The following is a 57,671-nucleotide window of genomic DNA, read 5'->3' on the forward strand; positions in this document are numbered from 1 at the left end:
TTTAAACCATGAAATGGAAGCATGCATTGAAAGATTACACCACCTATTTAAAGCTTGAACGTGGATTATCAAAAAACTCTATTCAGAGCTACACCTTGGATATTGAAAAATTGATGTCATTTCTGGAAACCCATGATATAAATACGACCCCAATTCTTATTGACAAAAACACTGTTCAACAGTTTATTTATGAAATTGCCAAAGTGGTCAACCCTAGGTCTCAAGCACGAATAATATCTGGACTCAAAAGTTTTTTTAATTATCTGATTTTTGAAGATTACCGCAAAGACAATCCCTTAGACTTAATTGAACCTCCTAAAATTGGACGCAAATTACCTGATACACTTTCTGAAAATGAAATAGATAAATTGATAAGTGCCATAGATTTAAGTTCTGCTGAAGGGGAACGTAACAGGGCAATGCTAGAAACATTATACGGTTGCGGACTACGAGTTTCTGAACTTATTGGATTAAAGATTTCTGATCTGTTTTTTGAGGAAGATTTTATTATAGTCACCGGCAAAGGAGACAAACAACGCTTTGTACCCATAAGCTCGGTGAACAAAAAATACATTGATATCTATAGAAATGAAATTAGAGTTCATTTAAATATTCAGGAAGGCCATCAAGACATCCTTTTTCTAAACCGACGCGGCAAACAACTTACCCGGGCCATGATATTCACTATCGTCAAGAATTTAGCCGTAACCATTGGCCTACAAAAGAGCATAAGTCCGCACACGTTTAGACATTCTTTTGCTACCCACTTACTTGAAAATGGTGCCGATTTACGATCTATTCAACAAATGCTAGGTCATGAAAGCATTACTACCACAGAAATTTATATGCATGTAGACCGTTCTCATTTAGCCGAAGTCATGAATACGTATCACCCTAGAAAAAGTCATTAAATTTTTCACCTGCCACCAATGGCATATACTGAAGGTTTTACTCCCTGTGTTTCGGCAAAAAAACCAATAGACCATTTATTCAGTTATATATTATTCTACAGCCCTATCATAAACTTTCACTTATTTCAAAACTAGCACCTACTACCAAACAAATACGATTAGGTGATTCCTAAATGTCAGCGTTTTCAGTGGCTAAATCTGAATTTTTTACTTAAAATAAACAGGTTTTAAAAACCTAGAAATTTCAATGGAAGCGTTTGTAAAAATAAACCTTGACGAAATAACCAACAAAACACTAACTAACTGTCAGTTACACCTTTAAAGTGCAAATATTTTATTTGATTAGTTTCCTAATCTTTGAATTGACTGTAATCTCTTTTATAAGGGCGAATAATTAAACGTGCTTCGCGATCAAATCTAATGTAGTTGTATACCCAATTGATGAATACCACCATTCTGTTTCTAAATCCGATCAAGAAAAACAAATGAACGAACATCCATACAAACCAAGCGAAAACTCCTTGAAACCTGAATTTCTTAATATCGCAGACCGCTTTGTTACGACCAATAGTTGCCATACTACCTTTATCGTTGTAGACAAATGGTCTCATGGGTTTATTTTCGAATAATCTAGTTAGGTTTTCACCTAATAATTTTCCTTGCTGTATTGCAGGTTGTGCTACCATGGGGTGACCGCGCGGGTTATCTTCTGTTGCCATGCACGCAATATCACCTATGGCAAATATCTCTGGATGACCTATTACCTGATTGAATTCGTTAACGTTAATTCTATTACCACTAGCTATTACATCTTCTGCATCTAAACCTTTTATACCGGCACCTTTAACTCCCGCCGCCCAAACTACCGTAGCAGCATCAAATTTCAACGTTGTCATTGTAGTAACCGTTTTACCATTGTAACCGGTAACACGAACACTTTTCCAAACTTGTACTCCTAATTTTTCTAAGAAATCTTCTGCTTTTTTTGATGCTTGCGTACTAAACCCCGGCAATAGGCAATCACCACCTTGCACAATATTGATCTGTGCCCTTCTGGTATCTAGATCAGGATAATCTTTTGGCAAAATACCTTTCTTAATTTCTGCCAAAGCACCAGCAAGCTCAACACCTGTGGGCCCACCACCTACAATAACAAAATTCATCAACGCATCTCTTTCATGATAGTCATCTGTAAGTAGCGCCTGTTCAAAATTCTCTAATATTAGACTACGAAGATTTAATGATTGCGGTATAGACTTCATGGACATCGTATTCTTCTCTATCTCCTTATTGCCAAAGAAATTCGTTTCAGAACCTGTTGCTACTACCAAATAGTCAAAACTTACATCACCAATATTTGTATTTACTTTTTTTGAAGCGGTGTCTATATGTTTTACTTCAGCAAGACGAAAATAAAAATTATCGTACCCTATTAAAACCTTTCGTAGTGGATAAGCAATAGAATCTGGTTCAAGACCGCCTGTAGATACTTGATATAATAAGGGTTGAAACGTATGATAATTGTTCCTATCAATAAGAACGACCTGTACCTCTTGCTTACTTAATTTTTTAGCTAGGGAAACTCCGCCAAAACCACCACCTATTATTACAATTCTAGGATAGCTTGAAAGTGGTATGTTCATAGTATGAATACTTAAATGCGAAATTAAACAAATGGACCTCTACTTTAAAATAATAATGTGTTTTTAGTATCTTTAAGTTCTAACCTAAACAAACATTAAAATGCGTAAAACCCTTATTTTATTGGCAGTACTCGGTACTTCCTTTTATTCGATGAATGCTCAAAAGAGCGAAAAAGACATTATTAAAAAATTAGAGCAAAAAAGTGACGCATACGGAATTATAGCTCAAAATATTTGGGAGTTCGCAGAAATGGGGTACCAAGAAAAGCAAAGCTCTGGTCTTCTACAGCAGACCTTACAGGATGCCGGTTTTACTATAAAAAAAGGAGTTGCAGACATCCCAACAGCCTTTATAGCTGAATATGGCAGCGGAAGTCCCGTAATTGCTATTATGGGCGAATTCGATGCCTTACCTGGTCTTTCTCAAAAAGCGCTCTCTGAAAAAGAATCTGCAGGTGCGGCAGCAGGTCACGCATGTGGACACCATTTATTCGGTACCGCTTCTACAGCTGCCGCTATCTCAACTAAAGAATGGCTAGAAGCGAACAAATCTAAAGGTACCATACGTTTTTACGGCACACCTGCAGAAGAAGGTGGATCGGGTAAAGTATATATGGTTCGCGAAGGACTTTTTAACGATGTGGATATTGCCTTACATTGGCACCCAGGGTCACAGAATGCCGCCAGTGCCGGGGCAGCATTAGCAAATAAGTCGGCTAAATTTAGATTTCACGGTATTTCCGCACATGCCGCGGCATCACCAGACAAAGGTCGTTCTGCATTAGATGGCGTTGAAGCTATGGATATGATGATAAATATGATGCGCGAGCACATACCCCAAGAAGCTAGAATTCATTATGTAATTACAGATGGCGGAAAAGCACCTAATGTTATTCCTGATTTTGCTGAAGTATATTACTATGCTCGCCATAATAGACGTGATGTTGTAATTGAAATTTTTGATCGTATGGTAAAGGCCGCAGAGGGTGCTGCCCTAGGCACAGGTACGACTATGGATTATGAGATGATCGGTGGCACTCATGAACTTTTACCAAATTTAACGTTACAAAAAGTGATGCATGAAAACTTATCTGAAGTTGGAGGAATGGAATATACAGCCAAAGAAAAGGCATTTGCGGATAAAATTGCAAAAACTTTGGGTCAGGAAAAGGCTGATTTAGCTACCGCAAAAAATGTACAACCCTACAAGACCGAAGCTAAGGCATTTGGATCAACAGATGTTGGCGATGTTAGTTTTACTGTACCAACAGTCGGTTTTAGTACGGCTACTTGGGTGCCTGGCACACCTGCACATAGCTGGCAAGCTGTTGCCGCTGGCGGAACTTCAATTGGAAACAAAGGTATGATGATAGCTGCAAAAACACTAACGATGACCGCAATTGATTTATTTAAGGATAAAAAATTAGTAGCATCTGCCAAAGCTGAATTCTTAGAAAAAAGAGGTGCAGATTTTAAGTATATCCCGCTTTTAGGGGATAGAGCTCCTGCACTAAATTATAGATACTAATTATCTGATTAAATACTATTAAAAGTACTAAAGTCAACTTTGGTACTTTTTTTATTTTATTATAGTTTTCTTGTAACAAATGAAACCTTTGCTAGACTAACATGATAAGAACAACCAACCAACAGTGAATAAAGAACTTGAACACAAATTTGTGACCGAGCTACAGGACAATCAAAATATTGTCCATAAAGTCTGTACCCTGTATACAAATGACCGTGACTCTCACAATGACCTGTTTCAAGAAATCACTATTCAACTATGGAAAGCTTACCCCAAATTTAGGGGTGATGCAAAGTTTAGTACTTGGATGTATCGTGTGGCATTGAATACCGCCATCACCTTATACCGAAAAAATAAAAGAAGAATTGATACCTCTGATTATGAGTCTATAATTTTTAAGATCAAGGCAGATGAGTATGATGAAACCGAAGAATTGCAATTGAAGCTGATGTACAAAGCTGTAAAGCAATTGAACGATGTGGACAAAGCATTGGTTTTTTTATATCTAGAGGATAAAAATTATACTGAAATCTCAGAAACTTTGGGTATTACCGAAGTAAATGCACGAGTGAAGATGAACCGTATCAAGACAAAATTAAGAACCATTTTGAATCCATAGGCATATGACGGATGAACTGGAATTATTAAAGAAAGACTGGCAGAAAAAGGAATTTAACGTTCCTAAATTAAGCTATGAGGAAATACATAAAATGATATGGAAAAAATCTTCTTCAATAGTTAGATGGATACTCATTATAAGTATTTTAGAATTTACCGTTCCGCAACTTCTGTATCTTTTACCTTCTATGCAAGAAGGTATGGAAATTTATGAAAATATTGGTGTAGCCAAATACTTACGAATATTTTCTATTTTCACCTACATTGTAGCTTTCTATTTTATATTCCAATTCTATAAAAGGTTTAAGGAAATCTCTGTTTTAGATAATTCTAAAAACTTGATGAAGAAAATAATAAAGACCAGAAAAACCGTTAAACACTACGTCATATTTTCTTTATCCATGATTATGGTCACTATAATTATAATGATCATAGGGGTATATTTAAATGACAATATCATTTCAGCGTTCCCAGAGTTAAAAGATAGTCTAGAAAATATATCAGCAGAGAAACTAAAGATAACCGTTATGCTTTCTATAGGTGTTTTTGGTATCATCTTAACTTTAGCAATGGGCGGTATTTACTTTCTACTCTATGGTCTTCTACTTAGAAAATTAAAGAATAACTATAGTGAATTGAAACATTTGGCGGTTTAAGATTGCTTCCACTCCCGCTGTTTGTTTTCTTCTTCAAATGCCAATAGATCTTTTTTAGAAATCACCTTTAAAAATGATGGGTGTTGCTCTATGGCGTATTCCAATTTTTCAATTATAGATTCGGAAGTTTCATTTTCATAATCTATCTGTAATGGTTCTTTAATAACCATAGATTGAAGAATACCTTTTTTCTTTACGCGTAGCCCCTTTTTATCAAAAGAACGTCTAAAACCGTCAATTACAACCGGTACCACTACTGGCTTATACTTTTTAATAATATGGGCGGTTCCTTTTCTTAAAGGTTTCCAAGGTGTAGTAGTCCCTTGAGGAAATGTAATGACCCAACCATCATTTAAAGCTTTACCAATACTAGAGATATCGCTCATTTTAACTTGTCTTTTTACATCCTGTCCTTCTGATCTCCATGTTCTTTCAACACTAACAGAACCCGCATAAGCCATAATTTTGGTCAGTAGACTTTTTCTCATAGTCTCGGCAGCCGCAACATAATACATGTTCAATTTAGGTTGCCAAATGTAACCTAAGTTTTTAATAGAATCTTCACGACCGCTTAAACTAGCATTGAACACATGAAACATTGCTACTACATCGGCAAAATAAGTTTGATGATTACTTACAAACAGAACATTTTTATCCGGTAAGCTTCTTATAATATCAGAACCTTCAATTTCTAACGTATTAAATCGCTTATAACGCTGATGTGAAAGAACGGCCAAAATACGAATTAGCCATTTTTTAATGAATAAGTTATGCCCAAAAGGGTTTTTGTCAAATAATCCCATAGAATGCTAAAATAAATAAATATGCCTTACAACACCTGCTTTAATAACTCTTTAATCTCATTCAACATCATTGCCGTAGCCCCCCAAACAATATAACCGTTTAATTTAAAGGCAGGTACTTCTGTAGCTACGGCATATGATGTGGTCATTTTTTTAGAAACAATTTTAGATTCATCCAAAAAATCTAGTAATGGTACTTCTAAAATCAATTCTACCTCTGACTCTTGTTTAATGAAAGGTTTAGGATTTTTATACAACCCAATATAAGGCTGAACGATAAAATTACTGGGAGGAATAAAAATTTCTGAAATTTCTTTTACCAAGGTAACATCTTTGGGTTGCACCCCAACTTCTTCATACGTTTCACGTAATGCAGTGGTCAACAAGCCATCATCTGATTTTTCTGCTTTACCTCCCGGAAATCCTACTTGGTTAGAATGTACTCCTTTATACGTTTTTCTTAAAATTAGTAGAAGATTGGTATTTTGACTTGCCGTTGGATAAAACAATGCCATAACTGCCGCCTTTCTAGCATTTTTCTTCGATAGGTTAATTCGCTTTAAATCCTCTATACGATTTTCTGGAGCCATTTTATATTGTGAAGCCTCTCCCGGTAGCGGCAAATCCTTTATTTTTGATATTTGTTGTTCAAAAAAATTGAAATCCATGCGTTCACTTATATTCTATATATTTCTTTTTATCACTATTATAACCTTTGCTAGCTGCAAAGATACCGCTAAGAAAGTTGACGGTACAACTTCTAAACAACGGACAATAACAGACACTATTAAAAATACAGAAAAAGAAGTTCTAAAAGACGAACAAGAAAAAGCTTTTGAACTGACCGAAGACAATGCTATCGATTTCTTTTTCAACTATGAAAAAACCCTAAAATCTAACAAAGTAAAAATTACGACCAACCTTGGTAGTTTTACCATAGAGTTGTTTGATAATGTACCTTACCACAGAGCTAACTTTATCTACCTGACTGAAAAAGGGTATTTTAATTACACCCAATTTCATAGAGTAGTCAAAAATTTCATTATTCAAGGTGGAAATTCTGATGACGCAAAAACAGGTAAAAAAAGAACTGATATTGGCAGGTACTTATTACCGCCAGATACCCGAAAAGGCCACAAACACCATAGGGGAACAGTTTCTATGCCCAGTAGCGAATTGGACAACCCCCATATGCTAGCCAGTCCTTTTGAATTCTTCATTGTGGTAACCGATCCAGGCTCTTATCATTTAGATGACGAATACACTCCTTTTGGTAGAGTTATTGAAGGTATGAATGTGGTCGATAAAATTAACAACGTACCCGTTGAAAAAGGAGATTGGCCATTACAGAACATCTATATTGAAAAAGCAGAAGTTTTAGAGTAGCTGTTGATTTCTGAAATACACCGGTTCAGCTTCGATAAATACCAATGATAAGCTTCATATTTCTTTACGATAGATATTTGGCAGCGAAATTTTAAACCTAACCGCCAAAACCCTCATGATTATAATTGTAACGATCGCCATGGAATAGGCTATGGTATTTTGAATTGGAAATTGAATTAAAAGAAAATACACCAAGCCACCTAAAATACAGACGGTTGCATAAATTTCCTTTCTAAATATAACAGGTATTTCATTGCATAAAATATCTCTGAGTACACCGCCAAAGCAAGCTGTTATAGTACCTAAGGCAATACACATCACAGGCGGTAAATCTGCCGCTAATCCTTTTTCTATGCCCACCATAGTGTATAGCCCTATACCGATAGAATCAAAAAGAAAGAGTGATCTCCTAACATATTTTAACTGCTTTACAAAAATGATAGTCAGCAAAACGGTTATTACGATTATTAACAAATGTAATGGCGCATTCAACCATCCTACTGGTCCAATACCAATTAACAGATCGCGCAAAGTACCGCCACCCACCGCAGTTACAAAAGCAATGATAAATACGCCAAAGGCATCTAGTTTTTTATCCATCGCAACCAAAACTCCTGAAATAGCAAATGCAATGGTTCCTAAAATATCAATGAAGAAATAAAACATTAGTTATAGCTTTTGAGTAAAATAATTATAATCTTTTAAAATAGTATCTAAATACTGCTTATCATATAAATCTGAATTGGTCTGCAATATACTATCAACTTTATCTTTAAGAGCTTTCATCGTTTTAAAATCGTTACTTTTTTGAGCTATTTCAAAAGTTTCTTTGATCAATCTTACATCTTTATCCGTCAATAGGGTAACATTGGTAAATTTAGGTACATAATTATCCGTTACTTCTTCTAAAATGGTATGTGAAACCTTGGCATGTGTTTTAGTACTAATTACTACGGTGCCCGCCGCGGCATCTCCTAATCGTTGACTCTTTTCAGAAAACAAAATAGTTAAAATACCTATTGACCCCATAAAAAGCAAAATATCTACCAAACGTAGCATCCAACGAATTAAATAATTGCTCCATCTCACCGGTGAACCATCAACCGATACGACTCTCATCTTCATCATCATTTTACCCACAGTTCTACCATTAAAAATAATGTGCATCAACAAACTGTAAAACATTGCCGGTAAAGCAATTAAACCAACAATACCTCGCTGCGTCCATCCATCATCATAAATATAACCTATGGCAGTACCAATTAAATCTACTAGAAAATAGTAGAGGTATAATATAAGTGCATCAATAAAAAATGCCACTATTCGTTCACCAATACCAACAATAGCATAATTAAGGTTCACATTTTGCGTTGTATTGATTTGGAGGTTATTCATTAAGTCTTAATTTTAACATGGTAAAAATAAATTATGCGCGAAGCTGCTTTTGTAAAGCAAAATAAGGAAAAATGGATAGCATTTGAAAAAGCTATCAACCTAGATGCTACTTTAAACCCAGATGAACTTGCCAATGGCTACATTCAACTGACTAATGATTTAGCCTACGCGCAAACGTATTACGCAGAAAGCAAGACTTTATTGTATTTAAATGGATTGGCTTCTCAGGCACACCAAAAAATCTACAAGAACAAAAAAGAAGATAAAAATAGAATTAAGCGCTTTTGGCTTACTGAATTCCCTCTTTTTTTTAAACAATATCACAGTACATTAGGTATCGCCTTTTTTATATTTATCATAGCTTCTGCCATTGGATCTCTATCCGCATTGAACGACGCAAGTTTTGTTAGGTTAATATTAGGCGATGCTTATGTGAATGAAACACTGAATAATATTGCCAACGGTGACCCTGCTGCTATCTATAAAGGGGGAAGTGAAATAGGTTCATTTTTAGGCATTACCATTAATAATATACGAGTTGCATTTTTAGCATTTGCTTTTGGAGTAATTACCAGTATAGGTACCGGTTATATTCTTTTTAGTAACGGGGTAATGCTGGGTGCATTCATCACATTCTTTTATACCAAGGGTGTTTTCTTTGAGGCGAACAAGCAAATTTGGCTGCATGGTACCATTGAAATTTCAGTCATTATAATTGCCGGGTGTGCCGGTTTAATAATGGGGAATAGTATTCTTTTTCCTAAAACATACTCTAGGCGCGTGTCTTTTATGAAAGGGGCTAAAGACGGATTAAAAGTTGTGGTAAGCACCATTCCGTTTTTTATCATTGCCGGTTTTATTGAAGGTTTTATTACCCGATATACAGGAATGCCAAATTGGTTGGCATTTCTAATTATTGGCGCCTCTCTATTCTTGATTATATTTTATTACATAGCATACCCCATTATACTTAATAACCAACATGAAAGACAATTACATACCGTTACAGGCAAACCGTGATTTTGGCGGAATCATAACCGTTTATTTCGATTTTTTTAAACAGAATATTAAGAACTTCACCAACGTATTTATAAGTTATAATGGTGTTTTTTTAATAGGCCTTTTAATTACCAGCTATTTATTAGTATCTGGATTTTTAGGTTTCATTGCTCAAGAATTTAATAATGATTCTTTTGTTGACGGTAATGAATTTGAGCTAGACCACTACCTTTATTTAGGTATAGGCGGTTTTTTGTTCGTCATCATTTTAATTGGTGTAGCTTTCTTGAACTATTCTTTATCTACGAGCTACATGATCAAATATGTGGAAACCAGAGATGAAAACGTAGATAAAAAAGAGGTTTGGGAACTGGCTAAAAGTCAATTTGGAAATATCTTCTTATTCGTTTTACTATTGATTCCTATTTACTTTGTGTTTGTTATTGCAGCGGTGATATTAGCTTTCATTCCTTTATTAGGCTTTATTGGTCAGTATATAGTTCAATTCTTTTTAACTGCTTGGGTGGGCGTTTCATTTTTTGAAATGATACAAAAGAAAAAAGGTGTTACAGAGGCTTTAGGCGAGGGTTGGAAATTGGTGACTACTAATTTTTGGAAATCTGTAGGTGTCAACTTTATATTAGGTCTCTTACTAGGCATTTTAATGATGATCGCATTATTTGTTCCCGGTATTATTATAGGGATATATACCTTTCATGTAGTTGAAAATAATGTGGACTACTCCCAATCTATCGTTTCTACCATAGTTTATACTTTAGGTACTTGCATTGTTTTAATTATTGCGGTGTATGGCCAATGCCTATCGCAGTTTGTAAACGGTATTCTATATTACGCCTTACATGAGAAAGCCTACAATGAAAATACTAGAGCAACCATTGAGCAAATAGGTCAAAACGATTAAGTTGAAGTATATTATTCTCATCATATCCTTTCTGCTAACTACCTTAGTGACTTTTGCACAGGGTACAAATGATAGTATCGTAAAAATAGATTCTTCATCTGTATTGACGGTACGTAATAATCATGAAGATCTCTCTAAAAAATACACCGGAGATGAGTTTAATTACACTTTTAAAACGGGGGAGTCTCAAAATCTATTAGCTCGTTTTATAAATTGGTCAGGACAAGGATTGAACAGTATTTTTGGCATTACTATTTCGCCACAACTACTAGAGCTTATTGAATACTTTATCTATTTTTTACTGATTATTTTGGTTATCTACCTTGTGGTAAAATTACTGATCAATGAAAACTTTAATTCCCTTTTTCAGAAAAAAGCCAGTATCATCAACGATATCAATTTAACCGAAGAGCATATTGAAGGCATCGACATCAATAATCTTCTCAGCACTGCTATAGAACAAAAAGACTATCGTCTTGCCATACGCTATCAGTTTCTGCTTACGCTACAAAAATTATCTAAAGGTGATATCATTGAATGGCATTTTGATAAAACAAACTCTGACTATTTTACTGAAATTGAGCAACCGGAAATAAAAAAAGGTTTTAAAAAAATAGCTTATCTGTATGATTATATATGGTACGGTGAGCAAACTATAGATGATACTAAATACACGAAATCGGTTTTAGATTTTGAATCGATCAACAAACAAATTTAACCATAATTTGGGTAAACGTTCTAAAATAATACTTGGGCTTTTCATTGCGGTGCTAATTGGTATCATTGTAACAGAAATTGTGCGTCCTAGACCCATAAACTGGAAACCTTCATACACCTCTGTATCTAAAATTCCGTTTGGCTGTTTTGTGCTTTTCAACGAACTACCCAATATTTTTTCCAATAGTGAAATTGAATCTGTAGAAAGTAGTATTTACGATGCGCTACTACAAAGAGACAGTACTATACCTTCTAATTATGTAATTATCAACGATTATATCTATTTAGATGAACAAGAAACCAATCAGGTTTTAAAATATGTAGCAGGTGGCAACCAAGTGTTTATTGCAACCAGTAATCTTACTGGACAACTGGCCGATACTTTAAATATAGAAATCACACAACAGTACGATATTCTAGAAGATTCGGTCAAGGCTTCTTTTACCAATAAAAACTTTAAACAAAATAATTTTTACTTTTCAAGAGGTGCCCACCCAAGTTATTTTGTAAGTGTTGATACTGTTAATACACAAATATTAGGACACCTACAGTTTACATCTTCCTCGTTTTTAGAGAATAACAAAGAAGAAATTAAGGTGCGCCCCAACTTTATTAAAACTTCTTTTGGAAAGGGAAATTTCATCATCAATACCTTACCGGTTGCCTATACCAATTTTTATATGTTAAGCGATAATACTGACTATAGTACGCAAAGTTTTTCTTATTTAAGCGACCAACTCTTGTTTTGGGACGATTACAAGAAAACTGGAAGAAAGGTGATTACCTCACCTATGCGTTTTGTATTAAATCAGCCCGCATTAAAATGGAGCTATTACCTACTAGTAATTGGCTTACTACTTTTTGTCATCTTCAAAGCAAAACGACAACAACGAATTATACCTGTTATAAAACCTTTAGAAAACTCATCTGTAGCTTTTGCCAAAACCGTGGGATCATTATATTACCAACACAGAGATTATACCAATTTAAACGATAAAAAAATGACCTACTTTTTAACCTACGTTAGAAATAGGTATTATATGAACACTACAGTTTTAGATGAAAATTTTATCACACAATTAAGCGCTAAAGCCGGTAAATCTAGAGAAGAGACAAAAGCACTAGTTGAACTCTTACTTCGTCTTAAAAATAAACCTGTACATACTGAACAAGATGCTTTAGTTCTAGTTCAGAAAATAAATTCATTTAAACAATCCTATGGAAGATAATACTCAAGATGAAAACAACGTAGAATTTAATTCTCGTATTGATCTCACCAAACTTCAAGAATCTGTTGTTAAGATCAAATCAGAACTTGGAAAAGTTATTATAGGTCAACAAGAAATGATCGAGTTATTGATAGTTTCTATTTTGGCGAACGGGCATTCACTTATTGAAGGTGTACCGGGTGTAGCCAAAACCGTAACGGCAAAACTTTTGGCAAAGACCATGAACGTAGATTTTAGTAGAATTCAATTTACGCCAGATTTAATGCCTAGTGATATTTTAGGTACTTCTATATTTAATGTAAAGACCTCTGAATTCGAATTTAAAAAAGGACCTATTTTCTCAAATATAATACTGATTGATGAGATAAACCGTGCCCCTGCCAAAACCCAAGCCGCCCTTTTTGAAGCCATGGCAGAAAGGCAGATCACCATTGATGGAAATGAATTTGAAATGCAACCTCCTTTTTTGGTTTTTGCCACTCAAAATCCTGTTGAACAAGAAGGTACATATAGATTGCCTGAAGCTCAATTAGACCGTTTTCTGTTTAAAATAAATGTACATTACCCTACTTTAGAGGAAGAAATACAGATTTTAGAAAACAAGCATCAACAAAAAAACACCAATGTAGAAGCATTAATTAATTCCGTTCTTTCTGCAGATCAAATTGCCGCTTATCAACTGGTGATAAAGGATATCATTGTAGAAGATAACTTATTGAAATATATAGCCGCTATCGTTAACAATACTAGAACTAATGCTAATTTATATTTAGGTGCATCGCCAAGGGCTTCTATTGCCATTTTAGACGCTTCTAAAGCAGTTGCTGCTATTAACGGAAGGGATTTTATTACGCCCGATGACATTAAGAAAGTAGTTGGTCCTATATTGGGACATAGAATCATATTAACTCCTGAAAGGGAAATGGAAGGCTACACTTCAGAAAAAATGATAAACGACCTTATTCAGACCATCGAAATTCCTAGATAAATCATCGTGAAAAACATATTCAAAAATATATTTCTTCAAAAGAGGTTTTTCTTAGTTTTAACAGGAATCATCCTTTGCTTTTTGGTGTCCTATATTTTTGAGAACCTTTTATTTGTTGCCAAGCTAATTTTCTATTTATTCTCAGCGCTGATCATTGTAGATATTATCCTTCTCTTTTTATCAAAAGGAAAAATTGTGTCAGACAGAATTGTTCCTGATAAACTTTCTAACGGTGATGAAAACAACATCAAAATCAAGGTTACCAATCAATACTTATTTTCTAGCCGGGTCAACATTATAGACGAGCTTCCTTTTCAATTTCAAAAAAGGGACTTTAATTTTCAAATTGTACTAAAATCCGGAGAGCAAAAATTTTACACTTATGCTGTTAGACCTGTTGAACGGGGCGTTTATAGCTTTGGTAATTTGAATGTATTTGCTAGCTCGCCTATTGGCTTTCTAGCTAAAAAATACACGTTTGATCATAATAAGGAGGTACCTGTTTACCCCTCATTTTTACAACTTCGCAAATATGATCTTTTGACCTTTAGCAATCGCTTGCTTGAATTTGGTATTAAAAAAATTAGACGTATTGGCCATACAATGGAGTTTGAACAAATTAAAGACTACATACAGGGCGATGATATTAGAAACATAAACTGGAAGGCGACTGCCAAAAGAGGTCAGCTAATGGTCAACCAATTTCAAGATGAAAAATCGCAACCCATCTATTCTATTATAGATAAAGGTAGGGTAATGAAAATGCCTTTTAACTCTCTTAGTTTATTGGACTATGCTATAAACGCTACTCTGGTTATCAGCAATATAGCACTAAAAAAGAATGACAAGGCAGGTATGTTTTCTTTTAGCAATAAAATAGAGTATAGGGTTATTGCCGAACGTAAAAGCTCTCAAATGAACCTTATTCTTGAAACGCTATATAACTTAAGAACTAACTTTGTGGAAAGTGATTTTAGTAGATTATATATTGATGTAAAAAGACATTTACCTCAACGAAGCCTTTTGCTTTTATATACCAATTTTGAAACTTTAGACGCTTTACACCGTCAATTGCCCTATTTACAAGCAATTGCAAAACAACATTTATTAGTGGTTATTTTCTTTGAAAACACAGAGCTTTTCTCTTACGCACAAAAAAAGCCAAACAATACCTTAGAAATGTATGAGCAGGCTATTTCAGAGAAATTTTTATACGAGAAACAATTGGTAGTGAACGAGCTTAAAAAGTATGGTATACAGACCATTTTAACCAAACCAGAAAACCTGACTATCAACACCATAAATAAATATTTAGAAATTAAAGCGAAGGGACTGTTATAAACTACCGAAGCAGATAAGCCGCCTGTAATTCTGAGGTTATATCGCCAGTTCCATTTTCTACGAATTTGGGTAATTGTATTTCATTTGTATGTTCTATTTGTGCAACCAGACAACCACAATTTTTACCGCCACCATTTCTCCTTCTAGTATTGTCGGTTAAAATATGTATTGCCATACCAGCTAAAACACCTCCTAAAGTAGTGTACAAAACATCTTTAGTTTCCCATTCGTACCCTTTAGACTGATCATAAATACCCTCTTTCGCAAGACCTACCGCTAAACTACTACCTACTGCTCCAGCCCATTTCCAGCCTTTTTGACCATTAGATATTTTATGAGCAGCATACCCTCCGGCAATACCAACTACGACCCCTGCTCCTATATGCTTTGCTGCATCACCAGGGTCTTGGGCATGTAAATGAACACTTATGATAAAAGCAAAAAATAGAACTATAAATTTCATATTGTCAACTAGTGATTTTTGTTTTTATAACGAGCGTTGGCAAATAAAATTATCCTAATATTTTATAGAGTAAAAAATGCAAATCAATAAAGTTAAAACTTAACTTTAAGCGTTTATTACTTGTCATTTACAAATGATCTCAAAGTAAAGTTCGACTCCAAATTCCGACTAACATTTTATCTTATAAAGAATACTTTAAATGAAAACAATTTTACATAAATCTGACACAAGAGGTCATGTTGACCATGGCTGGTTAAATTCTTACCACAGTTTTAGCTTTGGTAATTATCATAATAATGAACGAATGAATTTTGGAGTTTTACGTGTACTAAACGATGATACCGTAGCTGCAGGTCGCGGATTTGGAACACACCCCCATAGAAATATGGAAATCATATCGATCCCGTTAGAAGGTGACCTTCAACATATGGATGATATGGGTAATTCTACCCTAATAAAAGCTGGAGACGTACAGGTAATGAGTGCAGGCACAGGAGTTATGCATAGCGAGTATAACAAGAATAAAAATAAAGAAGTGAAGTTCTTACAAATTTGGGTCATACCAAACAAAGAAGGCGTTCCTCCTCGGTATGATCAAATCTCTGTTGAGGATATTGCTACAAAAAACAGTTTGTATCAAATACTTTCCCCAAGTCCTGATGATAGTGGTGTTTGGATTCACCAGAACGCATGGTTTCATCTTGGAAATTATGATACTGGGGCAATAGATTCATATGTCCTAAAACAGAAGGGAAACGGAATATACATCTTTGTTTTAGACGGTGAAATTGAAATTGCAGATCAGATATTAAACAAACGTGACGGATTTGGAATTTGGGAAACCGATACTTTTAAATTTAAAATCAATAGTACTTCTAATATCCTAGTGATGGAAGTTCCTATGAACTAAAAATAGCGTATCTAGATACTTTATTTTTTAATAATTTTTTTAGCAAAAACTAAAAAATAGGTTTGTCCATTGATATAGGTACTACTACCACCTTACTAATAAGCACAATATGACCCCGATACTCTATTTCCTAATTATTTGTAATTAATATTTAGATTTAACTAAAAATATAGAATAATTATATACCGGCTGAGTTCTATATACTAATTATCTCTATTTTTTTTAGGATTGAACAACAAAAGCATTATTATTTTAAATTCAATAGCTTGCCTACACTTAATTCGACTTCTAAATATCCCAGCACTAAAAGTAGAAACTTTATAGATGAATTTGGGCTCATAACAGTAGTGTCTACCATTTTTACTACTGCTGTATTTATGTATACCCTACTATTTCATTCTTATATAGAACAACTTTTAGCAGGTATTGTTGCAGGTGGTTTCGGGATCGGATTTTTATTAAATCGTTTAAAATATAGCCAAGCTACTAGAATTTACATGACCTTATTTCCTCCGGTTATGTTTATGACCTTAATTTTTTTGATAGGGGGATTTTTTGGCCAAGCAGTAGCATTTGCTACCATGGGTTTTCTAGCTTTTATTGGTTACAGAAATAACCCTCGGGTTAGAAATTTAGTTATAACTTTTGATATTTTAGCCTTTATAATACCCACAGTTTATATTTCTAAATACGGACCCATCTTAGGTACAATAGATGTGCCTTTTGATGAAATTTTCGCTTTCTTAGCCTGTTTAGGCTGGCTATCGCTAACCTTTAGGGTTTATGACCAAAAGATGACCAGAACATATACCAAAGATTTAGAAAATCATATTGAAGCGCTAAAAGAAAGTGAATTAAATTTGAAAGAAGCTCAAGATGATTTAAGGAATCAGAACAATGAATTAGCCGTATTAAATAATGAGCTTAAATTAAAAAACACTCATATTGAAGAATTTATATTCATAGTTACACATGATCTTAGAGGCCCCTTAAATAATATCAATGTCATTGCAGAAGAATTAGAAAAACAGCATTTGGCATTTGAATATGACAGCTTCGGTAGCTATTTAAAACATTTACAAATAAGTTCTAACAGGCTTACAAATTTGGTAGAAAGCTTATTAAAATATGCTGAAATTGGTAACTCTAGTGGAATGGAAAATGTTGATACACATGAAATATTACAACTAGTTCTGAATGATTTTTCCGAAAAAATCAAAGAAACAAAAACTACCATTCATATTGGTCATTTACCTACAATTACAGCAAGACCCAATGATATTAGAATGCTTTTTCAAAACTTAATACATAATGCATTAAAATTTAAAAGTAACACCAAAGATCCTGTGATTACCATAATGTCAGAAAAAAAAGAAAACGAATATCTTTTTAGCATTACAGACAACGGCATTGGCATACCAAAAGAGCAACAAAAGAATATTTTCAATGCATTCCACAAACTACACAACCAATCTAAATTTGAAGGTTCCGGCATAGGTCTTTACGGAAGTAAAAAAATAATAGATCATCACTTAGGTAAAATTTGGGTTGAGTCAGAAGAGCATGAAGGTAGCACCTTTTATTTTACAATAAATACCAATTCATTAGATTTGAACGAAATACAAAACCATTCAATCAGCCTTAATTAAAACAATTTTCAATGAAGAAGGCAATTATATTACTATCACTTCTCTTAACAAATTTTGTTTACACCCAAGACCCTACTCTTAAATTAGGCGTAGCAGGCCTCACCCATGGGCATGTAGGATGGATATTAGGTAGAGAAACAAAGTCTGATATTAATATGGTGGGAATAGTTGAAACAAACCAAGACCTAGCTAAAAAACTTTCAAAAGAATTTGGGTTTTCCATGGATATCGTTTTTAGTTCTATGGATGACATGATCAAAGCTGTAAACCCAGATGCAGTTGCTGCATTTGGGAACATTAAGGATCACTTAAACATTGTAAAAGCCTGTGCTCCAAAAGGAATTCATGTCATGGTAGAGAAACCCTTAGCAACAACTTATAATGATGCTATAGAAATACAACAACTATCTAAAAAATATAATATTCATGTTTTAACTAACTATGAAACTTCTTGGTACCAAACCAATATAAAAGCACATGCTTTATTAAAACAGGGTGAGATTGGAAAATTAAGAAAAGTGATAATTAGAGACGGTCATAAAGGACCAAAGAAAATTGGTGTTTCCAATGAATTTTTAGAATGGTTAACGGACCCTGATTTAAATGGTGGCGGAGCCATTACTGATTTTGGTTGCTATGGTGCCAATTTAATGACGTGGTTAACCAATGGCAAAAGACCAAATAGTGTAACTGCGGTAACTCAACAATTACAAGCAGAGAATAACCCCAAAGTGGACGATGATGCCACTATTATATTAACTTATGATAATGAGATGGCCATTTTACAACCCTCTTGGAATTGGCCTATAGGCAGAAAGGATATGGAGCTTTATGGTACAAAGGGCGCTATTTATTCTGATAATCCTTCACAGTTAAGGTTAAGGCTTTCTAAAGGATATAGTGACTATACAGAAGAAACATTTCTCTTAGGAGAACGCGAAGAACCTTTTAACGATCCCTTTTCAGTTTTTGCAGATGTTATAAACGGGAAGCTTACATTAGACCCTTTTAATGTATATTCCTTAGAGAATAATATCATTACCATGGAAATTCTACAATCTGCAATCAACAGTGCCAAAAATGGAAGAACTATTAATTTAAACTAACAAAAATGGACTCAAATTTTATTAAAGTATTTGCGGGCAATAGTTTTGAAGCGCAACGAATAACACTTGCATTAAAAGAAAGTAAGATCAACCCTATAGTAAAAGACGAAAGCGAATCTGCTCGTCTTGCAGGTTTTGGTGCTCTTGTGCCAAAATTGGTAGAAATTTATGTCAATAAAGACGAAGAAGAAAATGCTTTAGCCATAATTACAAAGCTTAACAGTTAAATAAAAAACCTCCCAAATAGGAGGTTTTTATTAAAATTCGTTCACCCTTAGATTACCTTTTATGTAATGGGGTAATTTCTAACTTTCTAAATTCTACTGCACCGTGATCACCTTGTATCATTATTGGACCGGCTTCTGCTTCATTGTTATCTAAAGCACCGCCTGTCATGGCTTCTATATTCTGATTTGAAATAACTGTTTTTCCATTTGCTACAATGGTCACTCTTCTACCTATTAAAGTAATATCATACGTTTGCCACTCTCCGGCTTTCTTAGCCGCATTTTCATTGGGAGTCAACAATCCATAAATTCCTCCAAAATAAATAGAAGAAGGCTCTAAACCTATATTGTCTGCAATCTGCACTTCATAACGTCCTCTTAAATACAAACCGCTATTACTTCTTTCCGGGTATCTAAATTCTGCATGCAATTTAAAATCTTTAAATTTTTCTTCTGAAACTAAATTAACCCCAGATTTTGAACTGGTCAATATACCGTTTAAAACCGCCCATTGATTTCCTGGCTTAATAGTCCAACCTTTTAAATTTTTACCATTAAACAGCTTAATGGTCTTTCCTTCTTTCGCATTTTCATAATACGGTAGCATTGGCGATCTGGTAGCGGTCCAATCATAGGTTTTGCCATCTGCATAAATCATGGTCCCTACTAATCCATCACCTTCCATTTTTCCTTCAAATTCCATATTGGCTGCTCCTGGCTCCCATTGTGGTGGTATTTCAAAAGAGAATAGCTCTCCGTGCTTTTCAATTTCAGCAACTGGTCTAGCACTACCAAAAGCATAGGTAAATCTTCCTATTAATCTATTGGTACCAGAATGTCTAATTTCTAACCACGATGGTAATTTCTCTCCTTCTTGATCAATTGTCAAATTCCATTTCCCTTCTAACGGATGACCTTCTTGTGCATGAGCCATTTTAAAGCCAAAAGCTACTAAAAAAAGGAATGCTAGTGTTGTTTTAATAGTATTCATATTATTATTAAGTTTGATAAGAAACCAAATATAATAGAAGTTTTAAATACAGTTTCTTAACATTGAATTAAAAAATTAAAAATTAAAAAATCAGACACATTAATTTGATGTTGTTAATAATTTGAACAGAGCATCATTTCACTGTTGTTTATCTACAATATTTGCTACTTTTATCTTTCAAACCAACAAAACAACAATGACATTTTTTAAAAAATTCCCTCTAGGGCTAGTACTCCTATTATTCTTTTGCGCTTCATGTATAAATAAAAAGCCAGTTGAAATTCCTTTAACTATACAGCAAGACAGTACTGAACTTATTGAAATGGCCAAACTTGCCAGAGAAACTATTACCGCACAAGTTGCTGACGGTCTAGAGTTAAGCCTATGGGCTTCAGATTCACTAGCCCCAGATCCTATTGCAATGGATATTGACAATGAAGGAAATATCTACATTACCCGCTCTAATAGACATAAAAACTCTGAATTTGATATTCGCGGCCATAGAGATTGGATGACAGAATCCATTGCTCTGGAATCTGTTGAAGATAGAAGAGCTTTTCTACGTAAAACCTTTGCGCCAGAGCTTAGTAAAGAAAATGAGTGGTTGGCAGATTTAAATAACGATAGTATTCACGATTGGCGCGATCTAACCGTTGAACAAGATGAGATATGGATGTTAGAGGATACCAATAAAGATGGTATTGCAGATATTTCCACTCAAATCATGAAAGGTTTTAATGATGAAATTAATGATGTTGCCGGTGCACTTCTAGTTCGTGATGAAGATGTATTTGTCGGTATTGGCCCAGGAATGTATCGTCTTACCGATACTAATGGCGATAAAATTTTAGATGAGAAAACTGCAATTGCCGAAGGCTTTGCCGTACATATTGGTTTTAGTGGGCATGGTATGTCTGGTGCCATTGAAGGACCCGATGGTAAAATATACTGGGGCATTGGAGATATAGGAGCAAATATTACAACTGTTGAAGGTGAAAACCATAAATACCCAAATGAAGGAGTTATTGTAAGAAGTAATCCTGATGGAACAGATTTTGAAGTATATGCACATGGTCTGCGTAATACCCATGAGTTTGCTTTTGATGCTTACGGAAATATTATTTCATCTGATAATGATGGTGACCATAGAGGCGAAAGCGAAAGACTGGTTCATATCGTTGAAGGTTCAGATGCCGGGTGGAGAGCTAATTGGCAGTACGGAAAATATACGGATCCCAAAAATAACGGATATAATGTTTGGATGGATGAAAAACTCTTCACTCCTCGTTGGGAAGGTCAGGCTGCATACATTATGCCACCGCTTCAAAATTTTCATAACGGCCCTACGGGAATGAGATATAACCCTGGCACTGCCTTGGGTAAAAAATGGATGAATAAATTCTTTTTAGTAGAATTTGTAGGAGATCCTAGTAGATCACATATTTGGTCGTTTGATCTAAAGCCAAAAGGCGCTTCGTTTGAATTAAATACAGATGAATCTATTTTATCTGGCGTATTGCCTACAGGAATAGGCTTTGGACCAGATGGTGCACTGTACCTTGCCGATTGGGTAAATGGTTGGGGAACTAAAAATTATGGGCGAGTTTGGAAATTAGACGTTACCGAAGAAACAAATGATTTAGCTCAAGAACGTTTAGAAACCCAACGTTTAATGACCCTAAATTATGAAGATGAAAAGACGGATAGTTTGGTAAGTTTATTGTCGTATGGCGATATGAGAATTCGCCAAAAGGCTCAATTTGAACTTGCTAAAAGAACTTTCTGGGGCTATAGAGCGCTTAAAAAGGTACTACAAGAAGAAGAAAATCAATTTGCGCGTATTCATGCGATCTGGGGTATTGGTCAAATTGCCGCTAAGGATATAGATGAGGCAAAGCCGTTACTTAACTTATTAAGTGATAACGATCCAGAAATCATAGCACAAAGTGTAAAGGTATTGGGCGATTTAAGATATAAAAAAGCCGCTGATAGTCTTATAACATTGACTACCCATGAAAATGACCGTGTAAAATTCTTTGCAGCACAAGCACTGGGCAGATTAAAACATAAAAATGCCATTGACCCGTTATTGGCAATGCTCGAAGCCAACAACGACAAAGATCTTTATTTAAGACATGCCGCAGTTTTAGCGCTATCTAGAATTGGCAATGCTGAACCACTTTTAGCTCTTGCCAATAGCAAAAACAGAAGTCTTAGAATTGCTGCCGTTATGGTTCTTAGAAAATTACAAGATCCAAAAATATCGATATTCCTTTCTGACCAAGATGAATACATTGTTACAGAAACTGCACGTGCCATTAACGATGACCTTTCTATTGAGGATGCTCTTCCGGCATTGGCAGCAACGCTTACTAACGAAAAATTCACATCTGAACCCTTGTTACGTAGAGCCATTAATGCCGCATTACGTGTGGGCGGTGGAGAACAGTTAGATTTACTTATCAATTTTGCTAAGCGAAGAAAGGTATCTAGCGATTTACGTGGCGAAGCCCTTGCTGCTTTGGGCACTTGGAACAACCCTTCACTTTTAGATCGTGTAGATGGTAGATATAGAGGAGAAGTTATTAGAGAAAACAGTCAGTTAGAGGAAAAAATTAAAAAACATGTTCCTTCGTTCTTAAAAGAAAGTTCGCCACAAATATTAATTGGAATTTCAAAAACAATAAGCGCAATTGGCATCAACTCTTATAACGATGATTTATACCAAGTATTTAAATCAAATGAATCACCCAAAGTAAGAGCTGCCGTACTAAACGCCTTAGGTCAATTACAATTTAATAAAATGGAAGCAGCCATGTCTTTTGGTATGCAAGATAAGAATGAACAAGTAAGGACCGTAGCCGTAGGTTTATTAAGTAAATTAAATCTATCTAAAGAGAAACTACCAAACATTGTTGACCCAATATTTAAGAAAGGCTCATTATCGGAACAGCAAAGAATGTTGAATGTTCTTGGTGACCTGCCTGACGTAAAAAGCAATGCCATTCTTACTAGTCTAATTGATAAAGCTAGTAAAAGTCAACTAAACCAAGGTATTTTATTAGATTTAATGGAATCGGTAAAAGCGACAGAAAACCCTAAACTAATAGCACAATTAGATAAACTTAAGAAAGCAGGTTTTTCTACTGATTCTTTTCAAGAAACCCTTTACGGAGGTAATTGGTGGGCAGGTAGAACGGTATTCAATAACAACCCTACAGCGCAATGTGTACGTTGTCATTCTGTAAACGGTTCTGGTGGTGAAGTTGGTCCTAAATTAGATAATATTGGTAATATTTTAGACAGACAGCAATTATTAGAAGCGCTTATTGAGCCAAGTGTAAGGTTAGCTCCTGGTTACGGAACCGTAACCCTTACATTGAAAGATGGACAAAAAGTTCAAGGTGTTTTAATCGAGGAGAATAATAAGGAAGTTTTATTAAGAACATCTGAAGCTGAACCTTTAAGAATTCCTTTAATGAGAATTGCCAAAAGAGAAAATTCTATGTCCGCTATGCCTGCCATGGGCCGTATGATATCTAGAAGAGAACTCCGTGATCTTATTGAATACCTTGGCTCTTTGAAAAATAAAGTGCGGATTATTGAAGGGGAGGATAAAGAAGTATAATCTATAAAGAGAGATAAACTAAAAAGAGGAGAGTTCTGCTTTCCTCTTTTTAAACTCCCTCATTATCTCGCTAACAATTTCGGCAGCGGGTTTTATGTCGTGTATCAACGCAGATACTTGACCAATTTCTAGTTCGCCGTCTTCTAAATCACCTAAAAACATTCCTTTTTTTGCACGGCCCCTACCTAAAAGAGTTTTCAACTCTTCGGTTGTGGCATTGTTAGTATATGCTTTTTGAACTTCATTATAAAATTTGTTTTTCACTAAACGAACAGGAGCTAGTTCTTTTAATGTCAAATGCGTATCTCCTTCCTTAGCATTTATCACGACCTCTTTAAAGTTTATATGATTTGATGCTTCTTCACTTGCCACAAACCGGCTACCAACCTGTACACCATCTGCACCTAAAATAATGGCAGCCAACATGGCACTACCCGTTGCTATTCCACCTGCTGCTATCAAAGGAATAGTTATTTTTTCTTTAACTGCAGGTATCAACACAAAAGTTGTTGTTTCATCACGACCGTTATGTCCGCCTGCTTCAAAGCCTTCTGCCACAATGGCATCTACCCCTGCAGCCTGTGCTTTCAACGCAAATTTCAAGCTACTGACCACATGTACCACGGTAACTCCCTTTTCCTTTAAAATGGATGTCCAAGTTTTAGGATTTCCAGCAGATGTAAATACAATTTTTACATCCTCTTCAATGATAATATCCATCAACTTATCTATATCAGGATATAACATAGGAACGTTTACTCCAAATGGTTTTGAAGTTGCTTCCTTACATTTTTGAATATGCTCTCGCAAAACATTAGGGTACATGCTACCTGCACCAATGACACCTAAACCTCCAGCATTTGATACAGCACTGGCTAATCGCCATCCACTGGTCCAAATCATTCCTCCCTGAATTATGGGGAATTCTATTTTGAAAAGTTCGGTAAGTCTATTTTGCATATGCTTAGTGAATCACCTTGTAGCGAGTCCGCAAGGCATTATATTGAATAGTTAATTTAGATTTCAAAATACATGTAAGCAAACCCTAATCTCAATAATAAAGTAAAAGGTTACATTTTAAAGATACTAAAATGAACTTTAAAATATAACCCTCTAATTATGAAATTACACCAGACCCTATAAGGTCATCTGCTAAATACCACGCCACAAACTGACCTTCGGTAATTGCAGATTGCATTTCTTTAAAATCTACATACATACCACCTTTTACTTTGTATATAGTAGCTTCCTGCAGTTCTTGACGGTATCTTATACGTGCTTTTACTTCTAGTTTCTCATCAATATTCAATGCAAGATCTGTGCGTACCCAATGTATTTCTTCCTCCTTTACAAATAAAGTTCTTCTATACAAGCCGGGGTGGGCTTTACCTTGACCCGTATAAATGATATTCTCATTTACATCGGTATCTATTACAAACAAGGGTTCTTTTGTTCCTCCTACATGCAAGCCTTTACGTTGTCCTTTGGTAAAATAGTGTGCACCTTGGTGCTCACCAACCACTTTCCCATCTGTTAAATGATATACGGGCTTCTCCGCATAGAACTCTAATTCTGAGTTTTTATCATTGAAATTAGGTGTTGCGCGTTCATAAGCATCAAACCCGGCTGGTACTTCAACAATTTTACCGGTTTTTGGTTTTAATTGTTGCTGCAAAAATTCCGGAAGTCTTACTTTACCTATAAAACATAAACCTTGTGAATCTTTTTTATCTGCAGTTATCAAATTCATTTTTGCGGCAATTTCCCTTACCTGTGGCTTGGTCAATTCCCCTATCGGAAATAATGTCTTGGATAATTGTTCTTGCGAAAGTTGACATAAGAAATAAGACTGGTCTTTATTACCATCTTTTCCTGCCAATAACTGATATGTTTCTGTACCATCTGCATTGTGCAAAGTACCTTTTCTGCAATAATGCCCTGTTGCAACATAATCTGCCCCTAATTGCATAGCAATTTTCATAAAGACATCAAACTTAATTTCTCTATTACAAAGCACATCAGGATTTGGGGTACGCCCCATCTCGTATTCCTTGAACATATAATCAACAATACGTTCTTTATATTCTGTACTTAAATCTACTGTTTGAAAAGGAATACCTAATTTTTCTGCAACGATCAAGGCATCATTGCTGTCTTCTAACCACGGACACTCTTCTGATATCGTCACCGAATCATCATGCCAATTCTTCATAAATAAACCAATAACATCATAACCTTGCTCTTTTAACAAGTATGCTGCTACGCTTGAATCTACTCCCCCTGACAGTCCTATTACAACTTTTTTCATCTCTATTACTATGTCGTTACAAAATTACAAAATTTCATTTCAAAACATCTTTTTTTCAACTTATGTAATACACTTTTAAAATCCACTTTAAGCCAACGCACTAAAGGACTTTAATTTATTGGTTCAAAATTTAATTTTTTTTGAGTTAAAAATATTTTGTTAAACTTTTTAAAAAATAACTTAAACAAAATAAATCTGTTGTATTTTTATCCACATAGGTGTTTTAATACTAAAAATATATTATATCACATTTAACGTTAAACATCTTTTATAATTAATTAAACAATCTTTAAAAACACAATTATGAAAAAAATGTTACGATTACGAAATTTTTTACTGTTACTTACGGTCACTATGATTACATGGTCTTGTAGTGACGATGACGATGTGGAACCTTTGACAATTAACGAAACGACCATCGTTGAAACCGCTCAGGCGGAAGATGCACTTTCCTCTTTGGTCTCTGCACTTACTACTGCCGATAATTCTGAAGGTACAGATTTGGTAGGCACATTAAATTCAAACGGTCCTTTTACCGTTTTTGCTCCTACAAACGATGCTTTTACTGCATTATTGAATCAATTAGATGACTTTGAGTCACTATCCGATTTTGATACGGATGAAGAACGTGCTATTTTAACATCAATCTTAACCTACCATGTAGTTGCAGGTGTTGCTGCTAGCTCTTCAGATTTAACAAATGGTATGATGGTTACTACCGTACAAGGGGAAGATTTGACCATTAATATTGATGGTGATGTATTTGTTGAAGATGCTACTGAAGTAAATGCAAAAGTGGTCATTGCAGATGTAGAAGCAAGCAACGGTGTTGTTCACGTTATTGATAAAGTTTTATTACCTCAAGCAATTATTGATGCCTTGAACGGAGAAGAGGACATAGAAAACGGAACTTTAGTTGATATAGTAGTAGCTACTGAACCATTATCTCTTTTAGAAGCCGCTGTTATTAAAGCTGATTTAGTTGCAACACTTAGTTCTGACGGACCATTTACTGTTTTTGCCCCTACTGATGATGCCTTTGTTGCATTATTAGATGTGTTAGGTGATGATTATAATAGCCTTGATGATTTTGATACCGATGAAGAAATTGCTTTATTGAAGAACATTTTATTATTTCATGTCGTTGCCGCAGAAGTAAAATCAACTGATTTAGCTGCAGGTGAGGTAGCTACAGCTCTTGAAAATAATAGTGTGGATATTATAGCTTCTGGTGACTCTTTCGTAATTGGAGATGCTTCTGATACCAACGCAAATATTACAGGTGTAGACATTATGGCTTCTAACGGTATTGCACATACTATCGACAAAGTATTGCTTCCACAAGCGGCTATAGATTTTGTAACCAGCTTAAGATTAAAAACTATTGTTGATACTGCCGTTGCAACAGATGATTTAAGTTTATTGGTTGATGCTTTAGTACAAGCAGATGCAGGTTTAGTAGCAACTTTAAATGGCTCAGGTCCTTTCACTGTTTTTGCTCCAACTAATGATGCGTTTGCTGCTCTTTTAGATTCTTTAGGAGACGACTTCAACAACCTTTCGGATTTTGATACAGAAGAAGAAAAAGCACTATTAACGAAAGTGTTGACATACCATGTCATTTCTGGTACTGCCGCCTTTTCAACTGATTTAAATAATAATCAAGCTATTGAAACTATTCAAGGTGAAAACATTACTGTAATCTTAACGGATAATGGTGTTGAAATTATGGATGCAACAGCTACCAATGCCAATGTTGCTTTGGCTGATGTAGCTGCTAGTAATGGTGTTGTTCATGTTATCGATAAAGTAATTTTACCTCAAGAGGTTTTAGATATGCTTTCGGCAATGAGTTTGAAATCAATTGTTGAGATTGCCGTAGAAACCGATGATTTAAGCTTATTGGTCGATGCATTAGTACAAGCAGATGCAGGTTTAGTAGAAACGTTAAATGGCGCCGGTCCATTTACAGTTTTTGCACCAACCAATGATGCCTTTGCAACTCTTCTAGATACCTTAGGCGAAGAATACACTAGCTTAGCCGACTTTGACACTGAAACTGAAAAAGAATTATTGGTTTCCATTCTTACGTACCATGTAGTATCCGGCACAGCTGCTTTCTCAACTGATTTAAGTGACGGACAGTCGATTGCAACTTTTCAAGGTGAAAATATAGGTGTTAACATTAAAGAGAATGGTGCTGTACATATTGAAGATGCCAGCGAGAACAATGCTTCTGTTGTCATGGCAGATGTAGAAGCAAGTAACGGTGTTGTTCATGTTATCAATAAAGTACTTTTACCACAGGTAGTTATTGATGCACTGCATTAAAATAGGTATTGAATTATAACTGAAAACCTTCCTATAAATAGGAAGGTTTTTTTATACCGCAAATTTGTTTACATCATCATATACTCTTTTAACATACAATAAAGCATCCTTTACAACTAACTTTTTAAAGAACTTTAAATTTATTACATCTTTGGCATCCCAAATCTTACCAAACCAATCCTTAATCAATGGCAAAAGCCCTTTCAATTTGAAAGGGCTTTTCTATTATTTAACCAAATTAATTTATAGTGCTACTTTTTAGAAATAACCTTTTTAACTAATTTTTCTTTATCGGTCTTAAGTATTATTATATACATATCAGACTCTAAACTTCCAATAGATAATTTATAGTTGTTATCTCCTACCTTTAGAACGTGATTTTTTTCTTGCTTGATCAATCTTCCATTCAAATCAAATAGCTCAATTGTAAGCTTTGAGCTGTATGTTGCCATTAATTCAATATTCAATTCTTCTTTAAAAGGAATTGGATATGTGGTTAATTCGATCTTGGTCGGTGCGGTCTTTAAAGTATCTGTTTCCTGCGGACAAACATTAGCATGAAGAATTACATAGAAATTATCCATATCTCCAGCACTTAACCCTTGGAATGTATAAGTACTAAAATCTCCATTAATATTGTCCTGATAAGGATATTGCCCTGGTGCTACAGTAAGATCGCCATTACCTTTTACAGGAGTCTCGCTACTACCAACATATAATTGCGCTTCAGCTATCATATACCCATCTTGGGCAGAAACCATAACATTGACCGATCCATTGTTATAAACGATATTTACATTACCAACCAATGCTCCCTTAGATATATCACATTGGCCAGCTGCGGCATATAAATCCAATTCATACGTCCCATTAATTGATGGAATTTTATTGGTCCAACCCCAATTTCCACCGCTTAGATTAGAAATTTGGGTAAAACAGGTTCTTACATTCTCTGAACTAGACCTTGCGTATGCCGTTTCACATTGACCTATGGTCCCTGATCCACAATCATTATCGTTTTCTGTAATATCCCATTCACAAGATACCGAGTTCCAAACGGCTGTTTCATTACATTCCGTTACTGGTATCTCTGGTTGTTCTCCTTCTATATCCCATTCACAAGACTCTACATTCCATACAGCTGTCTCATAACATTCCGTTTCTGGCATCTCCGGCTGTTCTCCTTCTATATCCCATTCACAAGATTCAGAGTTCCAAACAACTGTTTCGTGACATGCGGTTTCTGGCTCCATTGGCTTTTCACCCATGATTTCCCAACTACAGCTCTGAGTATTCCAAACAGCAGTTTCAAAACATAGTGTCATAGGCATCTCAGGTTGTTCGTCAATTACGTCCCACTGACATGTAGTCTCGTTCCATACAGCTTTCTGGTAGCATTCCGTTTCTGGCTCCATTGGCTTTTCACCCATGATTTCCCAACTACAACTCTCATTGTTCCATTCTGCTGTTTCAAAACATTGTGTCACCGGCTTCTCAGGTTGCCCATCCAATATATCCCATTGACATGTAGCATCGTTCCATACAGCTTTATAATAGCATTCCGTTTTTGGCTCCATTGGCTTCTCACCTATGATTTCCCAACTACAGCTCTGATCGTTCCATTCTGCTGTTTCAAAACATTGTGTCTCCGGCTTCTCAGGTTGCTCATCCAATATATCCCATTGACATGTAGTTTCGTTCCATACCGCTGTTTGATAACAATATACTTCTGGTTGATCTCCTTTTAAGCAGATTGAATCATCGCAAGCATCAGGTATGCCATCATTATCAACATCGACATGATCATCTCCTTGATCACATGTATCGAAACAATCTGCAACCCCATCGCCATCTTGATCAAAACCTTCATCTATTTTACCATCTCCGTCATTATCAATACCATCACAAACTTCTAATATCTCATTAGGCTCTGATATGGTTATACTACAACGAGAGGTAGCTCCTTTTGAATCTGTTATCGTCACATAATGTGTGCCTGCACTTAAATTGTCATTCATTTGTTCGGTTACACCATCATCCCATTTAAAGGTATGCGGTCTAAATCCTCCATTGCCATAAACCTTGGCAGCACCATCGTTACCATTGTAAACACTAACATTTGCATAAAGGTTAATCCAACAGTACAATTCTTTGGCGATGTCTATTTGACCTCTAGTTTCACATCCGTTAGCATCTGTTACTACTACATTTCGCAATCCATAAGTTAACTTATTTGCAGTTTGTGTGGTCTCACCATTATCCCATAAATAAGTATATGGAGCTGTTCCTGCCTTTGGAAATACGGTTGCAACACCATCTTTAGTCAAATGATCGGTTGTAAGCTCTATTTGTTCTATATCTACTGTAAAATTATCACAAGTAGCACCTGTTGGTTCCGTTATGGTAACACTACATTGTGATGTAGCGCCTTTAGCATCTGTAATGGTAACATAATGAGTACCTGCCGTTAACCCTGTGTTCAATGCATTGGTAGTACCATCATCCCACTTAAAAGTGAATGGCCTATAACCACCATTACCTCTAACAAGTGCTTCTCCATCATTACCTCCATATACACTTACATTTTGTTTTAAATTTACCCAACAATACAATTCTTTTGCTATATCTATTTGACAACTTGACACACACCCATTAGAATCTGTAACTACAACCGTATGTAGCCCATAAGTTAAGGTAGTTGCCGTTTGCGTTGTTTCACCGTTATCCCAGAGATAAGTGTAATTACCACTTCCTCCATTAGGGTGTACGGTTGCAACACCATCTTTAGTTATATGATCTGTTGTAAGTTCATCTTGTGTTATATTACATGTGATAATTTCAGGTACCATAAGACGAAGTATTTGATCAGCTTCACAGATATCGCCTTTAATGGTTATTACGACGCTTCCATCAAGCCCCGAATATGTTGTCTCGTTTACCTCCCAAAAATATTCTCCATCCATACAGATTGAAACTTCAGTAATTAAAGGCATTGGTTTTTCTATAACCTGGATAGTTAACTTTGCAGTATTCGTACACTCATTATCATTTGGTGTAAATGTATATTCCGTAGTTACTGTATTATTTAATGCCGGTGACCAAGAACCTGAAATTCCATTAAGTGATATAGTAGGTAATTCCGCTAATTCAGCTCCTTCACAAATAGGTTCTATCTCTCCAAATAAAGGATCGTTTTTTTCGTTTACGATCACTGTCACCATCTCCTCTGCCGTACAACCGTTTAAATCGGTTACCGTTACCGTATAATCGCCAGCAGCAGCCACTTCGATAGCCGCCGTCGTGGCACCGGTACTCCATAAATAACTTGTGCCACCACTCGCTGTTAGTACAGTGCTGTTACCTGAACATATTTCCAACACTCCACCGATTTCCGCTATAGGCAATGGGTTTATCGTCACCGTTGCCGTCGTCTCCCCTACACAGCTATTATCATCCGTTGTCGTATATGTTACTTCATAAGTGTCATCGCTTAAACCGGTCGTGTCGAACAGTCCTGTAGAACTTACTCCTGTCCCGGACCAGGTTCCGCCTTCGGGGCTAGCCTCTAACTGTACCGTTGCCCCCAAACACACACTGGCATCTTCCGCTACCGGCTCCGGTAATACGTTTACCGTTACCGTTGCACTGTCGGAACCGTCGCAGCTATTACCGTCCGTTACCGTATAGGTCACTTCAAAACTGCCTGCTCCCTGTACGGACGAGTCGAAAAGCCCATCCGAACTTACGCCTGTACCGGACCATGTTCCGCCTTCAGGTGTCGCCTCCAACTGGATGCTCTCACCGAGACAGACACTCGCGTCTTCCGCCTCCACAGTAGGGCTATCGTTTACGATCACCGTTACCGTTGCCTCAGCTGTACAACCATAAGTATTTGTTACCGTTACCGTATAATCGCCGGCAGTATCTACTGTTATCCCTGACGTAGTAGCTCCAGTATTCCAGACATAAACATTACTTGATTCATAATCTGCTTTTAGCGTAGTGCTACTGCCTGAACATATTTCCAACACTCCACCGATTTCCGCTATAGGCAATGGGTTTATAGTAACCATTGCCGTCGTCTCCCCTACACAGCTATTATCATCCGTTGTCGTATATGTTACTTCATAAGTGTCATCGCTTAAGCCGGTCGTGTCGAACAGTCCTGTAGAACTTACTCCTGTCCCGGACCAGGTTCCGCCTTCGGGGCTAGCCTCCAACTGTACCGTTGCCCCCAAACATACGCTGGCATCTTCCGCTACCGGCTCCGGTAATACGTTTACCGTTACCGTTGCACTGTCGGAACCGTCGCAGCTATTACCGTCCGTTACCGTATAGGTCACTTCAAAACTGCCTGCTCCCTGTACGGACGAGTCGAAAAGCCCACCCGAACTTACGCCTGTACCGGACCATGTTCCGTTTGCAGGTGTCGCCTCCAACTGGATGCTCTCACCGAGACAGACACTAGTGTCTTCCGCTACTACCGATGGATTATCGTTTACGATCACCGTTACCGTTTTCTCTGCCGTACAACCGTTTTCATCAGTTACCGTTACCGTATAATCGCCAGCAGTAGCCACTTCGATAGCCGCCGTCGTGGCACCGGTACTCCATAAATAACTTGTGCCACCACTCGCTGTTAGTGCGGTGCTGTTACCTGAACATATTTCCAATACTCCACCGATTTCCGCTATAGGCAATGGGTTTATCGTTACCATTGCCGTCGTCTCCCCTACACAGCTATTATCATCCGTTGTCGTATATGTTACTTCATAAGTGTCATCGCTTAAACCGGTCGTGTCGAACAGTCCTGTAGAACTTACTCCTGTCCCGGACCAGGTTCCGCCTTCGGGGCTAGCCTCCAACTGTACCGTTGCCCCCAAACATACGCTGGCATCTTCCGCTACCGGCTCCGGTAATACGTTTACCGTTACCGTTGCACTGTCGGAACCGTCGCAGCTATTACCGTCCGTTACCGTATAGGTCACTTCAAAACTGCCTGCTCCCTGTACGGACGAGTCGAAAAGCCCACCCGAACTTACGCCTGTACCGGACCATGTTCCGTTTGCAGGTGTCGCCTCCAACTGGATGCTCTCGCCGAGACAGACACTCGCGTCTTCCGCTACTACCGTTGGATTATCGTTTATAGTTATTGTTACCGTAGTAGAATCAGACAAATCACAACCGTCACAATCATCTGTTGCAGCAGTATATGTAAAAGTATAACTATTAGCACTAAATGTAGAAAGATCAATAGGGCTTGCAACAATATTATTACCTACATCTGTCCAAACTCCTCCCGAATCTCCATTAGACACGAGGCTATCCAAATCCACAGCACTTAATCCCGAATCAGCACTACAATAGACTGCATTTTCTCCCACACCTGCTTCCGGTTGTTCTGCTTCTGCATACGTATATTCTATAGATACGGGAACTGCATCAACATTACAATGCGTATCACTAAACGTTGCTGTCCAGGTTTTTGTAATTCTACAACCATCAACAACTTCATTTTCAGTCACCACAGGTTGAACATTACCTCTACATTGATGATTAACCTGAAATTCAGGTACTACAATATCAGGATTACAACCTAAATCTGCATCCATAGCAGTGGTAGTAATTATTGGTGTAGTAAGACTTAAAGCTAAAGCATCAAAAGCATTACCTAAGTTTCCTGAAGTGGTTATTAGATAATCCGCTTCTAATATATTACTCGTATCATTAGGGTATTGTAAACTGTTTGATCCACTGGCAATAGCTTCTATATTTGCCACATCAACAGTTGGTTTTGGTACAGCTATAGTAAAAATCTTTTTCCCGTTGTTTTTAATAACATTTGCTGCGGAGCATGCTTTACCGATATGATTTCCATTACATTGAACTTGACCCGCACTATTTCCATTTAAATTACATAATGAGGAAGTAGTAGGATTTCCATCCGTGAACAAAACAATTAAAGGATTGGCACAGGACCCTGTAGTCTTTGTGTTTGCCAATTGAAGAGCTGCTTCCCAATTAGTTGAACCTTGTAGACTACTAGAAGGACCAGGATTATAAGATGTATTACTACTATTATTCCCACCTCCATTTAGGTAAGAGTTAAGATTTGATATATATGCTGCATTAATTGTTTGAAATCCAGTATTTCCTCCTATTGAAGCTGATCTAGCTTTTGTACCGTATTCTACAATAGCAATATTGGCCGGAATACAATCATTTTGAAGTGACTGTATAAAATCAGTTACCGCGGTTTCTATAGTTCCTTCTATACTAGGAGAATTGGAAATGGAATTGGACTCATCCAATATAAATACAACACACAACTCACAACCTGGGGTATAACTAGGGTTAGTTACAGGGGTACAAGTTTGACCAAATGAGTATGTGCCAAAACCGAATAACAGTAAACAAAAAAGTAAGTTTACTAAAATTGTCCGTTTAAAAAATCGTTCAAGAGTGTAAGATTTTATTGAGTTTAACTTCAATAAATAAAAAGTAGAGTTCCCCATGTTTTAGTATTTATTAATTAAATACCATAACGCAATAGATTAATTTAAGAAATAAGAAGTGGGGTTCTTATAAATTATATGCAATTACCAAACTTATTTGTGTCCATTAATAATAATGGTACACAAGAAATTTTTTAAACAGGGGGAAGGGGGATAATTCAAAATCCAAAGCCAATTTACTATTTTCAAAAATGTTTAGATCTCTATTACCAAAGTGAATTACTTAAATTTTTAACATTTAATTATATAAAATTTGATATTCTCGTTAAAATGCATAGAAAATCCTTTCAAATACACAGTAAATGAATTTAAATCTCTATCGATTTTCTCTTTTAAATCACATAGCTAATTTTATCAAAAATCATAGTGCTATAAAAAACTTATGTGTACAAGCTTTTTTAATATTCCAAGACTAAAACCAAACAGATAATAAGAAAATGAATTTGACAAAATTTAAAGATATAAAGCACAGCGGTAAGCCCTATTAAAATAAAGATTTAAAATTTTAATTGAACTCGTTAATTAATTTGAATAACCAAAAGTGAGCAATTGAGCAAGCTTAGCATTTAGAGAACTATCATCTCTGATATACTTGAAAAGTCATAAACTTTAACAAATTACACCCTAACAAAAACACATAAAACTGAAGAATAAAATTTAGGCATGGGTACAAATTAAAAAATGCTAACATACTTATAGGATGAAGAAACAATACAAGGCAATGACATTATTTACTATACTAAAAGTTCTGACTAGTAGGTTTCATACAGGAAAGAAATACTAAAAAAAAAGCTGAACATTATAATCAATGTTCAGCTTCAATTAACTTGGTCTTTTAATACTCTATTCGAGTCATTCTAGACTTTAACCACTATATTCTATGGTTTATTTTTTCTTTTGCGCTTCTGCTTGTTCCATCATTTCACGCATTTTCTTTTGAAACTTGTTTTCTTTCTTAGGCTTTTTCTTGTTCTCTTGTATCTGGGCATGAATCTTATCATTATCCAAAATAAAGTTCTTTATGACCAACATAATACCAATAGTAATTAGGTTAGAAACAAAGTAATACAAACTCAACCCACTGGCATAGTTGTTAAAGAAAAACAACATCATAAATGGCATTAGGTACATGATAAATTTCATATTAGGCATACCTGGTTGTGTTGGCATGTTCTGACCTGTTGTCATCATCATATAAAAGAATATAGCTATAGATGCCAATATTGGGAACAAACTTACGTGGTCACCATAGAACGGAATAGAAAATCCTTCTGGAAATTGATAGATAGTATCAAAAGAAGAAAGATCATCTGCCCACAAAAATGGCTTCTGACGTAATGCGAACGATGTTGGAAAAAACATGAAAAGCGCATAGAATATAGGCATTTGTATGACCGCAGGAATACAACCACTCATGGGACTTACACCAGCCTTACCATACAACTTCATGGTTTCTTGCTGTTTCTTCATTGCATTGTCCTTATACTTTTCCCCTAACTCTGTAATTTCTGGCTTCAACACCTTCATTTTTGCCTGAGACAAGTATGACTTGTAGGTTACCGGTGACATTGCCAAACGCACTAAAATAGTCATTATTACTATAGCAATACCATAAGGAAAATATGTACTGATAAGACCATAAAAGGGTGTAAACACATAACGGTTGATCCAGCCAAAAATACCCCAGCCAAAAGGAATAGAATCTACCAGACCTAAATCTTCATATTTAGACAAAGTATCAACATCCGTAGGACCAAAATACCAATGTAAATCTTTAGAGATTTCTCCGCCTTCCAATTCTACCGGTAAAGCCGATGCATATTCTTTAGTAAAACCAAAAGTTCTACTTTCTTCCTCTACCAAGTTAACCGAAGTCAAATCTCCACTTTTAAATGGCTCATCTGCAGCCAAAATACTAGAGAAAAAGTGCTGTCTATATGAAATCCACTTTACATCTTCTTCTGCCTCTTCATCATCACTTCCTTCAGAGAGTTTACTGATTTTACCATCTTCATGACTATAAGTTAAACGAGTATACCGATTTTCGTATTCTATACTTTTTGAATGACGAATACCTTTTAGTTTCCAATCTAAGGTTACAGGTTTACTTGTACTTATGACATTATCCAGACCTTTAGATTTGATGGTAAAGTCAACCAAATAATCATTTGGTTTAATAACATACCTATACTCTAGATATTGTTGGTTTGAAGCTTTCGCTTTTAATGATAATACTTGGTTACCATTGTCATTAGTGATCGATGGCTCAAAATATAGATCCTGAGTATTCAACACTCTATTATCAGAAGTAGCAAAATCCAACCCAAAAGAAGCATTACCATCTTTCACCAAATACACCGGTATAGAATCATAAGTAACGAATTGCTTCATTTTCGCCTCTACTATCTGACCACCTTTATTACTAATTTTTAATAGAAGAACTTCATTTTCCAAAGTCGTAATATCATTAGAAGGTTTTGTGAAACCAAAAGCCCCTATCTTACCTTGGTAATTAGCAACAGCAGTAGAATCTTGTAAATCTAATTGCGGAATATCTTGAACAACAGTTTCTGTCCCTAACTTTTCTGATGCCTTTGCAGCCTCTACTTGTTCTTGCTTTGCCTTTTCTGCCTCTAACTCTTCTGGAGTTGGTTGACTTTGGTAAAACATAAAGATGAGTATTCCAAAAATAAGCACGAAACCTATAATGGATTGTACATCAAATTTCTTTTCTTCCATGTGATATTTCTAATTAATTGGGAATCATTTGAATTTGTTAGAACGCAAATATATGTCCAAATATGATGTTTATGCCAATGTGGCATTAGTTTGTGACTTTTTATACTCTAAAGCAGCCTTAACCAAGCCTACAAACAAAGGATGCGGATTAGCTACAGTACTCTTATACTCAGGGTGATATTGCACACCAATAAACCAAGGATGATTTTTTGCCTCTACAATTTCTACCAAATTAGTCTCTTTATTGATACCCGACGCCATTAGACCTGCTTTCTCTAATTGCTCTAAATAGACATTGTTAAACTCATATCTATGACGATGACGTTCAGATATTTGCGAATCACCATTATATATTTCTTTTATCAGGCTACCGTCTTTCAATTCACAGTCCCATGCACCTAAACGCATAGTACCTCCTTTTTCAGTAACGTTTTTCTGTTCTTCCATAATGCTGATTACCGGATCGGGCGTATTCTCATCCATCTCGGTAGAATTAGCATTTGCAAGATTTAATACATTACGGGCATATTCTATAACCGCCATTTGCATACCTAAACAAATACCTAAAAACGGAATGTTCATTTCACGTGCATACTCAACAGCTTTTACTTTACCCTCAATACCACGCTCACCAAAACCTGGTGCCACCAAAATAGCATCTAAGCCTTTTAATTTGTTTTCGTAATTGCTCGCAGTAATATATTCTGAATGAACAGACTTTACTTTTACTTTCACCTCGTTAGCAGCTCCTGCATGAATAAAAGCTTCCAATATGGATTTATAAGAATCTTGTAATTCTACATATTTACCTACTAAACCAATAGTAACTTCATTTTTAGGATTCTTATGTCTAGCCAAAAATTCGTTCCAACGCCCTAAATCCGGTTCTACCGTATTTGGTAGTGCCAATTTCTTCAAGGTAACGGTGTCCAAACCTTCTTCCTGCATTAATAGCGGCACATCATAAATTGTAGATGCATCAATACTTTGTATTACCGCTTCACGCTTAACATTACAGAAAAGCGCCAATTTATCTTTGATATCATTTGAAATTTCGTGCTCTGTTCTACACACCAAAATATCGGCCTTAATACCACTTTCCATCAATGTTTTTACCGAATGCTGTGTAGGTTTTGTCTTCAATTCACCTGCAGCAGATAAATAAGGAACCAGGGTTAAATGAATGACAATAGCATTGTTATCTCCAAGTTCCCAAAGCAGTTGACGAACCGCTTCTATATAAGGTAACGATTCTATATCACCTACCGTACCACCAATTTCAGTAATAATAATATCGTACTCACCACTATTACCTAGCAATTGAACACGTTCTTTTATTTCGTTTGTAATATGGGGAACTACTTGTACCGTCTTACCTAGAAATTCTCCCCTACGTTCTTTTTCAATAACGCTTTGGTAAATTCTACCCGTGGTTACATTATTAGCCTGAGACGTACGAACATTTAAAAAACGCTCATAGTGACCTAGATCAAGGTCTGTTTCTGCACCGTCATCAGTAACATAACATTCGCCATGCTCATAAGGGTTTAAAGTTCCAGGATCCACATTAATGTATGGATCTAGTTTTTGAATGGTAGTTTTGTAGCCGCGAGATTGCAGTAATTTCGCCAAAGATGCAGCAATGATGCCTTTTCCTAGTGATGAAGTAACGCCTCCCGTAACGAAGATGTATTTGGTTTGTGCCATGTATCGAATTCTATGTTACGGGATACAAAGTTACAAATTGAGGTGAGAACTTAACGGGTTTACTTAGGAAAATGTTTTTGTATTTTTCGAATTATTGATTCTAAGCCGTTTGTTTTGATTTCTAGCATAGATTGCAATAAATCTCCCAATTTACCATTAGGAAATCCTTTTTGCTTAAACCATACTAAGTAGGGTTCTGGCAAATCTATTAAATACCTACCCTTATACTTACCAAACGGCATTCGGTAATGGGCCAGTTCTATTAATTTTTCCTTATCCGGATTTATTTCCATTTTTAGAACTAAAAAATTTATCTTTAGAAAATCAACAACTCAAACAACATGAAACGAAGAAATTTTATTGGAACCTCAGCGGCTGCCTCTGTTGGATTCTTAACCACCTCAGCGGCGGCAGCAAACAATAAAAAACCCGATACCACGGCAAAATTAAAGTACAATATTAACCATAGTGTTTGTTATTGGTGCTATGGAAGCATCCCTTTTGAAGATTTTCTTAAAAATTTAGTAGAACTTGATATTCGTGCTGTTGACCTAGTAGGTCCTGATGAATTTCCTCTTCTTAAAAAATATAACATTCACGCCTCTATGTGCTGGGGTGCCGGCATGGGCATAGAAAAAGGATGGAACGACCTTTCTTTACATGAAGAACTAATTGCAGACTACGAACGTGTTATCCCTTTAGTGGCAGAAGCAGGCTACACCAACCTTATCTGCTTTAGCGGTAATAGAAACGGAATGAACGACTTAGTGGGCTTACGTAATTGCGCAATAGGATTGAAGAAACTAATGCCCTTAGCCGAAAAGCATGGTGTAGTGCTACAAATGGAACTTTTAAACAGCAAGGTAAACCATAAAGATTATATGTGCGATACTTCTGAATGGGGCGTATCTCTTTGCCAAGCCATAGGTTCTGAAAGCTTTAAACTTTTGTATGACATTTACCACATGCAAATTATGGAAGGTGATATCATAAGGAATATTGAAGATTACCACCAATATTATGGACACTACCATACTGGAGGAAACCCTGGCAGACATGAAATTGATGAAACTCAAGAAATTTTCTATCCAGCGGTAATGAAAGCTATTTTAAAGACTGGTTACAAAGGTCACGTAGCGCAAGAATTCGTGCCAAGCTGGGACGACAAAATAGCCGCCTTAAAACAAGGTGTTACTATTTGTGATGTGTAATTTATTTAAGTGAGATTAGTGAAATAGTATGTAAGGGAACTAATGTTTTTTGTGATTAAGCAATAAAAATAGCAATTTAAATGTTGCTTTTTCATACCTCCAATCTAAAACCAATCTACTATTTCACTAAACCACTATCTCATTTTTAATCTAATATTCTCTTAAAGCCTCCTCTATTTCTTGTACCCAACGTTCTTGTACAGGTAAATTTCTAGAGTAGTTGGTTTCTGAATCGTATCTATTCTGATAGTCGTTCAGTTGTCGAATGGTGGCTTTATAGATTTTACGAATCTCTTCTTTTACATTCTTTGTAAATTTTGTCTCTGCCAGTTGCTTTCGCAATTTGCGTGCATAAAGCTCGGTAATATCAAAATGTAATTGTTCATGTAATAAGGTAACATCATTACACAGTTCAGGTTTATACCATGACTTGGTTGGATAAAAATAGGCGAACACTTTATAATCTACCTGTAGTTCATTATTCTCGTAAAAAGTGGTAAAGCGATACGTTATACCACTTGCGGTGGTAGCTGCAGCTCTTGAAGTTATGGGAGCAGCACCTCTAAAATCGTTCCAAGTAAATCTAAAACCTGGTTCCCAAGACATTACTTCTTGACTCTGAATATTTGAAAAGATCAGTAGCGCTAAAAGAAATAAAGTGGAATGTGCTTTTTTTATAAGTCCCAATGATAAGTAATTACTTTCTCAATATCTGGGTGCAAACTATGGTGCACAGGGCAAGTATTAGCCGTGTGCACCAAAATTTTTTTATTCTTATCTGAAATATCCTTTGGCAAATGCACTTCTACTTCTATTTTAGAAATTCTTCTAGGTGAAGTTGCCATGTGCTTGGTAACAGAAGCCGTTGTACCTTTTAGATCTACTTCTAGTCCGTTAGCCTTTATACCCATCATTGTCAACATACAACTTGCCAAGCCTGTTGCAACAGTATCAGTAGGTGAAAATGCCTGACCCAAACCGTTGTTATCTAGCGGTGCGTCCGTAACAAAAGAATCGTTTGATTTTAAATGAATGCATTCCGTTCTTAACCCTCCGTTGTACGTAACTTTTGATGTCATTTTAGTCTATGGTTTCTATTCTTAAATCATCAATCATCAGAATATAGGATGCCCGGTTATAATACCCGGTCACACCCTTTCTTTGATAATTGAACTTATTACCGTTATATTCTGTTTCACCTATAAATTTTGAAACATCTACTAAATTGTTGTTATAGGCCAGTTTCAACAAAAGATCATAGGTAATGTCAAAACCTCTTACCGCATATCTATTTGGGTCATCACCAAAACGTTCTCTATATCGTTCAACAAATGAATTATTTTTCACTTGACGATTTACTGATGGATAGGTAAACTTTAAATTAGATAAATGCGTGTTTGATATAACATTATTTTCAAAAGCGGAATTCATATCTGTTGTAAACATGCGAACACTCACTTTATCTTTACCCAATATAGGATCAAAAGCGGTATTGTTGAATGAATTTAAAATAGATACTACACTAGCAATTAATTTATAATTATCAGATTCTACAAAAACCCAATTAGGAACTTTATCTGAAAGTAATGCCCGTAATTTATCTCTATTAATACCAATATTTTTTTCCTCTTCTTTTACCACAACCACTTTAGCTGTTGGAAAACGTTTTAGAATTGTTTCTTTCTCCTTTTTATTATCCTCATCCGCTATTACTAAAAGTGTCTCTTCTTTATGGTTGGTTTCCACATAATCTAACATGTGTTTCCAAAGCACTTCTTCATCAGTATATGAATAGAACACGTTATCCAAACTTAAATCACTTTTAGCGGTTACAGGCGCTACCACAGGAACATTAAATTTAGATGCCTGTACCGCTGTTTCCTTTAATGATAAAATATCCAAAGGACCAAAAACAGCACTATAATTCCCTAATTGCTCTTTTTGCAGTAACTGTTTGGTCTTAACCAGATCTAGTTGATTGTCCAACGTTTTCACATCTATAGAAACCCCCAGTGATTTCATAGAATCAATAGCCACTAACGCGCCAGAGTAAAGACCTAGGCTAACGGTCATATCTCTTCTTGCATTTATCGTTTTTTCAGCACTGGTCTTGTCTGCTAAATTTACTTTATCTAACCTAAATGGCAACAGAAACAATACTTTTGGTTGTACCGTAGCATTTATACTATCCAATAAATTAATCTTATCCAATACCAAAGCATTTCTAACTTCAAAATCACCAACCTTATTTTTAGGTAGTTTTAAAACCATACCTGCTTTAAGTCCGTCTTTTAGATCCGGATTCAAGACAACCAATTCTGCCCATGTCATTCCAAATTTTCTAGTTAACCTAAACTCATTCTGCTTTGGCTTAACTTCATAAAAAATATAATTATCCGTATTTATTTCCCCTACCTCCAATTTCTTCTCAGGAATACGAATTATCATACCTTCTTTTAACCCACCTTGTTCTGTAATTTCAGGATTTAAACGAACTATTTCGTCTGACTTTACACCAAATTCTTTTTCTAGGCGATAGAAATTCATTTTGGCAGGCACCGTATATGACGTATATAATTGTGTAACCTGGTTCTTAACGGTACTACCCGCAATTTTTGGCATTAACAGTTCATATCCTTCAGACAAATAATTGTTAGCGGCAGACAGTCCCGGGTTTAGCTCAAGCATTCTTTCTATAGTAATACCATACTTATGAGCGATGCTCCATCTGGTTTCTTTTTCAGCAACAATGTATTTTTCGAAATCACCTTGATTCTCAACTACTTCTACAGCTTTAGGAGTACGATACTTTGGAATCCGCAAGTCCATCTTTTTTTGCAACGACGAAGCATATAATTTAGGATTGTACTTTTTAAGCTCCTCCTCTGTTATATTATACATTTGCGTAATACCAAATATTGTCTCTTTCTTCTTAACGCGATGCTCCGTATAACCTACCGGCACTCTTGATTTCACAGAATCCTGAACAGCAATATTAAATGTCGACTTACTTGTTTGCTCAACTATCTTTTTACCAGGAACTACCAATATTGTGTTTGACCTTAGTTTCTGACCTTCTTTAATCTCTTTATTGTACCGTAATATACTTGCAGTTGAAACCCCGTATAATTTAGATATACTTTCTAAAGTTTCTCCAGATTTTACTTGATGGGTATCAAATTTTTGTGACATTGCCGTGCAAGACACCAATAAACAAAATGACCCAATTAAGTAAACTTGATTAAATATATACCTCATACTATTCCCATTCTATTGTTGCTGGTGGCTTTGAACTTATATCATATACGACACGATTGACCCCAGGGACTTTATTAATGATATCATTTGATACTTTTTGTAGAAACTCATAGGGCAGATTCACCCAATCCGCAGTCATACCATCGGTACTTTCTACAGCTCTAAGTGCCACACATTTTTCATAGGTACGCTCGTCACCCATTACACCAACACTATTTACCGGCAATAACATAGCCCCTGCTTGCCACACCTTATCATATAAATCCCATTTCTTTAACCCGTTGATAAAAATGGCATCTACTTCTTGTAAAATAGCTACTTTCTCTGGTGTAATATCCCCAAGAATACGAATTGCCAGACCAGGACCTGGGAACGGATGCCTTCCTAACAAAGCTTTATCTATACCCATGCTAGCCCCAACTCTTCGGACCTCATCTTTAAACAACATTTTCAAAGGTTCAACCACTTTCAATTTCATAAAATCTGGCAGACCTCCTACATTATGATGACTCTTTATCGTTTGTGACGGACCACCAGTAGCCGATACCGATTCTATAACATCTGGATAAATTGTACCTTGAGCCAACCATTTTGCATTTTCTACCAAATGCGATTCATCATCAAAAACTTCTATAAATACACGGCCAATAGTTTTTCTTTTCGTTTCTGGGTCGCTCTCACCTGCCAAATCATCCAAAAAGCGTGCCGAAGCATCTACCCCTTTAACATTTAAGCCCATACCTTCATATTGCTTTAATACATCGGCAAACTCATTCTTTCTTAAGAGACCGTTATTCACAAAAATACAATGAAGGTTTTTGCCTATTGCCTTGTGTAACAATACTGCTGCTACAGAAGAATCTACACCACCTGATAATCCTAAAATTACCTTTTCATTACCAATGGTCTCTTTTAATTCTGCCACCGTTTTATCCACAAAGGCATCGGGAGTCCAAGTTTGTTCCATTTTGGCAATATGTACCAAGAAGTTTTCCAACACTTGTTTTCCATCCTTAGAGTGATAAACCTCTGGGTGAAATTGAATAGCATAAGTTTCTTCCCCTTCAAATTTATAGGCGGCATTTTCCACATCATGGGTACTTGCCAATAAGGTGGTATTTTCTGGTAGATGTTTAATCGTATCTGCATGGCTCATCCACACTTGGCTACCTGTACCAACCTTATCAAAAAATGGCTCATTCTCCTTAACAAAACTAAGGTTGGCACGACCATATTCCCTTGTATTTGATTTTTCTACACTACCCCCATTAAAATGCGCCAAATATTGTGCGCCATAACATACGCCCAATAATGGTTTTTTACCTCTGATCTCTGACAGATCAGGATGCACTGCATCGTCACCTCTAACAGATAAAGGAGACCCGGAAAGAATCACCGCTTTATACTCAGAAAGGTCTTTTGGTAGTTTATTATAAGGTTTAATTTCGGAAAAAATATTCAGTTCACGTACGCGTCTTCCAATCAATTGGGTGTACTGTGAACCAAAATCTAGTATCAGGACTTTATTTTGCATGGGCAAAAATAGCAAATTGACCGTTCTTGAAAAGTATCTTTTGGTATATTTAAACCAGATTTAAACATTTTTTATGAAACACATTAGTGCATTTATTTTTGGAGCAGCAATTATCATTGCCGCATATTTTTTGGGCAACGCATATATACAAAGGGCAAACCCACCCCAAAAGATTTCAGTTACCGGTTTGGGCAACGAAAATTTTACCTCTGACTTAATTGTTTGGGAAGGTCAATTTTCTGCCAATAGTACCGTTTTAAAAACTGCTTTTGACCAATTAAATCAAGACAAAGAAATTGTTCGCCAATATTTAACCTCTAAAGGCATTAATGCCAACAGCATAATTTTTAACAGTGTACAAACTACTGAAATGCGAGATAACCAATATGAAAATGGTAATTACGTTGGTAGTATTTTTAGAGGCTATCAATTAACACAAACCTTAAAAATAGAATCTGAAAACGTTACCCTAATAGAAGGCGTATCTAGAGAAATTACAGAATTATTGAACAAGGGTGTTCAGTTCAACTCTTCGCCTCCAAGGTATTATTACACAAAATTGGCCGACCTGAAAATTGAAATGATTTCAAAAGCTACGGAAGATGCTAGAATACGTGCAGAAAAAATAGCAGAAAATGCAGGTAGTAATTTAGGAGATCTGGTTTCTGCCAGCATGGGCGTTTTTCAAATTACAGGTCAAAATTCTGGAGAAGATTACAGTTGGGGAGGCGCCTATAATACCTCTTCTAAAAACAAAACCGCGTCTATTACTATGAGATTAGAGTATAAAGTAAAGTAAGACATTTCTTTGATCAATTTCATTTATTAATATAACCAAACAGTATATAAAATGTAAAAGCCCGGTAATCACCCGGGCTTTTCATTCAACCAATTATCAAACCGAATACATTAAAAAAAATCTTTTTCATAACAACCTGTATTCAAAGACTAAGTCGTTACCTTTATTATCACCTTACATTCATCCTAAAAAAAAAAGCTCAGGAACCACCCTGAGCTTTTAAATAAACCAATTTTAAACCAAAGCTTAAAAATTGAACCTAATCAATTTCCTTTTCACAGCTATTACTTAGATAACAACCAACTTCTCTTATACCCTACCCATAAATCGTATTATTTTTACTTTAAAATAAATTACAAGTATGATCCATTCATTTTTTGAAGAATTAAGTACTGAAATACATAACGGAGTAATTGAAAGAGGACACCCGTTCAGGTTCATTACCATGGCGACAGTTGGCAACGAAACGGTAGCTCGTTTGCGTACCGTTGTACTTCGTGAGGTTAGTGACGATTTGCGCCTAACCATATATACCGATAGCCGCACGCAAAAGATAAAACACATTGCCGCAAATGATCAGGCTAGCTTTTTATTATATCATCCAGAGAAAATGCTACAGTTAAAAGTTGAAGGTACTGCCCAAATAGTAACGGATACCGATAGATTAAACACGACTTGGCATAACATTCAACCCAACAACAGAAAAGATTATATTACAAAAACTAGCCCGGGTAATGCTATTGAAAAGCCCGATCATGTAGCATATATTGAAGATAAAAATTACTTTACCATGATCGACATTATGCCAACTAAAATTGAATATTTAAAACTGCAACGACCTAATCATATTAGAGCACTTTTTACCAAGACCAATGATAAATGGAACGGAGAATTTCTAGTTCCTTAATTTATATAGAAGTATAGATTTTCCTTTTCTTTCCCAAATTCAATAAGACTATCAACCGGTACTGTTTGTTTTTCTTCGGATGGATTAATTATTATTTCAACTCCCCTATCATGTTTCAGTTCTAAAGCGGATAACGAATAATCATCTGCTGAGAGTATAGTTTGCTCCGGATGCAACAAACGCACATTACCGGCATAGGTAACATTAGGAAGCACCCATAGACAATCATCACAGCTTTGTTGCAATTTATGGGCTATTGGCTCAAAACCAAAATGTACAGATGAAGGTATACTCAATACCTTTTCTATTGGTGTTCTTATTGTTTGGACACCTATTACCGCAATAAAAACCCAGTAGCCAACAGAAACTAATTTTTTTTTATTCTTAAATCTTACTTTCTCCATTAGTAACACTACAAAAGGTATAAAAAGCGGCAATAACCATCTGGTTTCTACTTTCTGACTTTGAAAAATGACAAAAAACAAGCCTAATACCAGTAATTGCATAAATAACATTTTAACAAACCAATTTAGTTTTGGCGTATTGAAACTCACCTTTTTTGAGAAATAGCCTATGCCGACTACTACAAGAAGAGGAAACATTAAGGCGAACAAGCCTTTTAAATAAATTAAAACAGGAAGCAACGAAAATCCCGATTCCGCTTCTTTTATACCTATTTTCTCTTCTACACTAGATGCTAAAAATGTTTGAAATTCGTCCGGACCCAATAACCAGTAGGCATGTGGCGTTACAATTAAAGTAGAAATGAAAACCGACAACAGTATTTTTGGACTAAAAACTACAGCTCTTAATTCCTTATCCCATAAAGCAACCAGGGCAAAGGTCACCAAAAAGAATGCATAATTATATTTAGACATCATGCCCACACCTACAACCAAACCAAGGAAAAAATAATTTAAAAAAGACTTTTGTGCTATTAATAGTTGTATGGTATAGTATGATGCTACAACACACAAACACAACAAACTAGTATGCGAAAGCCTACGAAAAGTAAAATCGATATATACGGGTATTAAAACCAAGGCTAAAACAGCTAATTTAGATGTATCTGCCTCTTTAATCCGTAGTCCCGCAAATTGATACAATAACAATAATGTTCCTGCAAACAACACACCTCTTAGCATAGAGAATGCCAATTTACCAACACCAAATATAGAATTGAAACCATATTGCAACCACGTGTAAAGTGGTGGTTGATCATCATACCCCCAACGAAGCCACTGTGAATAATATGCTTGTTCAGCGTCTTCTAACTCTAAAGCACTTTTAAAAAATGTAATTAAGGTTATGGTTAAAAATGACAATACAGCAAGTACCGCTACCTTATGTAGAGATGCGTTATTACCCATTATTTATTTTTGGGTGATAACGGTAAAACTTAAATCTAGCGGATCTAAAGCTTTAAATAACATAGGCACTAAATCTTCTCCGTATGCCAAATAAAATTCAGAAAAATTTGCTTGTCGTTCTTGAAGTGATTGATTAGGAAACATTTCATTTTGTAGTTCTGTCATACGCACTACGTGATCCTTCAATTTTCTTTTCTGTGCTTGTAACAAACGTTTTTCTAAAGCATCCAATCCCTTTTTCTGCTTTACTTCTTGTGCTTTTACAGCACCTAAAAAAGATTTATCTGTCTTTTCTGCAAGCACATACATATCTTTAAATTGCTCTTCTAGCAATTTCTTTTGTGGTGAGAAATCGATATCTATATTTGAAATTTCTCGAATCTTTTTGTTGATAAGGCTATTCTGCTTTAAGAAGATGTCAGATTTGGAGATATTCATTTTCTCTAACTTATCAGCTTGCTTCTCGGTAATGATCAAAGCTGAATTTCTTACCAATAAAATAGGAAAAGGCACATTCACAGCCTCAAAAGCTGCCTTTAATTCTAACCAATACGCAATCTCCCCACCTCCACCTATGTAACAAAGATTAGGCAAAATTACTTCTTGGTATAAAGGTCTAGCTATTACGTTAGGTGAAAAACGCTCTGGATGCGCATTCATCTCAGCTACCAATTCCTCTTTTGTAAATGATATATTTGTTTCATTTACTAGGTAGTTCCCCTTACTCTCTATAATTCTTTCACGAACACCCTCTACTAAATAGAAATAATTAATCTCACGCGGATTTACCTGAACAGGATATTCTGATGAAATATTTTCAATCTTACTTATACTTTCAGATACTTTCTTGAACGCCGTTTGTTCAAAAATATCTTTCTTCATGTAAGGCACTAGTGTCCTTTTCAAATCTATATCATCACCATCAACAATAACTAGCCCGTAATCCTTAAAAATTTCATTGGCCAAAAATCGGGTTGCATCCGTTAGGTTATCATGTTTTAAATAGGCGTTTTCAAAAAGCTCTTTTAATACCTTCGCATTCTGGCTGTCACCAATAGTTCTTGAATACAATGCAAAAACCTCCTCTAGCCCTTCCGTAGGTAAATGCCCTACAGCACCAGATGCCTCTTTATTCCACTGAAATTTTAATCCTTTGAAATTAAAATAATTGATTTCATCAAAATCATGATCTTCCGTAGCCATCCAATAAATCGGAACAAAATTGTTTTCTGGAAATTCCTTTTTTAATTGCTTGGCAAGGTTGATTGTAGAAATAATCTTGTATAAAAAATACAACGGACCAGTAAAGAGATTTAACTGATGGCCAGTTACAATAGTAAACGTATTCCTTTCTTTTAACAACGCTATATTAGCGGCCGTACCCTTAGAAATATCTGTATTCTTATATTGATTTTGCATTGAAGCATACAACACATCTCGTTGCACTTGGGTAAAATGCTTTCCTTTTTCCTCTATTTGCCCTTTAAAACCTTCCATATCGGGAAACCGATTATATAATGGTTTAAGCTTAATATCCGCTGCAGTGTAGTCGCAAATTAATTTCGAAAAATAACCCGTTTTTTTTAAGGGCAAACAATCAATATCCATATAAAAAGTAAATACTTGGTAAATATAAAACCCTTTCATTTTACATTTCCTAAATATAAGTTAATTACCGTTAATACTAAATACGCTACAAATAGAGGTCATTTTGCATTTATTTTAATAGATTTGGCTGACTCACAACACAAAAGACTATATGAAACTAATTCTACGCTACGCATTACTTTTTATTCCACTTTTAAGTTTGGCCCAATTAAAATCTCCATCAGAGTTTTTAGGCTATGAACTAGGTACTCAGTTTACAAGACATCATGAGGTTGTTGATTATTACCAATACTTGGCCAAAGCGGAACCTCAGCGCATGAACCTTATGGAATATGGAAAAACCAATGAACGCAGACCTTTGTTATTGGCTACTATTTCAACCAAGGAAAATATGCAAAACCTTGATAAAATTAAGGAAGAGCACATGAAAGGCATTCATGGCAAGGGATCACCGGACAAAGCAATTGTTTGGCTTAGCTACAATGTTCATGGCAATGAAAGCGTAAGTACAGAAGCTTCAATGCAAACTATCTATGACCTTTTTACTACTAAAAGCAGTTATCTAGAAAACATTGTGGTATTGATCGATCCATGTATTAACCCAGATGGTAGAGATCGTTATGTAAACTGGTACAACCAATTTAAAAACTCACCCAACCAGGTAGACCCTAATAGTAAGGAGCATCATGAAAATTGGTGGAGCGGTCGTAGCAACCACTACATGTTCGATCTTAACAGAGATTGGGCTTGGCTTACACAAGTTGAAAGCCAGCAACGTTTAAAGCAGTTTAATAAATGGTTACCTCATGTACACGTAGATTTTCATGAGCAAGGTGTTGACAACCCGTACTACTTTGCCCCTGCCGCTGAACCTTTTCATGAGGTAATCACAGATTTTCAGAGAGAGTTTCAAGAAACCATTGGTAAAAACCACGCTAAGTATTTTGATGAAAACGGATGGTTTTATTTTACAAAAGAGGTGTTCGATTTACTCTATCCTAGCTATGGCGACACCTACCCTACCTACAATGGTGGTATTGGTATGACTTATGAGCAAGGTGGCAGTGGTCGTGCCGGTTTAGGCATTACTACAAGCATTGGAGATACGCTCACTTTAAAAGATAGAATTGCGCATCATTTAACTACCGGTCTATCTACAGTAGAAGTAGCATCTAAAAACGTTTCTAAATTGAATGATGAATTCAAGAAATTCTACTTGAATAAAAATTTCAAATACAAAAGCTATGTATTGAACGGTAACCCAGATAAAATTGAAGCGTTGGCAGATTTATTAAGCAAGCATGAAATTGAATACCAAGCAGGTTCAAATGCTACAGTTAAAGGTTACAACTACGCTACAGGCAACTCTGGTTCATTAAAAAGTACTAATAAGAGTTTAGTAATTTCATCAAATCAGCCAAAAAGTACCTTGGTCAAAGTATTATTTGAACCCATGGCAAAATTAAGCGATTCTGTCACCTATGATATTACCGCATGGTCCTTACCTTATGCATACGGATTGGATGCTATTGCCAGTGAAAGTAATTTAAGCGGAACACCTACAAAATTAAACAAGCCTGAAATTAAAAGTATTGATGCCGACAAATATGCCTATTTAGCAGATTGGAACAGTATGAAAGATGCTAGGTTCTTAGCTGAATTATTACGCAACAAAGTACGTGTACGCTATGCACACAAGCCATTTACTTTAGATGGCATTTCTCATGAACGTGGCACCTTGATCATCACAAAAGGAGATAATAAACATCTAAATAACTTTAACGATATTCTTAAAACGGCAGCTACCAACAACGCTAAAAATTTAACTTCTACTAACACAGGTTTTGTAGAAAGCGGTAAAGATTTTGGTTCAGGTTATGTTGATGTGATCCAGGATTTAAATATTGCCGTACTTTCTGGAGAGCCTACTTCTACCCTTCGCTTTGGAGAAATTTGGAACTTTTTTGAACAACAATTGGACTACCCTATTTCCGTATTGGACGAGGCTTATTTTGGTCGTATTGATCTTACCAAATATGATATCTTAATATTACCTGACGGGCGTGGTTACAATAGTTTCTTAAGCACCTACACTAAAGAGAAAATTAAAGATTGGGTAAAACGTGGCGGTAAATTAATTGCTATGGGCGGAGCCATTGATGGTATCACAACTGCGGATAAAGATTTTGAACTATCTGAAAAAGAAATGCCAAAGGACTCTTCTACTACTATTGCTTCTTTTGAAATTTCTGAAAGAGAACAGATTAAATCTGCTATTACAGGTGCTATTTTTAAAGCAACAGTTGATAATACAAATCCGTTGGCTTATGGCTACAGCGATACTTATTTTACCCTTAAACTAGGCGCACGTTCTTATAATTACCTAGAAAACGGTAGCGCAGTTTATTTAAGTAAGGGTGCCAATGAACCCATATCTGGATTCGCAGGTAGCGAAGCAAAGAAAAAAATTGCGGAAACTTTAATTTTTGGAACAGAAGAAATGGGTCGCGGACAAGTAATATACATGGTAGACAATCCTTTATTCAGAGGTTTTTGGGAAAACGGAAAACTATTTTTCGCCAATGCTTTATTCATGGTTAAATAGAAAACAGTATGAAAGAATACAAAGTTGAAACACTCATTTTCTACTCTAAATTTACTTTTGACAGAAATCATTTGGCGAAGTCATCAAATAAAGCAATTCAAGATAAACTAAACGAATATGCTAAAAATGGCTGGCGTTTGGTATCTACGGATACTACTGAATTTGGCATGGCTATGTATATTTATCTGTATTTTGAAAAGTAACGCAATACAAAAAACGCCTAGTTTAGATATCCCTGAGACAACTAAAGTAGTTTCAGGGATATTCATTTTATAGCTACATGGCACTTTTCCCAACATATTCGCATCTTTTGCGTTTAAAATAGAAGACATTAATCTGTTAGTGCAAAAACCATCACAAATGCCAAACAATCAAGATCAAATAAATGCATTAATGCAAAAGTTAGAACTGCTTTTAAAAAAGCAGCAAGACTTTAATATTGAGGTAAATGAAATTCGCAAAGACATTCAAATACTTAGAAATACTCAGGCGATAAAATTCAACGAAGATACTCCTGAACAACCAACTAAACCCCAAGAAGCAAATATTGAAAAAGAGGCTACAATAATTAATAAAGCCGTTGAAATTGAAACTCCTACACCTGCTCAAACTCCAATAGAAATTGCTCCCGTACAGGAAGAACCTAAAAAGAAAATAAAACTTCCAAAAGGCAAATCTAACCTTGAGAAATTCATAGGCGAAAACCTTATCAATAAAATAGGGATATTGATTACCGTTATTGGTGTTGGTATTGGTGCAAAGTATTCTATTGAAAATAATTTAATTAGTCCATTAACCAGAATTATCTTAGGATATTTGGTTGGACTTGGTTTATTAGGATTTGGGTTTAAATTGAAAGCAAAATATGAAAGCTATAGTGCCGTTCTCGTTAGTGGTGCTTTGGCTATTCTTTATTTCTTAACCTATATCGCATATGATCTTTACGGACTATTTCCGCAGTTAATAGCGTTTGGTCTTATGTTATTATTTACCGTTTTTGGAGTTGTCGCCGCACTGAGTTACAACAAGCAAATCATTGCTCACATTGGTCTTGTTGGCGCTTACGCCGTGCCATTTCTATTAAGTAACAATTCTGGTAATGTCACTGCCCTATTCAGTTATATAGTCTTGATCAATATTGGTCTTTTGATTATTTCATTTAAAAAATATTGGAAGGCACTTTACTACGTAGCCTTTACATTCACCTGGCTTATTTATGGATCCTGGTATACATTCTCAAGCTACAATGAAGATTTTATCATGGGCTTTGCCTTTTTAGGTATATTCTTTCTGCTATTCTACGCTACCTTTTTAGCATTTAAATTAATAAAATCAGAAAAATTCCAAGCCGCTGATATTATCCTTATTATGCTGAATTCTTTCATATTCTATGGTTTCGGTATTGCATGGTTATACGATTATGAAGGTGGTAAGTTTTATCTAGGTTTATTTACCCTTTTCAATGCATTAATTCATTTTATCATAACCGTGCTTATTTTTAAAAGAAAATTAGCTGACCGAAAGCTGTTCTTTTTGACATCTGGCTTTGTACTTACCTTTATTACCATAGCTGTACCAGTACAGTTAGACGGCAATTGGGTAACACTCATTTGGGCTTTTGAAGCTGCACTTTTATTTTGGATCGGGCGTACCAACAAAGTATCTTTTTACGAATACCTATCTTACATATTAACCGCACTTTCTATCTTTAGTTTAAGTATGGACTGGTCAGCAACTTACTCGTGGCTTAGCAGTACTAATGGCGATGTTAGTACCATTTTAAATACTACATTCCTTACTTCTATACTATGTGTTGCCGCATATGGTATAATGCTATATTTTCAATCTAAACACACACTAGATAAGAAATCATTAATCCATAAATTAATGGATATAGGTATTCCCACATTGTTCATTTTAACGCTATATTTCGCTATCTATTTTGAAATTGACCATTATTGGAACAAAGCCTTCCAAGCATCTAAAATAGATTTATCTGGATCTGCAGGCAATTACCCTGAATACAATTACAACCTGGTTGATTTAGGATCTATATGGTCCTTATTGTACGCTATGCTTTTTATTGGTATTCTAGGCTTCATTAATATCAAAAAAATTAATCACAAAATTTTAGGACTTGTTACATTAGGTGCCGCTCTTTTTATCACATTGACTTTTTTAACGAACGGACTATATACCTTGAGCGAGTTGCGTGAAAATTACTTGACGCAGGAGTCTGCTGAATTTTATAATATAGGAACATACAACATTTATATGCGCTATATTTCATTTGCATTCTTTGCTTTTCTATTATATACTATTTACAAATTTGCCCAGCAACAGTATCTAAAAATCGATCTTAAAATTCCGTTCGATATTCTTTTGCATACCGCTATCATATGGGTTACAAGTAGTGAATTACTGAATTGGATGGACTTATCCGGTTCCAATCAATCATACAAATTAGGACTTAGTATTCTCTGGGGAATCTATGCGTTGCTATTGATCGGACTTGGTATATGGAAAAAGAAAAAGTACCTACGTATTGGTGCCATTATACTATTCTCGATCACGTTGGTTAAATTGTTCTTCTATGATATCTCTTCTCTAAATACAATCTCCAAAACCATCGTATTTGTGTCTCTAGGGGTATTACTATTGATTATTTCATTTCTTTACAACAAATACAAACACATTATTTCTGATGAAACCAAATAGTTTTCTAACCATAATTGCTTTTCTAACCATTTCATTTTGTTTCGCTCAGATGAATTCCTACTCTAAAAAAGTAGCCTTAAAAGGAATAAATAGTCAATGGCATGACATAGAAATACCGAACGATGTATTTGCAGATGTGAATACAAATATGAGTGATATTCGCATTTATGGGGTCACCGCTACCGATACTATTGAAGCACCATATCTGCACAAAGTTTCTAAAGCAGAAAATTCAAAGTCGGACATATCTTTCATTTTATTGAACAGCGTAAACAATTCCAAAGGTTATTTCTACACGTATAAACTACCCCAGAAAGAAACTATCAATGAGATTCTATTAAACATTGAGGACCTTAATTTCAATTGGGAAATTACTCTTGAAGGCAGTCAACATCAAAAACAATGGTTCACTATTTTAGAAGACTACCGTATATTGGCTATCAATAATGACCAAACAAATTATTCGTTTACATCGTTAAAGTTCCCTGATGCTAATTATAGGTATTATAGAGTGCTGATTAAAAGCACTAAAAAGCCGACGTTAACTGAGGTAAACATTCGTAAAAAGGCAAAAAAGGCTGCGGATTATCGAGATTATAAAATACAGTCTTTTACCGTTTCACAAAAGGATAAGAAAACCATAATAGATATTGATTTAAACAAACGTGTTCCGTTAAACTTGTTAGAGTTCTACGTTGATGATAAAATTGATTATTACCGATCTATCTCAATTCAGTACTTAGCTGATAGTGTAAAGACCAAAAATGGATTCTATTACAACTATAGACCTTTAGCTACCAAAACACTTTCTTCGATGGAAGATAATAGTTTTCAGCTACCCGGAACATTAGCGAATAAAGTGCGCGTAATTGTTTTTAACAACGACAATCAGCCATTAAAAATCTCTAGAGCAAAGCTTAAAGGATATGTGCACACCTTAACCACACGTTTTACAGAACCCGCTACTTACTATTTAGTTTACGGTAGGCCAAATGGCACCTTTCCCAATTATGATATCTCAAAAACTACCGTTTCTTTACCAGTTAATATTACAAAATTAGATTTTGGCAGTGAAGCAGAAATACCTAAACCAAAAAACAAAACAACCAACCCTCTTTTTGAAAACAAATGGTGGTTGTGGGTTATCATCGGCGTTGTAATTGCCCTTTTAGGTTATTTCACTATTGGTATGATGAAGAAAGAACTTTAAGTATTTTTAAACCGGTTCCCCGTATAGGTCAAAATCAGCAGCTTCTGTAATCTTTACATTTACGAATTCTCCTTGTTTCACGTAATGCTTAGTAGCATCGATCAGAACCTCATTATCCACATCTGGCGAATCAAACTCTGTTCTTCCTATAAAGTGGTTTCCTTCTTTACGGTCTATAATGCAACGAAAAGTCTCTCCTACCTTCTTCTGGTTCAATTCCCAAGAAATCTGAGATTGTATTTCCATAATAATATTGGCACGCTCTTGTTTTACTTCTTCAGGCACATCATCTACCAAAGTATACGCGTGTGTATTTTCTTCATGGCTATAGGTAAAACAGCCCAAACGCTCAAAACGCATAGCAATGACCCAGTTTTTAAGAATTTCAAAATCTTCTTCTGTTTCACCTGGGTAACCAACTATCAAAGTAGTTCTAATGGTCATTTCTGGCACAGCAGCTCTAAACTCCTTTAATAACTTAGTAGTTTTTGCCTCTGTAGTTCCTCTGCGCATGCTTTTAAGAATACGGTCAGATATATGCTGTAACGGAATATCCAAATAGTTACAAACTTTTGGTTCTCTATTCATTACTTCTAACACATCCATTGGAAAACCTGCCGGAAATGCATAATGTAATCGTATCCATTCTATTCCTTCAACCTTTACCAATGCTTCTAGAAGTTCAGCAAGATTTCTTTTCTTATATAAATCTAATCCGTAATACGTTAAATCTTGGGCAAT

At 35.6% G+C, this 57,671-nt stretch carries 44 protein-coding genes (1 of these 44 cut by a window edge); 24 read left to right on the plus strand and 20 right to left on the minus strand.

Features of this window, described 5'->3' with window-relative positions:
* The first annotated feature begins 8 nt into the window (after positions 1-8).
* Positions 9-911, plus strand: a complete 903-nt coding sequence (gene xerD / locus BW936_RS14030; RefSeq protein WP_076549171.1) for a site-specific tyrosine recombinase XerD — start codon at positions 9-11, stop codon at positions 909-911.
* A gap of 350 nt (positions 912-1,261) precedes the next feature.
* On the opposite strand, the gene BW936_RS14035 is transcribed toward xerD, so the two are convergent.
* Entirely contained in the window at positions 1,262-2,554 is a 1,293-nt protein-coding gene (locus BW936_RS14035; protein WP_076549173.1) for an NAD(P)/FAD-dependent oxidoreductase, read from the minus strand.
* Positions 2,555-2,654: 100 nt separating this feature from the next.
* On the opposite strand from BW936_RS14035, the gene BW936_RS14040 reads away from it, so the two are divergent.
* From BW936_RS14040 to BW936_RS14050, 3 genes are all read left to right on the plus strand, one after another.
* Positions 2,655-4,082 carry an amidohydrolase gene (locus tag BW936_RS14040; protein WP_076549175.1) on the plus strand — a complete coding sequence of 476 codons (1,428 nt, stop codon included), beginning with the start codon at positions 2,655-2,657 and terminating at the stop codon, positions 4,080-4,082.
* Between the two features lie 124 nt (positions 4,083-4,206).
* Entirely contained in the window at positions 4,207-4,701 is a 495-nt protein-coding gene (locus BW936_RS14045; RefSeq protein ID WP_076549178.1) for an RNA polymerase sigma factor, read from the plus strand.
* A gap of 4 nt (positions 4,702-4,705) precedes the next feature.
* Positions 4,706-5,356: a hypothetical protein gene (locus BW936_RS14050; protein ID WP_076549180.1), complete on the plus strand. Its 651-nt coding sequence runs from the start codon at positions 4,706-4,708 to the stop codon at positions 5,354-5,356.
* Here BW936_RS14050 and BW936_RS14055 read toward each other — a convergent pair.
* Both BW936_RS14055 and BW936_RS14060 read right to left on the minus strand, forming a co-directional pair.
* A complete protein-coding gene (locus tag BW936_RS14055) occupies positions 5,353-6,159 on the minus strand; it encodes a lysophospholipid acyltransferase family protein (protein ID WP_076549183.1) in 807 nt (268 codons plus the stop codon). The genes BW936_RS14050 and BW936_RS14055 overlap by 4 nt on opposite strands.
* A 26-nt stretch (positions 6,160-6,185) precedes the next feature.
* Positions 6,186-6,827 carry an NUDIX hydrolase gene (locus tag BW936_RS14060; RefSeq protein WP_076549184.1) on the minus strand — a complete coding sequence of 214 codons (642 nt, stop codon included), beginning with the start codon at positions 6,825-6,827 and terminating at the stop codon, positions 6,186-6,188.
* Between BW936_RS14060 and BW936_RS14065 the strand changes: the two genes are divergently transcribed.
* Positions 6,826-7,545: a peptidylprolyl isomerase gene (locus BW936_RS14065; RefSeq protein ID WP_076549186.1), complete on the plus strand. Its 720-nt coding sequence runs from the start codon at positions 6,826-6,828 to the stop codon at positions 7,543-7,545. The genes BW936_RS14060 and BW936_RS14065 overlap by 2 nt on opposite strands.
* A 54-nt stretch (positions 7,546-7,599) precedes the next feature.
* On the opposite strand, the gene BW936_RS14070 is transcribed toward BW936_RS14065, so the two are convergent.
* The gene (locus BW936_RS14070) at positions 7,600-8,211 is read right to left on the minus strand and encodes a trimeric intracellular cation channel family protein (RefSeq protein ID WP_076549189.1); all 612 of its coding nucleotides are present in this window, start codon (positions 8,209-8,211) and stop codon (positions 7,600-7,602) included.
* 3 nt (positions 8,212-8,214) lie between these two features.
* Positions 8,215-8,940 (minus strand): RDD family protein, encoded by a 726-nt coding sequence (locus BW936_RS14075; RefSeq protein ID WP_076549191.1) that lies wholly within the window; start codon positions 8,938-8,940, stop codon positions 8,215-8,217.
* A gap of 33 nt (positions 8,941-8,973) precedes the next feature.
* Between BW936_RS14075 and BW936_RS14080 the strand changes: the two genes are divergently transcribed.
* The 6 genes from BW936_RS14080 to BW936_RS14105 are packed head-to-tail and all read left to right on the plus strand — an operon-like array spanning position 8,974 to position 15,136.
* Entirely contained in the window at positions 8,974-9,960 is a 987-nt protein-coding gene (locus BW936_RS14080) for a stage II sporulation protein M (RefSeq protein ID WP_076549194.1), read from the plus strand.
* Positions 9,923-10,861, plus strand: a complete 939-nt coding sequence (locus BW936_RS14085; protein WP_076549196.1) for a hypothetical protein — start codon at positions 9,923-9,925, stop codon at positions 10,859-10,861. Before BW936_RS14080 ends, BW936_RS14085 begins: the two co-directional genes overlap by 38 nt.
* A 1-nt stretch (position 10,862) precedes the next feature.
* Positions 10,863-11,579: a hypothetical protein gene (locus BW936_RS14090; protein WP_143744158.1), complete on the plus strand. Its 717-nt coding sequence runs from the start codon at positions 10,863-10,865 to the stop codon at positions 11,577-11,579.
* A gap of 7 nt (positions 11,580-11,586) precedes the next feature.
* Positions 11,587-12,807 carry a DUF4350 domain-containing protein gene (locus BW936_RS14095; RefSeq protein WP_076549376.1) on the plus strand — a complete coding sequence of 407 codons (1,221 nt, stop codon included), beginning with the start codon at positions 11,587-11,589 and terminating at the stop codon, positions 12,805-12,807.
* A complete protein-coding gene (locus BW936_RS14100) occupies positions 12,797-13,795 on the plus strand; it encodes an AAA family ATPase (protein WP_076549199.1) in 999 nt (332 codons plus the stop codon). Before BW936_RS14095 ends, BW936_RS14100 begins: the two co-directional genes overlap by 11 nt.
* A gap of 6 nt (positions 13,796-13,801) precedes the next feature.
* Positions 13,802-15,136 (plus strand): DUF58 domain-containing protein, encoded by a 1,335-nt coding sequence (locus BW936_RS14105; RefSeq protein ID WP_076549201.1) that lies wholly within the window; start codon positions 13,802-13,804, stop codon positions 15,134-15,136.
* A 1-nt stretch (position 15,137) separates the two neighbouring features.
* Here BW936_RS14105 and BW936_RS14110 read toward each other — a convergent pair whose 3' ends face one another.
* Positions 15,138-15,599, minus strand: coding sequence for a hypothetical protein (locus BW936_RS14110; RefSeq protein WP_076549204.1), 462 nt, complete (start codon positions 15,597-15,599; stop codon positions 15,138-15,140).
* A 199-nt stretch (positions 15,600-15,798) separates the two neighbouring features.
* Here BW936_RS14110 and BW936_RS14115 point away from each other — a divergent pair, with 199 nt between their 5' ends.
* The 4 genes from BW936_RS14115 to BW936_RS14130 all read left to right on the plus strand — a co-directional run bounded on the left by BW936_RS14115 (position 15,799) and on the right by BW936_RS14130 (position 19,491).
* Positions 15,799-16,509, plus strand: a complete 711-nt coding sequence (locus BW936_RS14115; protein ID WP_076549206.1) for a pirin family protein — start codon at positions 15,799-15,801, stop codon at positions 16,507-16,509.
* A 266-nt stretch (positions 16,510-16,775) separates the two neighbouring features.
* Positions 16,776-18,158, plus strand: a complete 1,383-nt coding sequence (locus BW936_RS14120; RefSeq protein ID WP_143744160.1) for a sensor histidine kinase — start codon at positions 16,776-16,778, stop codon at positions 18,156-18,158.
* An 11-nt stretch (positions 18,159-18,169) separates the two neighbouring features.
* A complete protein-coding gene (locus BW936_RS14125; protein WP_076549210.1) occupies positions 18,170-19,264 on the plus strand; it encodes a Gfo/Idh/MocA family protein in 1,095 nt (364 codons plus the stop codon).
* Positions 19,265-19,269: 5 nt separating this feature from the next.
* Positions 19,270-19,491, plus strand: a complete 222-nt coding sequence (locus BW936_RS14130) for a putative signal transducing protein (protein ID WP_076549212.1) — start codon at positions 19,270-19,272, stop codon at positions 19,489-19,491.
* A gap of 52 nt (positions 19,492-19,543) precedes the next feature.
* On the opposite strand, the gene BW936_RS14135 is transcribed toward BW936_RS14130, so the two are convergent.
* Positions 19,544-20,482 carry a 3-keto-disaccharide hydrolase gene (locus BW936_RS14135; RefSeq protein WP_076549215.1) on the minus strand — a complete coding sequence of 313 codons (939 nt, stop codon included), beginning with the start codon at positions 20,480-20,482 and terminating at the stop codon, positions 19,544-19,546.
* A 196-nt stretch (positions 20,483-20,678) separates the two neighbouring features.
* Here BW936_RS14135 and BW936_RS14140 point away from each other — a divergent pair, with 196 nt between their 5' ends.
* Complete coding sequence (locus tag BW936_RS14140; protein ID WP_076549217.1) at positions 20,679-24,110, plus strand: HEAT repeat domain-containing protein; 3,432 nt, start codon at positions 20,679-20,681, stop codon at positions 24,108-24,110.
* 18 nt (positions 24,111-24,128) lie between these two features.
* Here the strand turns inward: BW936_RS14140 and BW936_RS14145 are convergent, their stop codons facing one another.
* Both BW936_RS14145 and mnmA read right to left on the minus strand, forming a co-directional pair.
* Positions 24,129-25,070, minus strand: a complete 942-nt coding sequence (locus BW936_RS14145) for an NAD(P)H-dependent flavin oxidoreductase (protein ID WP_076549219.1) — start codon at positions 25,068-25,070, stop codon at positions 24,129-24,131.
* 157 nt (positions 25,071-25,227) lie between these two features.
* The gene (gene mnmA / locus BW936_RS14150; protein WP_076549221.1) at positions 25,228-26,418 is read right to left on the minus strand and encodes a tRNA 2-thiouridine(34) synthase MnmA; all 1,191 of its coding nucleotides are present in this window, start codon (positions 26,416-26,418) and stop codon (positions 25,228-25,230) included.
* Positions 26,419-26,721: 303 nt separating this feature from the next.
* Here mnmA and BW936_RS14155 point away from each other — a divergent pair, with 303 nt between their 5' ends.
* Positions 26,722-28,749, plus strand: a complete 2,028-nt coding sequence (locus BW936_RS14155; RefSeq protein WP_076549222.1) for a fasciclin domain-containing protein — start codon at positions 26,722-26,724, stop codon at positions 28,747-28,749.
* Positions 28,750-29,000: 251 nt separating this feature from the next.
* On the opposite strand, the gene BW936_RS14160 is transcribed toward BW936_RS14155, so the two are convergent.
* From BW936_RS14160 to BW936_RS14175, 4 genes are all read right to left on the minus strand, one after another.
* A complete protein-coding gene (locus BW936_RS14160; protein WP_159439029.1) occupies positions 29,001-35,060 on the minus strand; it encodes a T9SS type A sorting domain-containing protein in 6,060 nt (2,019 codons plus the stop codon).
* Between the two features lie 1,089 nt (positions 35,061-36,149).
* Positions 36,150-38,003 (minus strand): membrane protein insertase YidC, encoded by a 1,854-nt coding sequence (gene yidC / locus BW936_RS14165; RefSeq protein WP_076549226.1) that lies wholly within the window; start codon positions 38,001-38,003, stop codon positions 36,150-36,152.
* A 69-nt stretch (positions 38,004-38,072) separates the two neighbouring features.
* A complete protein-coding gene (locus tag BW936_RS14170) occupies positions 38,073-39,710 on the minus strand; it encodes a CTP synthase (protein ID WP_076549229.1) in 1,638 nt (545 codons plus the stop codon).
* Positions 39,711-39,769: 59 nt separating this feature from the next.
* Positions 39,770-40,003, minus strand: a complete 234-nt coding sequence (locus BW936_RS14175) for a DUF3820 family protein (RefSeq protein WP_076549232.1) — start codon at positions 40,001-40,003, stop codon at positions 39,770-39,772.
* 48 nt (positions 40,004-40,051) lie between these two features.
* On the opposite strand from BW936_RS14175, the gene BW936_RS14180 reads away from it, so the two are divergent.
* Positions 40,052-40,921, plus strand: coding sequence for a hydroxypyruvate isomerase family protein (locus BW936_RS14180; protein ID WP_076549234.1), 870 nt, complete (start codon positions 40,052-40,054; stop codon positions 40,919-40,921).
* A gap of 150 nt (positions 40,922-41,071) precedes the next feature.
* Here BW936_RS14180 and BW936_RS14185 read toward each other — a convergent pair whose 3' ends face one another.
* Genes BW936_RS14185 through guaA form a run of 4 tightly spaced genes read right to left on the minus strand, consistent with a single transcriptional unit; the run spans position 41,072 to position 45,713 of the window.
* Positions 41,072-41,608 (minus strand): DUF922 domain-containing protein, encoded by a 537-nt coding sequence (locus BW936_RS14185; RefSeq protein ID WP_244156235.1) that lies wholly within the window; start codon positions 41,606-41,608, stop codon positions 41,072-41,074.
* Entirely contained in the window at positions 41,596-42,000 is a 405-nt protein-coding gene (locus tag BW936_RS14190) for an OsmC family protein (protein WP_076549237.1), read from the minus strand. The genes BW936_RS14185 and BW936_RS14190 overlap by 13 nt, the downstream gene beginning before the upstream one ends.
* Position 42,001: 1 nt before the next feature.
* A complete protein-coding gene (locus BW936_RS14195) occupies positions 42,002-44,179 on the minus strand; it encodes a LysM peptidoglycan-binding domain-containing protein (RefSeq protein WP_076549239.1) in 2,178 nt (725 codons plus the stop codon).
* A 1-nt stretch (position 44,180) separates the two neighbouring features.
* Positions 44,181-45,713, minus strand: coding sequence for a glutamine-hydrolyzing GMP synthase (gene guaA, locus BW936_RS14200; RefSeq protein ID WP_076549242.1), 1,533 nt, complete (start codon positions 45,711-45,713; stop codon positions 44,181-44,183).
* A gap of 73 nt (positions 45,714-45,786) precedes the next feature.
* Here guaA and BW936_RS14205 point away from each other — a divergent pair, with 73 nt between their 5' ends.
* Both BW936_RS14205 and BW936_RS14210 read left to right on the plus strand, forming a co-directional pair.
* A complete protein-coding gene (locus tag BW936_RS14205; protein ID WP_076549244.1) occupies positions 45,787-46,512 on the plus strand; it encodes an SIMPL domain-containing protein in 726 nt (241 codons plus the stop codon).
* A 361-nt stretch (positions 46,513-46,873) separates the two neighbouring features.
* Complete coding sequence (locus BW936_RS14210) at positions 46,874-47,419, plus strand: pyridoxamine 5'-phosphate oxidase family protein (RefSeq protein WP_076549246.1); 546 nt, start codon at positions 46,874-46,876, stop codon at positions 47,417-47,419.
* Here BW936_RS14210 and BW936_RS14215 read toward each other — a convergent pair.
* Together BW936_RS14215 and bshC are read right to left on the minus strand one after the other, a co-directional pair.
* Entirely contained in the window at positions 47,416-48,789 is a 1,374-nt protein-coding gene (locus tag BW936_RS14215; protein WP_076549249.1) for an ArnT family glycosyltransferase, read from the minus strand. The two genes, BW936_RS14210 and BW936_RS14215, sit on opposite strands and share 4 nt — an antisense overlap.
* Positions 48,790-48,792: 3 nt before the next feature.
* Positions 48,793-50,397, minus strand: a complete 1,605-nt coding sequence (gene bshC, locus BW936_RS14220) for a bacillithiol biosynthesis cysteine-adding enzyme BshC (RefSeq protein ID WP_076549380.1) — start codon at positions 50,395-50,397, stop codon at positions 48,793-48,795.
* Positions 50,398-50,548: 151 nt separating this feature from the next.
* Between bshC and BW936_RS14225 the strand changes: the two genes are divergently transcribed.
* The 4 genes from BW936_RS14225 to BW936_RS14240 all read left to right on the plus strand — a co-directional run bounded on the left by BW936_RS14225 (position 50,549) and on the right by BW936_RS14240 (position 56,930).
* A complete protein-coding gene (locus BW936_RS14225; RefSeq protein WP_076549252.1) occupies positions 50,549-53,002 on the plus strand; it encodes a M14 family metallopeptidase in 2,454 nt (817 codons plus the stop codon).
* An 8-nt stretch (positions 53,003-53,010) separates the two neighbouring features.
* Positions 53,011-53,205: a DUF4177 domain-containing protein gene (locus tag BW936_RS14230; RefSeq protein ID WP_076549254.1), complete on the plus strand. Its 195-nt coding sequence runs from the start codon at positions 53,011-53,013 to the stop codon at positions 53,203-53,205.
* Between the two features lie 157 nt (positions 53,206-53,362).
* The gene (locus tag BW936_RS14235) at positions 53,363-55,720 is read left to right on the plus strand and encodes a DUF2339 domain-containing protein (protein WP_076549382.1); all 2,358 of its coding nucleotides are present in this window, start codon (positions 53,363-53,365) and stop codon (positions 55,718-55,720) included.
* Positions 55,707-56,930, plus strand: a complete 1,224-nt coding sequence (locus BW936_RS14240) for a DUF3999 family protein (protein WP_076549257.1) — start codon at positions 55,707-55,709, stop codon at positions 56,928-56,930. The genes BW936_RS14235 and BW936_RS14240 overlap by 14 nt, the downstream gene beginning before the upstream one ends.
* A gap of 6 nt (positions 56,931-56,936) precedes the next feature.
* Here the strand turns inward: BW936_RS14240 and rimO are convergent, their stop codons facing one another.
* Positions 56,937-57,671, minus strand: partial view of a 30S ribosomal protein S12 methylthiotransferase RimO gene (gene rimO / locus BW936_RS14245; protein ID WP_076549259.1) — the 3' portion only. 567 nt of this gene lie beyond the right edge of the window; the window shows 735 of its 1,302 coding nt (coding positions 568-1,302); its start codon lies off the right edge, out of view — the gene reads right to left on this strand; it ends in the stop codon at positions 56,937-56,939.

The organism is Maribacter ulvicola (assembly GCF_900155985.1).
Lineage (GTDB): Bacteria > Bacteroidota > Bacteroidia > Flavobacteriales > Flavobacteriaceae > Maribacter > Maribacter ulvicola.

Excerpts from the sequence above, each read along its gene's own strand:
- BW936_RS14125 (WP_076549210.1), top strand. The coding sequence starts at position 18,170 with ATGAAGAAGGCAATTATATTACTATCACTTCTCTTAACAAATTTTGTT.
- BW936_RS14055 (WP_076549183.1), bottom strand. The coding sequence starts at position 6,159 with ATGGGATTATTTGACAAAAACCCTTTTGGGCATAACTTATTCATTAAA.
- BW936_RS14035 (WP_076549173.1), bottom strand. The coding sequence starts at position 2,554 with ATGAACATACCACTTTCAAGCTATCCTAGAATTGTAATAATAGGTGGT.
- xerD (WP_076549171.1), top strand. The coding sequence starts at position 9 with ATGAAATGGAAGCATGCATTGAAAGATTACACCACCTATTTAAAGCTT.
- BW936_RS14235 (WP_076549382.1), top strand. The coding sequence starts at position 53,363 with ATGCCAAACAATCAAGATCAAATAAATGCATTAATGCAAAAGTTAGAA.
- BW936_RS14075 (WP_076549191.1), bottom strand. The coding sequence starts at position 8,940 with ATGAATAACCTCCAAATCAATACAACGCAAAATGTGAACCTTAATTAT.
- BW936_RS14070 (WP_076549189.1), bottom strand. The coding sequence starts at position 8,211 with ATGTTTTATTTCTTCATTGATATTTTAGGAACCATTGCATTTGCTATT.
- BW936_RS14130 (WP_076549212.1), top strand. The coding sequence starts at position 19,270 with ATGGACTCAAATTTTATTAAAGTATTTGCGGGCAATAGTTTTGAAGCG.
- BW936_RS14085 (WP_076549196.1), top strand. The coding sequence starts at position 9,923 with ATGAAAGACAATTACATACCGTTACAGGCAAACCGTGATTTTGGCGGA.
- BW936_RS14180 (WP_076549234.1), top strand. The coding sequence starts at position 40,052 with ATGAAACGAAGAAATTTTATTGGAACCTCAGCGGCTGCCTCTGTTGGA.
- BW936_RS14190 (WP_076549237.1), bottom strand. The coding sequence starts at position 42,000 with ATGACATCAAAAGTTACGTACAACGGAGGGTTAAGAACGGAATGCATT.
- BW936_RS14110 (WP_076549204.1), bottom strand. The coding sequence starts at position 15,599 with ATGAAATTTATAGTTCTATTTTTTGCTTTTATCATAAGTGTTCATTTA.
- BW936_RS14205 (WP_076549244.1), top strand. The coding sequence starts at position 45,787 with ATGAAACACATTAGTGCATTTATTTTTGGAGCAGCAATTATCATTGCC.
- BW936_RS14040 (WP_076549175.1), top strand. The coding sequence starts at position 2,655 with ATGCGTAAAACCCTTATTTTATTGGCAGTACTCGGTACTTCCTTTTAT.
- BW936_RS14170 (WP_076549229.1), bottom strand. The coding sequence starts at position 39,710 with ATGGCACAAACCAAATACATCTTCGTTACGGGAGGCGTTACTTCATCA.
- BW936_RS14065 (WP_076549186.1), top strand. The coding sequence starts at position 6,826 with ATGCGTTCACTTATATTCTATATATTTCTTTTTATCACTATTATAACC.
- BW936_RS14155 (WP_076549222.1), top strand. The coding sequence starts at position 26,722 with ATGAAAAAAATGTTACGATTACGAAATTTTTTACTGTTACTTACGGTC.
- BW936_RS14100 (WP_076549199.1), top strand. The coding sequence starts at position 12,797 with ATGGAAGATAATACTCAAGATGAAAACAACGTAGAATTTAATTCTCGT.
- mnmA (WP_076549221.1), bottom strand. The coding sequence starts at position 26,418 with ATGAAAAAAGTTGTAATAGGACTGTCAGGGGGAGTAGATTCAAGCGTA.
- BW936_RS14140 (WP_076549217.1), top strand. The coding sequence starts at position 20,679 with ATGACATTTTTTAAAAAATTCCCTCTAGGGCTAGTACTCCTATTATTC.
- BW936_RS14080 (WP_076549194.1), top strand. The coding sequence starts at position 8,974 with ATGCGCGAAGCTGCTTTTGTAAAGCAAAATAAGGAAAAATGGATAGCA.
- BW936_RS14050 (WP_076549180.1), top strand. The coding sequence starts at position 4,706 with ATGACGGATGAACTGGAATTATTAAAGAAAGACTGGCAGAAAAAGGAA.
- BW936_RS14060 (WP_076549184.1), bottom strand. The coding sequence starts at position 6,827 with ATGGATTTCAATTTTTTTGAACAACAAATATCAAAAATAAAGGATTTG.
- BW936_RS14145 (WP_076549219.1), bottom strand. The coding sequence starts at position 25,070 with ATGCAAAATAGACTTACCGAACTTTTCAAAATAGAATTCCCCATAATT.
- BW936_RS14240 (WP_076549257.1), top strand. The coding sequence starts at position 55,707 with ATGAAACCAAATAGTTTTCTAACCATAATTGCTTTTCTAACCATTTCA.
- BW936_RS14230 (WP_076549254.1), top strand. The coding sequence starts at position 53,011 with ATGAAAGAATACAAAGTTGAAACACTCATTTTCTACTCTAAATTTACT.
- yidC (WP_076549226.1), bottom strand. The coding sequence starts at position 38,003 with ATGGAAGAAAAGAAATTTGATGTACAATCCATTATAGGTTTCGTGCTT.
- BW936_RS14215 (WP_076549249.1), bottom strand. The coding sequence starts at position 48,789 with ATGGGTAATAACGCATCTCTACATAAGGTAGCGGTACTTGCTGTATTG.
- BW936_RS14175 (WP_076549232.1), bottom strand. The coding sequence starts at position 40,003 with ATGGAAATAAATCCGGATAAGGAAAAATTAATAGAACTGGCCCATTAC.
- guaA (WP_076549242.1), bottom strand. The coding sequence starts at position 45,713 with ATGCAAAATAAAGTCCTGATACTAGATTTTGGTTCACAGTACACCCAA.
- BW936_RS14115 (WP_076549206.1), top strand. The coding sequence starts at position 15,799 with ATGAAAACAATTTTACATAAATCTGACACAAGAGGTCATGTTGACCAT.
- BW936_RS14210 (WP_076549246.1), top strand. The coding sequence starts at position 46,874 with ATGATCCATTCATTTTTTGAAGAATTAAGTACTGAAATACATAACGGA.
- BW936_RS14225 (WP_076549252.1), top strand. The coding sequence starts at position 50,549 with ATGAAACTAATTCTACGCTACGCATTACTTTTTATTCCACTTTTAAGT.
- BW936_RS14135 (WP_076549215.1), bottom strand. The coding sequence starts at position 20,482 with ATGAATACTATTAAAACAACACTAGCATTCCTTTTTTTAGTAGCTTTT.
- bshC (WP_076549380.1), bottom strand. The coding sequence starts at position 50,397 with ATGGATATTGATTGTTTGCCCTTAAAAAAAACGGGTTATTTTTCGAAA.
- BW936_RS14195 (WP_076549239.1), bottom strand. The coding sequence starts at position 44,179 with ATGAGGTATATATTTAATCAAGTTTACTTAATTGGGTCATTTTGTTTA.